This window comes from Mycobacterium sp. 852014-50255_SCH5639931 (assembly GCF_001665605.1).
Taxonomy (GTDB): Bacteria; Actinomycetota; Actinomycetes; order Mycobacteriales; family Mycobacteriaceae; genus Mycobacterium; species Mycobacterium paraffinicum.
The window spans coordinates 1-57,540 of sequence record NZ_LZSV01000028.1; the positions used below are offsets into that span (position 1 = coordinate 1).

The following is a 57,540-nucleotide window of genomic DNA, read 5'->3' on the forward strand; positions in this document are numbered from 1 at the left end:
GGACGGTCAACCAACAGCAGAAGGATCTGGACCAGGCGCTGTTGTCGGCGGCCGGGTTCGGCAACACCGGCGCCGACGTCTTCAACAGGGGCGGCCCGTACCTGGCGCGCGGCGCCCAAGACCTGGTGCCCACGGCCCAGCTGCTGGACACCTACAGCCCCGAGATCTATTGCTTGCTGCGCAACGAAAACGATGCGCTGGCCGCCACGGGCGCGTCCGAGGGCGGTTTCAACGGCTACTCGTTGAATATGAACACCGAGGCGCTGTCCGGGTTGGGGTTGCTGGCCAACCCGGTGTCGGCGGTGGTCACCCTCGCCAGCCTGGTCGGCGGGCTGGCCGGGGTCGTCGGCGGCGCGCCGAACCCGTACACCTACCCGGAAAACCTGCCGCGGGTGAACGCGCGCGGCGGCCCGGGGGGCGCCCCCGGTTGCTGGCAGCCCATCACCCGACACCTTTGGCCCGCACCCGAATTGGTGATGGACACCGGGAACAGCATCGCCCCCTACAACCACCTCGACACCGGATCGCCGTACGCGATCGAGTACGTCTGGGGCCGCCAGGTCGGGGATAACACGATCAATCCCTAGAACTGGGCCGCGCAGAATGCAGAATGTCTTGGTGCTGGCGCGCAGGGACCGTTGACGTGCCGGGGTTCGGCTTCCACACCCTGGCGCTGCTGACCGCGATCGGATTGGCCGGTCCGCTGCTGGCGGCGCTGCCGCGCCTTCGGATACCGGTGATCATCGGCGAGCTGGTCGCGGGCCTCGTCGTCGGCCGGACCGGTTTGGGCGTCGTCGACGTCACCAACCCGACGTTTCAGCTGCTCGCCAACATCGGCTTCGCGTTGGTCATGTTCGTCGTGGGCACCCATGTCCCGGTCGGCGCCACCGCACTGCGCGCATCGCTACCGCAGGCGCTGGCGCGGGCGGCGCTGGGTGGCGCCGTCGCGGTGGCGCTCGGGGCCGGGTTGGCGGCTGCCTTCGGCACCGGCCATGCGGCGATGTACGCCGTGCTCATGGCCTCGTCGTCGGCGGCGCTGGCGCTGCCGGTGATCGATTCACTGCGATTGCAGGGGCCGCAGGTGATTGCCGTTACGGCGCAGATCGCTATTGCGGATGCCGCCTGTATTGTCTTGCTGCCGCTAGTGATTGACCTCCGACATGCGCCCACCGCCGCGCTCGGCGCGCTGGCCGTGGCCGCGTGTGCGGGGGTGTTCTACGTGCTGCTGCGCGCCTCCGACGCCAAGGGCTGGCGCCGCCGGATGCACGTTTACTCCGAGAATCGCCGGTTCGCACTGGAATTGCGCACCAACCTCATCGTGCTGTTCGCCCTGGCGGCGCTCGCCATGAGCACGCACGTGTCCGTCATGCTGGCGGGCTTCGCGGTGGGCCTGGTGGTCACCATGGTCGGTGAACCGCGACGGTTGGCGCGCCAGCTGTTCGGAATCACCGAGGGGTTTTTCAGCCCGCTGTTCTTCGTCTGGCTGGGCGCTTCCCTACAGGTGCGCGAGCTCGGTGCGCACCCGAAACTCATCCTGCTCGGCGTGGGACTGGGGCTCGGGGCCGTGCTGGCACACTGCGCCGGCAGGCTGCTCGGCCAACCGCTCACCCTGGCGGTGCTCTCGGCCGGGCAGCTCGGCGTGCCGGTGGCCGCGGCCGCCATCGGCACCCAGGAACACCTGCTCTTCGCGGGCGAAGCGTCGGCGTTGATGTTCGGCGCCTTGTTGACGATTGCGGCCGCCTCGGTCGCAGGCGCGTTCGCGTCGCGGAGCCAGGTGACCAATGGCCCTCCCGCCGCGGGACCTCCGCATCCCCGAAAGCACGACTGAAGCACCTGCCGCCCGGTTGCGTTCGGCCCTGTGGGCCGGACCGGGGGAGTGGTCGGATGTATTCCAGGCTCGATCAAGGAGGCCGTGATGAGGTTCACAACACGACGGCACCACCTGCGAGCCGTGCCGAGCCCGATGATGTACCGCGTCACCGATCGTTTGCACGGCGGACGCACCGTCCGGGTGCCCGGCCATGAGATCGCACCCATCGTCACGGCATGGCTGGCGGAGCTTGGCGCCCACAGCCCCCTGGTCGACGAGCTGGCACGGGCGGCGTGCCTCGGCGACTGGTCGGTGGCCTACGCCATCGGCGATCGGCTATCCGTCGACGTGAGCGTCGCGGCGGCCGCGTAGCTATGCGATTGGCCCAAAGTCCCTCGGGCTAGAGCCGTCAGGCTCTCGTCGGGCCGGCAGCGATCCGCAATCGTAGGTAAGACGAAGAAATACCGAAGGGAAACGACCGCCATGAACACTCGATTTCCGGATGCCGGCACGGTCCGGACGGTCTTGAGTCTGGCATCTCGGGCGCCTTCGGTGCACAACACCCAACCCTGGCGGTGGCGGGTGGACGCGACGAGCCTGCACTTCTACTCCGACGCGAGCCGGCAACTGCCCAACACCGACCCGGATGGCCGGGACCTCATGCTGAGTTGCGGTGCGGCCCTGCATCACTGTGTCGTCGCGCTCGCGGCGGTCGGGTGGCTTTCCAAGGTGACTCGGCTGCCGAATCCCGCCGATCCCAGCCACCTTGCGGCCATCGAGCTTTCGCCACACCGCGCCGACTCCGTCGACATCGCGCTGGCCGCGGCGATACCGCGGCGGCGAACCGACCGGCGCTATTACAGCTCCTGGCCCGTGCCGGTGGGCGATGTCGCCCTGATGGCGGCGCGGGCGGCTCGAAGCGGGGTAACGCTGTGCCAAGTCGAAGACCTCGACAATCTGCGGAAGATCGTCGCTCAATCCATCCGGGACCACATGAACCAGGATTATCTCGCCGAGCTCACCGAGTGGAGTGGTCGCTACGCGTCGGTGGCCGGCGTCCCGGCGCGCAATACGCCGGTGCCGGATCTCGCGGCGAAGATTCCGGGCCGGGTCTTCGCCGGCCCGGTGCTCCCCATGCCGCCGGACTCGTCGTCGGCCGACGACAACGCCGTCGTCCTCGCGCTGGGCACCCGCAACGACGACCGCCTGGCCCAGCTGCGTGCCGGTGAGGCGACCAGCGTGGTGCTGCTCACCGCGACGTCACTGGGGCTGGCCAGCTGCCCGGTCACCGAACCGCTGGAGACGCCCGAAACTCGCGCGGCGGTCCAGTCCGACATCTTCGGCGACAGCAGCTACCCCCAGATGCTGCTCCGGGTGGGCTGGGCGCCCATCAACGCGGACCCGTTGCCGGCGACACCGCGGCGCGAGCTCTCCGACGTCGTCGAGTGGATGACCGATCAACACCACCAGGTCGCCTTCTGAACCGGCGAATCCACCGAAACGGTTGCGGCGCAGAGGACACTATGGAGACGTTCACCTGGGACCCCAGCCGTTGGCGGATCGCTCGCGTATTCGGCCATAACCCGTTGCTCCGCCGCGCGGACCGCATCGAATCGTTGGTCATGCTGGTCGCGGTTGTCGTATCCCTGATCGCCGTCCCGGTCGGCGGCGTAATCGGCGCGGTGACCTACGGCGCGCGGGATGAGGTGTACACCCGGGAGGCGCACGAGCGGCACCGCGTGATGGCGACGATCGTCGATGCCCTGGTCGAGGATTTGGGTGTCGTTGTCGTGCAGGCGAAGTGGCCCGGGCCGAGCGGGGAGCGCAACGGACCACTGGTGGTCACCGAGCAGGCCAAGGTGGGCGGAACCATCGAGATGTGGGTGGACGGGGACGGCAATCCGGTGGATCCGCCCACCCCGACCTGGCTCGCCGTTGGCGAGGCGGTCGGCGTGGCGGTGGTGACAGCGCTGGCGGTGACGATGACGATGGCGGCACTTGTGGCGGTCGTCCGGTCCCGGCTGGATCGCGCTCGCGACGGCCTGTGGGAACGCGACATCAAGTCCCTCGCGGAGGCCTCGTAGCCGATGACCGCGTTGCCAAAGCCCTATACAGCACAACCGAACCGGCGGATGATGGGTCGATGAGCGTCTACGGCGAGAACCCCGGTGCCGCATCGTTTGACACCGCCGGACTGCACCGTCTTGTCGAGGTCCTGATCGATCGCGGATACCGTGTTATCGGTCCGACGTTGCGGGACAACGCGATCGTGCTGGACCAACTGGAGTCCGCCGCCGACCTGCCGCGGGGATGGGGCGTCGACGTGGCGCCCGGGCAGTATCGGGTGCGCAGGCGTGACGATGACGCGGCATTCGGGCACTCATCGGGGCCCCAGTCCTGGAAGCAGTTCCTGCACCCGCCGCGGCGCCGGCTGTGGTCCGGCACCCGGGACGGGTTCAGCACCGCCGATTCCGACGAGGAGGTTCCGCGGTACGCGTTCCTGGGCGTGCGTGGGTGTGACTTGGCCGCGATCGCGACGCTCGACCGTGTCCTTGGCCGGGGCCAGTTCCCCGACAACTCCTTCGTCCGCCGGCATCGCCAGATCTTCGTGGTCGCGGTGAATTGCACGGAGCCGGGCGGCCTGTGCTTCTGCGCCTCGATGGGCACCGGGCCCGCGGCCGGACCGGGCTACGACTTGGCCCTGACGGAGCGGTCCGACGGCGACGGTGTGACCTACGTGGTCGAGGTGGGCACCGACGAGGGTGCCGAAGTCCTTGCGGCCGTTCCCCATCGGGTTGCCGACGATGCGGAGATCGGTTCGGCGCACGCCGCGGTGCAGGCCGCTTCGCACCGGATGGGCCGGGCGATGCCGGACGCCAACCTGCGCAACCTGCTGATCGAGTCGCGCGAGTCGCCGCAGTGGGAGGAGGTCGCCAGCCGCTGCCTGACGTGCGGCAATTGCACGATGGTGTGCCCTACCTGCTTTTGCACCAGCACCGAGGACGTCAGCGATCTGACCGGTGAGCATGCGGAGCGCTGGGAGAACTGGGCGTCGTGCTTCGAGCCCGATTTCACCTACATCCACGGCGGCGGCAGCGTCCGCCAGTCCGGCTCCTCGCGCTACCGCCACTGGCTGACCCACAAGCTCGGCACGTGGCACGACCAGTTCGACATGTCGGGGTGTGTCGGCTGCGGGCGGTGTATTGCCTGGTGCCCCACCGGGATCGACATCACCGAGGAAATGAACAAGATGGCCCGCGATGACTGACGCTGCGGGCGCCCTCGCATCGGTGATGGCGCCGAACCCGTACCGGGTGCGCAGCCGCGTCGTCGAAAGCCCCGACTCGGCAACGCTGTGCCTGGAACCGCTCGGCGAAGTGCTGCGCGCGCCGCAACCCGGCGAGTTCATGATGCTCTACGCATTCGGCGTAGGCGAAGCCGCGATCTCGATCAGCGGCGATCCCACCGTCACCGACGGCTCGATCACGCATACGGTGCGAGCGGTCGGCGCGGTGAGCCGCGCCCTGCACGACGCGCAGCCGGGGAGCATCATCGGTGTCCGCGGCCCCTTCGGCACGACGTGGGGGCTAGCGGAAGCCGTAGGGCGGGATCTGGTCATGGTTGCCGGGGGCGTGGGCCTGTGCCCGTTGCGCCCGGCGATCCTGGGCGCGCTGGCCGACCGGGCGCGCTACGGCAATGTGACGCTCATCGTGGGCGCCCGGTCGCAGGCCGACTTCGTCTTCGCCGCTCAGCTCAAGCAGTGGTCGCACGACCCGCAGATCGAATTGCATTTGATCGTCGACGCCCAGACATCGGGGTGGCACGGCGAAGTCGGCCTGGTCACCGATCCGCTGGGGCGGCTCGTCCTGGATCCCGATCGCACCAGCGCATTCCTGTGCGGGCCCGAGCCGATGCTGCGATTCGGTGCGGAGGCCTTGCTCGCGAAAGACGTTGCGGCTAAGAATATCCGAGTCTCGCTGGAGCGGAACATGCAGTGCGGGGTCGGGATGTGCGGGCACTGTCAGCTGGGACCGCTGCTGCTGTGCCGTGACGGCCCCGTCGTCGGCTACGACGTCGCCGGCCCGCTGCTACGGGTGAAGGAGCTGTGATGACCCGACCCACCTTGGCTGTGTGGAAGTTTGCCTCGTGCGACGGATGTCAACTGACCCTGCTGGATTGCGAGGACGAACTGCTGCTTCTCGCTGACCAAGTGCAGATCGCCAACTTCGCCGAGGCCTCCAGCGCGATCGTGGCCGGTCCGTACGACGTTTCGCTGGTCGAGGGTTCGATCACCACCCGGCACGACGAGCAGCGCATCCAAGAGATCCGGCGGCAATCCAAGGTTCTGGTCACCATCGGGGCGTGCGCGACGGCGGGGGGAGTGCAGGCGCTGCGCAACTTTGCCGACGTCGCCGAGTTCGCCTCCGTCGTCTATGCCAAGCCGGAATACATTGACACGCTGGCAACCTCGACGCCCGCATCGGCGCACGTCAAGGTGGATTACCAGGTGCCGGGCTGCCCAATCGACCGGGGCCAGCTGCTCGACACCCTGGCGGCCCTGCTGATCGGGCGCAAACCCCGGCTGCCGGCCAAGACGGTGTGCACCGAGTGCAAGCTGCGCGGGACCACGTGTGTTGTTGTCGCCGACGGTATTCCGTGTCTGGGGCCGGTCACGCACGCCGGGTGCGGGGCGCTTTGCCCCAGCCATCATCGCGGTTGCTACGGCTGTTTCGGTCCGTCCGCGGCGCCGCAAACCGCGACGCTCATCCCGTTGCTGCGCCGCGACGGAATGTCCGACGGTGACGTCGACCGGGTGTTCTCGACGTTCAACGTCGCCACGTTCGCCGCCGAACGGAGCAAGTCGTGACTCCATCGGAACGCACGCTCAGCGTCGGGGCCTTGACCCGGGTGGAAGGCGAAGGGGCGCTGCACGTCACGCTCAAGGACGGCGCGCTGCAAACCGTCCAATTGAACATCTATGAGCCGCCCCGATTTTTTGAAGCATTCCTGCGAGGACGCGCCTACACCGAGCCGCCCGACCTGACGGCACGCGTCTGCGGCATCTGCCCGGTCGCCTACCAGGTCAGCGCCTGCAACGCGATCGAAAGCGCCTGTGGCGTCGAGGTGGATCCAGAGCTCGTCGCGCTGCGCCGGCTGCTGTACTGCGGCGAATGGATTCACAGCCACATGCTGCACATCTATCTCCTCCACGCACCCGACTTCCTCGGCTACCCCGATGCGATCGCGCTGGCCCGCGACGAGCGCGAAATAGTCGAACGCGGCCTGCGATTGAAGAAGGCGGGCAATGCGCTGATGGACTTCGTCGGCGGCCGGTCGATACACCCGATCAACGTGCGCCTGGGTGGGTTCTACTCGGTGCCCAGCCGGTCGCAGTTCGCTCCCGTTGCCGAGCAGTTGCGCCGGGCGCTCGACGACGCGGTCGCGACGGTCGAGTGGGTGGCCGGTTTCGACTTCCCCGACCTCGAGCTCGACCATGAGATGCTGGCGCTGAGCCAGAACGGCCAGTATCCGATCGAGAACGGCGTCATCGCGCGCAGCGCCGGGGAGGCGTTCGCAGCGGTCGACTTCACCGAGCACGTGCGCGAGTCGCAGGTGCCCCACTCCACCGCCCTGCACGCGACGCTCGACGGCGGCCGCTACATCACCGGCCCCTTGGCGCGCTATAGCCTGAACTCGTCGGCTCTTTCACCGATCGCGGCCCAGGCGGCCGCGGCGGCCGGGCTGTCGGCCGGGTGCCGAAACCCGTTCCGCAGCATCATCGTTCGCGCCGTGGAGGTCGTCTACGCGATCGAAGAGGCGCTGCGGATCATCGACGGATACGAGCGGCCGCCACGGCCTTTCGTCGACGTCCCGGCCCGGGCGGGAACCGGGCACGGCGTCAGCGAGGCGCCCCGCGGCCTGCTGTATCACAGCTACGACATCGATCATGGCGGGCTGGTCTCCGCGGCGACGATCATCCCGCCCACGTCGCAGAATCAGGCCGCCATTGAATCCGATCTTGCCCGGGTGGTGTCCGACAACCTGACCTTGGACGATGCCGCCCTGACGGCCCTGTGCGAGCGGGTGATTCGCAATTACGACCCGTGCATTTCCTGCTCGGCGCACTTCTTGACGCTGACGGTGCAGCGACGATGACCGAGGGTGCCGGCAGGGTTGCCGTCATCGGGCTCGGCAATTGCTACCGGCGTGACGACGGCGTCGGCGTCGCCGCTGCGATTGCAATAGAACGCCTCGCCTGGCCGAACGTCGTTGTGCATACGGGCATTGCAGAACCGTTGGGCGTTCTCGACGCATGGACCGGGGCGGAGCTGGCCGTGGTCATCGACGCGGCGGTCGTCACCCCGGCGACCCCGGGCCGCGTCCATCACTACCAGCTGGACGAGGTGCCCACCCAAGCCGAGGGGTTGAGCTCGCACAGCATCGATATCGGTCGCACCCATGCGCTGGCTCGAGAGCTCGAGCGGGTACCCGACGCGGTGGTGGTCTTCGCCGTCGAGGCGGCGCACACCGGCCCGGGCGACGGGCTGACCCCGGTGGTCGCACGAGCTGTGCCGGTGGTGGTCGGTATGGTGGCCGCCGAGATTAATCGCTTTCGGTCAGCGAAGCGATCGCGGCACACAGGCTCGCGGTGATTTCGGCGGCGATCGCGATGAGGGCCGGCTCACCGGTCACCTCGACCAGAAGCCCGGGATCCATCGCCTCAACGATCACCGTGCCCGGGTCACCCGGGTCGGCGCGCACCAACACGTTGCACGGCAGCAGCAGCCCGATCTCTCGATCGACACCGATGGCGCGATATGCCACAGCAGGATCGCAGGCGCCGAGGATCAGGTAGTCCTCCATCTCGACACCAAGCTGAATCTGGACCTTCGCTCTGACATCTATTTCGGTCAGCACGCCGAATCCGTGCTGTGCAAGGGCTTCTCGAGTGCGCGCCGCCGCGTCGTCGAACCGGGCCGCCACTCTGGTTGATAATCCCGCGCTCACCGATAGGCCATCCGTCAGGAAATCAGTCCGGTTCCCCGTACCGCCGCTGGAAGGTCTATGTGCTTGCCGCAGTTCGGGCAGAACTGCTCGCTCGGGTGGTGCTCGGCCCCGCAATGTGCGCAGAAGTGCGGTTCACCGGCACCCAACTCATGCTTGGGCATCAGACGAAGCGGTTGTACGTCGGGTACCGCGGGGACGCGACGATGGAGCCTGAGCCCCAGGTAGGTCAGGCCGGCGCCGAGGCCGAGCACCGAAACGACACTGATGACGATGTACCGCAACAAATTTCGGCCGCTCAGCGCGGAGGAATCCCCGTACTGCTGGCGCAGGTTGACCGCGGTCGTCTTGAGGTCCTCCAGACCGGGGTAGCCGGGCGACATCGCCAGAGCCTGGTCGAACTCGTCGATCGCGTCGGTGTAGCGACCCGCATAGAAGTCGGTCAGCCCTTTGCGGTAGAACCGGTCCGCGGGTCCAAGCGCCGGCTTCACACCCTTGCCGGCCAGTATCGCGGCGACGCCGTCCACCGGCGTGATGAAGTTGAACGGCTGTGTTTCGTTGACCGGGGCGAAGCTGTTGACGCCGACCACCTTTCCGTCCAGCCCGACCGTCGGGCCACCGCTCATGCCGTCGGTCATCGCGGCGTCGATCTCGTACTCGGGATTGGATCCCGCGAGGGACTTCTTGCTGACCTTGCCGCTCTTGTAGGTGGGGTCGAGCGAAGGGCCGGTGATGTTTTGGGTGCTCTCGGGGAAGCCCACCGCGAGAACGGGCGTCCCGATGGTGACGTCGGCATCGGTGGCCAGTTCCGACGACGGCAGGTTGTGCTTGGGGATCTTGAGGAGGGCGGCGTCGCCCTTCCCCATGGGCCGGAAGTCGGCGACGTTGGCGGTCAACTTATCCGCGAGTTTCGTTCCCGTGCCCGATATCAGCGCGATGTTCACGTGGGGGCCTTGGCCTGGTGTGTCGCCTTCGACCTTCGCGTTCTTCTGCAGCCAGTCCAATGTGACCGCCGGATCGCTCGACTCGGGCGCATCCGGATGCTCGCTCTGGTATTCGAGGGCGGCCCGTTTGAGTATCAGGAGGGTGGCGCTCGCCGGGTCGACGCAGTGGCCCGCGGTCGCCACCCAACCGTCGGGGTTGACGACGAAGGCCGTGCAGTGCCAGGTGGCCAGGAAAGGCATGCTGGAACCTCGCCCGAATTGCGACAGGACCTCACCGCTGGGCAGCCGGACCAGCCCGTAACCTTCACCGGCGAGATACATGATGGACGGCCGGATCAGAGCCGCGGCCCGCTCCTCGGGCTTGGCTTGCGGACGCCCGTTGTCGGCAGCCGCCATGCCCGCCGGTCCCGCCAACAGCATGAGCGCGGCCGCCGGCAACGTCAGCGCCCTCGCCGCTATCCGAGTCACGGCCGGGGCCGCCGGAGCTGGGTTTGGGGCCGATGGGAGGGGCGGGCCATCGATGACGGATGACGGCGCATCGCCTCGACGCGTTCGGCTGCCCGTCGCTGCGCCGAAATCCAGGTCGGATGCGACTCGAGGACGATTATCTTCGCACCGGCATCCGTTGCGGGAACTGTCACAGTCACAACCCCTATTCGACCGGTTCGCCGGGCACGTGGATAGGGACCGAAGTCCCGACCGCGAGGGACCTCCGGTCGTCTGCCGATTTCGGCTCTCACCAGGGACGATTCACACAAGTGACCAAGGCCCTCACGGCGCTGTGCCATTGCGCCCTTACCGGGGCCGCCAATCCCGGCGGAGCATGGAGCCGTCTGAGCCACATTCGCAAAGGAGTTGGCCATGAGGTCGCTTATCGTGTGCGCTTCGAGGTCGCATGGCAACACCCGTCTGGTAGCCGATCGGATGGCCGAGGTGCTGGGTGCCGAGGTCGTCACACCGGAGTCGGTCGACCCGGGCACCGTTCACGACTACGACGTCGTCGGGTTCGGTTCCGGCATCTACTACATGATGGTGGACGCGAGACTGCGCAAACTGATCCGTCAGCTCCCGGCCGCCGACCACCCGACCGCGGCCTTCACGTTTTTCACCAGCGGCGCACGCGAGGTTCCGCTGTTGGGTTACCACAAACCCGTTCGGGAGAAGCTCGAGCAGAAGGGGTTCGACGTCATCGGATCGTTCTCTTGCCGGGGGTTCGACACGGTTGGGCCATTCGGATTCATCGGCGGAATAAACCGGGGGCGGCCGAACGAGCACGACCTCGGTCGCGCGGCGGCGTTCGCCGCCCGGATTCACAAGCGGGCCGCCGGCTCTCCGGCGGCTTCGTGACGGTGCGAAGCGGATCGAGGAGATCGTGATGAGCCAGATTGCCGCAATACTGGTGGCGTTGGGGATTGTCGTCGCAGTGTTGCTGACGGCGTCGATCAGGGTGGTACAGCAGTACCAACGGGGTGTGCATTTCCGCCTCGGCCGCGTGATCGGCGTTCGCGAACCCGGGTTGCGGATCATCATTCCGATAATCGACCGCCTGTGGCGGATTTCGATGCGGATCGTGACCATGCCCATCCAGTCCCAGGGCATCATCACCCGCGACAACGTGAGCGTCGACATCGCCGCGGTTGCCTACTTCCGGATCGTCGATGCCCGCAAGGCCGTCGTGGTCATCGAAAACGTGCACGCCGCCATCGACCAGATCGCACAGACCACCCTTCGCAATGTCGTGGGGCAACATTCCCTCGACGAAGTGCTTGCCCAAACCGAGAAGATCAACGGCAGCATTCGCCAGATCCTCGACGCCACCACGGTGGACTGGGGCGTGGAGGTCACGTTGGTAGAGCTCAAGGACATTCAGCTCCCCGACAGCATGAAGCGCGCGATGGCGCGTGAGGCCGAGGCGGAGCGGGAGAAGCGGGCCAAAATCATTGCGGCCGAAGGGGAAGCCCGCGCCGCCGCTGCCCTCGGCGACGCCTCCGACACCATGATGCGTCACCCGCTGGCCCTGCAGCTGCGCAACCTGCAGACCTTGCTCGAACTGGGGGTGGAGAAGAACACCACCATCGTCTTCCCGGCCCCGCTGATGACCGCGATCGGAGAACTCACCGCGTTCTTGGCGCGTGAGACCGACGCGTCCAAGAGCCCCGGCCAACCCGAGGAGAAGCTGGTGCGAGCGGCGGCACTGCAATGAAGACTTCGGTGACCTTTGGCCCTGTCCCGCAGCCGGTTTCGTGACATAGCACTTTAACTATGCGCCACAGGACACAACCGCCACAGGACATCGACGTGCAGGTCACCATCCGGGGCGAGCTTCCTGCTGCGGCCGAGTACGCCCGCACCAAGGTCGGTGAGCTCACGCGGTACGCGAGCCGGCCGGTGCGGCATGCCCGTGTGAGACTGACCAGACATCGCGACCCGGCGGTGCAGCGGCCCGTCGTCGCGCAAGCCAATCTCGACGTCGATGGCCGACCGGTCCGCGCCCAGGTCCAGGCCGACACGGCGCGGGAAGCGGTCGATCTTCTCGTGGGGCGATTGCGCCGCCGCCTCGAACGCGCCGCCGAGCACTGGGACGCGCGCCGCGGCGAGCTGCCGCCGGCGGGTCCCCACGAATGGCGGCATGAGTCCGAGCCGGCGCACCGGCCGAACTATTTCCCCCGCCCGGCCGATCAGCGCCGCGTCATCCGGCGCAAGTCGTTCACGATGGCGCCCTGCACCGTCGACGATGCCGCCCGCGAAATGGACTTGCTCGACTACGACTTTCATCTGTTCACGGAGAAGGGCACGGGCACCGCAAGTGTGCTGTATCACGCCGGGCCGACGGGCTACCGCCTCGCGCTGGCAGCGCCGGCTCTGGCCGACCGGGTGAGCCAGTACGCGTTACCGGTGACCATCAGCCAACAACCGCTGCCGTGCCTCACCGAAGAGGGAGCCGCCGACCGGCTGGCCATGCTCGGCCTGCCGTTCCTGTTCTTCATTCACGCCGCCTATGGCTGCGCCAGCGTGCTTTACCACCGCTACGACGGGCATTACGGCCTGATCACCCCGGCCGGCTAGGGCCCTTCAGCGGTGCGCAGGGCATATCGGCGCACCACCAAGGACCAAGGACCCTCGCAGCCATCGGGGCGCTCCGCGCAGACTGGCGCCATGTCCAACATGTCAAGGCGGATTGCCCAGACCACCGTGTTGCTCACCGTGCTCTACTGCGCGCGCAGATATTACCGCAACTGGGGTGCAACCAAGGCGGAGTCGCAGATGCGCGTTCCGGGTGACGCCTTGGTCAGCGATCCGGCGGTTCAGACGACCGAGGCGGTTGACATCGACGCGACCGCGTCCGTGGTCTGGTCCCGGCTCCTGCAGATAGGCCTGGACAGGAGAGAAAGCTACGGCTTCGAGGTGTCGGAAAGCGTTGTGGGGCAGGATGATAGCGAAGGGCTGCGGGTGGGGGATTCGGTGCGCCTGGCTCCCGAGGGCTGGATGGGGTTACCCGGCGGGTTGACGTTACGCATCGCGGAGATCGTGCCCGAGAAATACCTGGTCCTCAATGCCATGCGATCCGAGCCGCGGTGGAACGTGGTCTTGTCCCTTCATCTCCAGCCGCACTGGGAAGACCGCGTCCGGCTGCTGGCCCGCGCTCGAATCGCCCTGCGCTACCCGGGCGAAGTGTTCGTGATGGAACTCGCCAGGCCGTTGATAGCACTCGGGACCCGTGGGCTGATGCTTGCGATCAAGCGGCGGGCGGAGCGGCCCGCCGACCCAGTGCCGATCCGTTCGTCAGTCGAAACAATCTGACAGCTCCCGCCTTTGCCCGCGTTGCCCATTGGTCCGCGGCGGGAAGGCCGAACGACCCTAGTGCCGACCGTGCGGACTGCCTACGTTCGACAGCAGAAAGGTCGGATCATGAAACCAATCCTGGTAGGAATCGACGGTTCGGCGGCCGCGATCACGGCCGCGTTATGGGGTATCGACGAGGCGATCACCCGCGGCGCGCCACTGCATCTCGTCTCCGTCATCAAGCCAACGCACGATTCCGCGGAAGACTACGAACGCGACTTCGCACACGCCGAGAAGTCGCTCCATGCAGCACGGTTGGCCGTGGAGGCCACCGGTAAGGCGGTCGCGATCGAAACCGACGTGCCGCGGGGTCCGGCCGGCTCGGCGCTGTTGGAGGCATCCTGGGATGCGGCGATGATCTGCGTAGGTTGCGTCGGCATCGGACGCTACGCGCGCTCCATCGTGGGTTCGACGGCGACGGAGCTCGCCGAGAAGGCGCGTTGCCCGGTCGCGGTCTTGCGGACCGAATCCGACCGGCCGGCGCCCGACATCAACTGGATCGTGGTCCGGATGACGGACGCACCCGGCAACGACGCCGTCGTGAATTTCGCTGCGGCGGAGGCGAAGTTGCGCAGGGCTCCGATGCTGGTGCTCGGCGGCCGGCCCGAGGAACTCACCGAGCACGCCGACGGCGCATTCGAACGCCGGGTCGCGGAATGGCGGCAGCACTATCCCGAGGTGCGGGTCTACCCGATCACTACCAAGCACGCCATCGCCAGCTACCTGAGCGCCAACGACGAGAGGGTTCAGCTCGCAGTGATCGGCGCCGACGAGGCCGGTCAGCTCGCGCAATTGGTCGGGCCCCAAGGGCATCCCCTCTTCCGCCACCCCGAATGCTCCGTGCTCGTCGTGCGCTAGTGGCCCCGTGAAGATCACCCCCAGAAGCCGCGCGACCAACGTCGTGCGCGGCGGGGAGCGGGTGTTGGTCGGCGCCGACGTCCCGGCGGCGCGCCGCGTCAGCGTGCTGATGCTGCTGTGCGTCCTGGTTTGGCTGGTGGTCCTGCTCGCGCGAGCGTACCTCGGCTACGAACGCGTTGCCCCGGGCCGGTTCGGCTGGTCGGTGGCGCTACTGGGCGCGGCCGCCTTGATAGCTCGCGGCATCTTTCTCGGCCGTCCGGTGACGTTCGCTCACGCGATCTACGCGGCCGCGGCGGTGGGCGCCGGGCTGGGCGCCCATTTCCTGTCCTGGCCCGTGCTGGGCAACGTCCTGATCGCCGCCAGTGGGCTCGCGCTGATGTCACCCACCACTGCCCGACCGCAGCCGGAGCTGCTGGGCCAGGTGTGGGAGCTGGTCAACTCCACGCGGGGGGATCCGCTGGCGCCGTTCGCCATGCACTCCAGCAAGAGCTATCACTTCAACCCCGACGGCACCGCGGCGATCTCCTACCGCGCGCGGCTTGGGTTCGCCGTGGTCAGCGGCGACCCGATTGGTGATGCGACGCAATTCGACGCTCTGGTAGCCGATTTCGTCCGCATGTGCCGCGGCCGGGGATGGCAGATCATCGTCTTGGCCGCTGGCGAACGCCACCTTCGGTTGTGGCGCAGGGACACCGTGGGGCAGCCGATGCTGTCGGTGCCGATCGGCCGCGACGTCGTCGTCGACGTCCGCCACTTCACCCTGCGGGGCCGACACTTTCGCAACCTGCGCCAAGCGGTGCAGCGCACGCACAACTGCGGTGTCACCACCGAGATCGTCGACGAACAAAAACTCAGCGGCGCAACGCTGGCCGAGCTGACCGAGGTGTTATACGCCGCTCACCGCGCGGCGCGCACCGACCGCGGCTTCTGCATGAACCTCGACGGCGCGTTGCAAGGCCGCTTCCCCGGTGTGCTGCTGGCCATCGCGCGGGACGGGCGCGGGCGGGCCGTCGCGTTTCACCGATACCTGACCGCCGGTGGGGGATCGGAAGTCAGCCTCGACGTACCGTTCCGTCGCCCGGGCGCCCCCAACGGCGTCGACGAGCGGCTCAGCGTCGACATGATCGCCCACGCGGGAGCCACTGGCGGACAGCGCCTTTCGCTGGCATTCGCCGCGTTCCCGGAAATCTTCGAGGCCGCTCAACCGGGCCCGCTGCAGCGGATCGCGCTGTGGCTGATCCACTTGCTGGACCCGCTGATCCGCCTCGAGTCCCTGTACCGTTACCTCCGCAAGTTCCACGCGCTGTCCGATCGGCGCTACGTGGTGTTGTGCGCCCACCATATTCCGGCTGCGCTGCTGGTCTTGTTGTCACTGGAATTCGTCCCGCGCCCGCGCCGGATGAGGCCGGGCTAGCCGCCGGGGGTCACTCCACCGGCACACCGAAACGGAACCGGCGGCCCGTGACGATCTCGGGAATGATCCGCACGAAGTGCGACTTCTCCGTGGCCGTCCAGGGCAGTACCTGCGCGCGCTCGGCTTCCTCGATTTCCTCGTTGCTGCGACAGGAACGCGCGGTGCCCTTGATGATCACGCTCCAGCCCTCGGCGACGTTGTGATCGTCGACCTCGAACAGCACCCGGTTGTTGATCGCCGTGCTGACCAACTTGGTGCCCTCCGCGGTACGAAACAGCACCGTATTGCGCTGCACGACGTAATTGACCGGGAAGATCTCGGGCTGGTTACCAACGCTGGTGACCAGGCGCCCCAACGTCACACCAGCCAGCAGCTCCCAGCATTCGTTCACCGGCAGGATCGCAACCCCATTATCGATCAGCGACATCAGTTGTCCTCTTCGTCGACGGCACTACACACTCGATGGTATTGCCGAGGCCGGCCGGCAGCGCCGGCCGAAAGTCCCGCAGGTCCGGGACCAAAGTTCTTTACCCACTTGCTCATACCGTCACCCACGCAACGGCTAGCGGACCTGAAGGACATCGCTCAGCGGACGTCGTGGTGTCGCCGCCGGGAGGTGCTCCAGCGGCGGCGCGATCCCCACGCGAATCAACACTTGCGGCTCGCCGCGCATGCCGATGAGTTCGCGCACGATGTCGCGGCTCTCGTCGAGTTCGATCAGATGGGTGAGCGGGCAGGTCGCCATCCCGGCGACCGTGCACTCGAGCAACACCGTCGACAGCACCTCGCCGCACCGCAGCACGTCCGACCTGGTGTCCTCGGGGGTCGACAGCACAAGGATCTTGGCCCAATCGACTTTGACCTCGGCACGCCGGTCCGCATGGCTCCTGATCGGAAAGCTGCGGGCCACGTCGACCCGCCAGCTCTCCTTGTCGGAGGCCAGTGCGGTTGGCGGCATGCCCTCGGCCAATGCGAACGACGAAGTCCACCAGTCGAGTTCGGCGTGATAGTACGAGTCGTCGAGGCGAAGCTCCTCGGTGAGTTGCGAGGCCTCCACCAGGAGCGGTCGCACATCGTCGGGGAGAACGTCGAGGGCGACCTCGGTGTCGTCGAAGGTGTCACGCAGTGCGGGTTCGAACATGTCCCAATACGTGGGTCGCCCCAACGGAAGCCGGTCCGTGCGGCGCTGCAGGATCGCTTCGGCGCGGCGGTGCTCGGCTTCGGTGACGTGCCCTAGCGGGCTGAAGGTGACCGAGGCCAGCTGGTCGGGGTCATCCGGGTCGGGAAACCGATCGACTTTCGGTTCCCAGCCCGCGGCGGTCATGGCGACGCAGAGGTGGTCCAGGACGGCACCACAGGACAGGATCACTTCGCGGCCGGAATGGTCGGTGGCCGCCATCGCCCGGTGCCGGTCGACGAAGATGCGCAGGGTGCCGTCGTCGGCCACCCAGCGCCAGGGCTGACTGTTGTGCACGGAGGGGGCGCGGCAGGCGAGCAGCACCGCCCGTTCGAGCACGCCGATGTCCGGCCTCGTAGCCTCCATGTCAACCCCCTGTTGAGTGCGCTCCGAAAAGCGCTGTGCGGCTCAGACTTTGGACGCGTTGGATTCCACGTAGCCGACGACGTCGGCCAGTGTCCGCAACGACGCGTAGTCCGACTCCGGGATGTCGACGTGGAATCGCTTGTGGATCCCACGCAGAAAGCTCAGCCAGTCCATGGAATCCAGGTCGACCTGATCGCGCAGCAGGGCGTCGTCGCGAATGTCTTCGGGGTCGACTTCGGGAGCGATGGTGGTCAGCACCGAAAGCACGCCGGCGCGGATGTCTTCATTGGTCATTGCGCATCACTTTTCTAGTAGGTCGGGCTGCTGGAGCAGCTCGTTGATCGCGGCCAGGAATAGCGCGCCCCGGTGTCCGTCGCTTGCGCGGTGGTCGGCGGCGAGCGTGGCCTGGACCGTTGTGACGACCCGGATCCCGCCGTCGATGACACAGACGCGCTCGGCTGGCTGGCCGAAGCCTACGATCGCGACCTGCGGCGGGTAGATGACGCCGAAGACCGCATCGACGCCCTGGTCGCCGAGGTTGGTGAGCGTGATGGTCGGGTCCGACATCTCCGAACTCCGCAGCGAGAAGGACCGCGCCCGCGCCACCAGATCGGTCAGATCGCCCATCAATTCGTCGAGCTTCTTCTCCGGAACGTCGTGGATGGCCGGCGCGACGAGGCCGCCGCCGCGCAGCGATATCCCGACACCGACGTGAACCCCGGCCGCGGGCTCGAACCCGTCTTCCCGCCAGAATCCGTTGAACTCACCGAACCGCTGTGCGGCGACGCCGACGGCCTTCAAGAGCAAGACGGCCGGCAGCACCCGTTCGTCGATGGATCGCTGCGCATTTCTGGTCGTCAGCCAGGACAGCGCCTTTTCCAACATGATCTCTTCGGCGAGGTAGTAGTGCGGAATCTCCCGCTTCGACCGGCTCATCGCTGCCGCGATCGACTTGCGCATCTGTGTCGCGCGGTCGGCCGCCGTCGCCTTGGCTGCCGGTTTCCCCACCGGCTTAACCTCGACCGGCCTGGCCGCGGCCGCATGCTCGACGTCGTTGATGGTGACGGCGCCCTGGGGTCCGGTGCCGCTCACCGCGTCGATATCGACGCCCAGCGACTGGGCCAACCGCCGCGCGGCCGGGGACACCCACCGCCGGTGTCCAGGGGCGGTCGGGGGACCGCTGGGGACGGGCGGCGGCGGCGTCGGCGGCGCGGTCGCCGGCGTGACCGCCGGTGTGGGCGCCAGTGGGGGCGCGGCTGTGGTCACCGCCTCCGGCGACGGACGCGCTGGCGTCTCCGGCTGCTCGCCGGGTGCCGCCAGCATGGCCAATGTCGTTCCCACCTGGACGGTTTCACCGACGGGGACGACGAGCTCGCTGACGATACCCTCCTGCCAGCATTCGACTTCGACGGCGGCCTTGGTGGTCTCGACGATCGCCACGACCTGGCCACGCGTCACCTCGTCCCCGGGCTTGACCAGCCACTCGTTCAGGGTGCCTTCATCCATGTCGGAGCCGAGCGAGGGCATCTTGAACTCGATCACGACGGGTCCCCGAACAGGCCCTGCACGGCGGCGACGATCTTGGCGGTCTGGGGGAGGGCGGCCTCTTCCATGTGCTTGGCGTAGGGCATGGGAACTTCGGTGCTGCACACCCGGCCCACCGGTGCGTCGAGGTCGTAGAAGGCGCCCTCCATCACGCGCGCGATCACTTCCGCGGCCAGGCTTCCGGTGCGCCACGCCTCGTCGACCACCACCGCCCGATGCGTCTTGCGGACGGACTCGAGGATGGTGTCGTCGTCGAGTGGGCGCAGGACGCGCAGATCGATTACTTCGCAGTCGATTCCGGCTAGTGAAAGCTCATTGGCGGCGTCGAGAGTCTTCGGCAGGCTGCCGCCGTAGGTGATCAGGGTAACGTCGCTGCCGCTGCGGCGGACCGCCGCCCGCGAGATGTCCGTCGGAGTGAGAACGTCGACATCCGTTGAGGTGTTGTAGAGCTGAACGTGTTCGAAGATCACCACCGGGTCGGGGTCCGCCAGGGCGGGGCCGAGCATGCCGTACGCGTCCTCGACGGTGGCCGGAGCCACCACCTTGATGCCCGGGATGTGGGCGTACCACGGCTCCAGGCTGTGCGAATGCTGCGCGGCGAGCTGGCGCCCGGCGCCCGTCGCCATCCTGACGACGAGCGGTACCGAGAACTGCCCGCCGGACATATGGCGAAGGGCCGCAGCGGTATTGACGATCTGGTCGAGAGCCAGCAGGCTGAAGTTGACCGTCATGACCTCCACGATCGGGCGTAACCCACCCAGCGCCGCGCCAATTCCGATCCCGACGAAGCCCAGTTCCGACAGCGGCGTGTCCCGCACGCGGTCGGGCCCGAATTCGTCCAGCAGGCCCTTGGAGGCGGCGTACGTTCCCCCGTAACGCGCGACGTCCTCGCCCATCAGCAACACCCGCGCGTCATCGCGCAGGGCGTCGCGCAGGGCGTCGTGCACGGCGGTTCGGTAGCTGGTCTTCATCGCGCCAGCTCCGGAGTCAGCACGTCGCGTTCGAGATCCGCCACGTCCTCCCAGGTTCCGGCCTCGGCGTACGCCACCGCGTCTGCGATCTCGGTGGCCGCCGCGTCTTCGAGCTCACGCACGTCCGCCTCGGACAGTGTGCCGTCGCCCAGACACTTCTCGGTGAACGCCTGGATCGGGTCGCGTTCGCGCCACCGTTCGACCTCGCTCTTGTCCCGGTACAGTTCGGGATCGAACATCGAATGCGCCCGGAACCGGTAGGTGCGGAATTCGATGAAGAATGGGCCGCCGGTGTCGCGGACGTGATCGACCCCCTCCTGCGCGGCCGTGTGGCACGCTTCGGCGTCCATGCCGTCGACGGCCAGCGTCGGCACGCGGTAGGCGGCTGCCTTGGCGGTGAGATCGGTCTGCGACTGCGCCCGATCCAGCGCGGTGCCCATCGCGTAAAGGTTGTTCTCGCAACAGAACAGCACCGGAAGGTTCCACAGGGCCGCCATGTTCAACGACTCGTGGAAGGCGCCTTCGGCCACCGCGCCGTCACCGAAGTAGCAGGCGGTCACGCGCTTCTGCTGCAGCATGGCGTCGGCCATAGCGATGCCCACCGCCAGCGGCAGGCCACCGGCCACGATCGCGTTGCCTCCGTAGAACCGCTTGGACCCGTCGAACAAGTGCATCGAACCGCCGCGGCCACGCGAGCAGCCCTCCTGCTTGCCGAACATCTCGGCCATGATCGAGGTCATCGGGATGCCCCGCAACAGGGCGTGCGCGTGCTCACGGTAGGTCGCGACCACCGCGTCGTCGTCGGCCAGCGCGCGCAGCGACCCGGCGGCCACGGCTTCCTCACCGACGTAGAGGTGGAGGAATCCGCGAATCTTGGCCGCGCTGTAGAGCTCGGCACATTTTTCCTCCATGCGCCGCACGCGGATCATGTCCGACAACAGCTCATGGGCCAGCTTCGTATCGGTCACGACGGTACTCCCTCGGATTGGTGGGTCGGGTGCTGCTCGATGGTGGAGGTGTCGCCCTCCGGCAACCCCAGTTCGCGGGCCTTGAGCAGGCGCCGCATGATCTTGCCGCTGCTGGTGTGCGGCAAGGAGTCGACGAACTCGATCTCCTTGGGCGCCACCGTGGCCCCGAGCCGCTTGCGCGCGTGGCCCAGCAGTTCCAGCCGCAGGTCTTCGCCGGCCACGACACCGTCCTTCAGGGTGACGAAGGCTTTGACCATCTCACCGACCGTCGGATCGGGTATGCCGATGACGGCCGCCTCGGCCACCGCCGGATGATCGGTCAGTGCGCTCTCGACTTCGAACGGCCCGATCAGATGCCCCGCGGACTTGATCACGTCGTCCTTGCGCCCGACGAACCAGAAGTAGCCGTCGGAGTCTTTCGTCGCGAGATCCCCGGTCAGGTATAGGCCGTCTGCGAAGCAGCTGCGGTAGCGCTCCTCGGCGTTCAGGTATCCGCGGAACATCGACGGCCAGCCGGGTTTGAGCGCGAGCTCACCCTCGACGCCGGGTTCGTCGATCACCTCGGCGGTGCCGTCGTCGTTGCTGCGGACGATGAAAGCGTCCACCCCGGGCAGCGGGCGGCCCATCGAGCCGGGCTTGATGTCGAACGCGGGCGTGTTGGCGATCATGATGCCGCCCGTCTCGGTCTGCCACCAATTGTCGTGAATCGGCAAGCCCAGCACCCGTTTTCCCCACCAGACGGCTTCGGGATTGAGCGGTTCGCCCACGCTGGCGATGAATCGCAGCCGCGGAAAGTGGTACTGCGCGGGCAGTTCCGGTCCCGCCTTGATGAGCATCCGGATGGCGGTCGGTGCGGTGTACCACACCGACACGCCCTGCAGGATGCGGTACCACCGTTCGGCGTCGAAATCCGCTTCGTCGACGATGGAGGTCACGCCGTGCAGCAGCGGGCTGATGATGCCGTAGGACGTCCCCGTCACCCAGCCGGGATCGGCCGTGCACCAATAGGTGTCGTCGGGGTGCAGATCGAGCGCATACAGGCCGGTGACGTAGTGCATCGCGACGGCGCCGTGCACGTGGATGGCGCCCTTCGGCGTACCCGTGGTCCCGCTGGTGAAGTGCAGCAAGGCCGGGTCGTCGGCGGTGGTGGGCTCGACCGGCGGGTTCTCATCGGCCGCGTTCACCCATTGCCAGAAGTCGAGGGTCCCCGCCGGCGCACCGTCGCCCTGCCCGTCATCGACGACGAAGATGTGCCGCACCGACGGCAGCCGATCACGAATCTTGGCGATCTTGCGCTGGTAGATCGCCCTCGTGGTGACCAGGACGTCGGCGCGCCCGAGGTTGACTCGGGTCGCGATCGGCTCCGGCCCGAAGGCCGAGAACAACGGCGAGACGATGCTGCCGTTGCGCAGCGCGCCGAGCATCGAGATATAGAGCTCGGGGCCACGGGCCATCACGATGAAAACCCGGTCGCCCCGGTTGACGCCCAACGCGCGCAACGCGCTGGAGAATTTCCTGGAGAGTTGGCCGAGCTCGGCGTAGCTGAGGTCGCGGGTGGTGATCACGCCGTCCGATGGGCGATCGACGACAAACCGCAACGCCGTCCGCGTCGCGGCCGGCCCAGCGGTGTGACGGTCAAGGGCGGCGTAGGCGATGTTGCACAGGCCGGGTCCCATGCCTTCGCACAGATCCGGTATGTCGGACCAGTGGAACTGGGCGCGCTCGTGCTCGTAGTCCGTCAGGTTGGGCCGAACACGATGGTCATGGGCTGTTTTGCGGATGACGTCCATCACGGGTCCTCGGTCGGGGTGGTCGACTACATCGTTTGCCGCGCGGCGTCGCCGCAATAGAGACAAAGGTCATCAGTCGACCCCGGGTCCAATGACCTGACGCTGGGGACCAAGGACCCTGGCGTGCGATGCCCGCATGCCCGAGGGTCCAAGTAACACAGGAGAGGCGAAGAACAATGACCCAGACGATGGTCGACAGCAAAGTGCTGACCCGGGCGGTGGATCTCGCCTGCCGCGCCCCCTCGCTGCACAACAGCCAGCCATGGCGATGGGTTGCCGGCGGCCCGACCGTCGACCTCTTCGCCGACCCGCACCGCATGGTGTCCTCGGCCGACAGCTCGGGACGCGAGTCGATCATCAGCTGCGGCGCGGTGCTCGATCACTTCCGGGTCGCGATGGCCGCCGAGGGATGGGTCGCCGACGCCGACGAGTTTCCCAATCCCAACAACCCCGACCACCTGGCCTCCATCGACTTCGTTTCGGCCGACTACGTCGCCGTGGCGCGACGAGACCGCGCGGCGGCGATCCTGCGTCGCAGGACCGACCGGCGTCCGTTCGGGGCCCCGAAGGGGTGGGCGTCCTTCGAGCCGGTGCTTCGGAGTGCCTTCAATCCCGACCTGGCCGCCCTCGACGTACTGGCCGACGACGCACTGCCGCGGCTGGTCGAGGCGGCGCACCTCAATGAGGCGCTGCGGCGCTACGACGACCTCTACCATCACGAATTGCGTTGGTGGACAGCGCCCGGCAGGCACGACGACGGCATACCTCAGGCCGCCCTGGTCAACGAGGCGCAGCCCCGTACCGACGGCGTGAACCGCCGATTCCCCGCCGACGGGCACGCCCGGGGGAGCTCGGCGAGCCTCCACGATCAAGCAAAGATCGTTGTCCTGTCCACGCCGGGGGACACCCGCGCGGACGCGTTCCGGTGCGGCCAGGCCCTCTCGGCAGTTCTGCTCGAGTGCACCATGGCCGGACTGGCGACCTGCACCGTGACACACGTGACGGAGCTGCAGGCCAGTCGCGACATGATCGGGGAGCTCATACCCGAGACCGAAGCGGTACCCCAAGTTCTGATCCGGGTCGGCACCGCATTTTCGGGCAAGGGCGCTCCCGAACCGACGCCGCGCCGGCCGGTACGCGAGGTCTTGGAGATGCGTTGATAACGCGAGTTAATTTGCTTTGCAATATTTTTCGAAGGGAGCTGATAGTGATTGCCGATGCGGGTGACTGGCTCGTCATCAAGAGCGGCACGGTCGGGCGACCGGATCTGCGCGGGTTGATCACCTCGGTGCGTTCACCGAATGGGGAACCGCCGTACCGGGTCCGGTGGCTGGCCACCGGGGAGGAGGCGACCGTGTTCCCCGGTCCGGACGCGATAGTCGTGACGGCCACCGAACAGAAGGCCGCCGACGAACGGGCACGCTCACGCTTTGCCGCGGTGCAGGCCGCCATCAGGGATCACGCTCGGAGCGGGTAGGAAGCCAAATGACCCCTACCACAGAGGGATCCCCGTCGATGACCGATGCCGACGTCGATGAGATCGCGTCCGAGTTCCTGCACTCGCCCTATGCCAGCGACACCTATCTCGACTGGAGCCTGGACAAGCGCCTGGACGGCTTTCTCCGCCACTGCGGATTGCCCCGGCTGGTGGACGACGGCGACGCCTACGGCCTCATCCTCAACCGGGTCATGGCCTATATCGGCGAGCTGCGCCGCAGAAGCTGAGCCGACGAACGACCCGCAAGCCTGGGACTTCATGCCCTACCGCCGATTACGGCGGGCTGGTCGGATTAATTCGTCGATGGTCAAGATCGAGGAGACTGCCATGACTACAGGCGCGGTGTGTGATGACCAGAGCAGCTGACGCGACCCGACGCTCGCCGCGGCGGGTGTTCCGTGACCGCGCCGAGGCCGGCCGCGTGCTGGCGAACCTCCTCGGTGCCTACCGCGATCGGCACGATGTGCTCGTGCTGGGCCTGGCGCGCGGCGGCATACCCGTCGCATGGGAGGTGGCGGCGGCGCTGCATGCCCCGCTGGATGCCTTCATCGTGCGCAAGCTCGGTGCCCCCGGCCATGAGGAGTTCGCCGTGGGGGCGTTGGCGAGCGGGGGCCGCGTCGTGGTCAACGACGACGTCGTGCGCGGCCTGCGTATCACCCCGCAGGAATTGCGTGCCGTCGCCGAGCGTGAAGGCCGGGAACTGATTCGGCGCGAGGCCGCCTATCGCGACGGGCGTCCGCCCGTGGACGTGGCAGGCAAGACGGTGATCCTGGTCGACGACGGATTAGCCACCGGTGCAAGCATGTTCGCGGCGGTCCAGGCGCTCCGCGAGGCCGAGCCCGCACACATCGTCATCGCCGTGCCGGCGGCCCCGGAGTCCACGTGCCGGGAATTCGCGGGCCAGGTCGACGACGTCGTATGCGCGAGCATGCCCACTCCGTTTCTCGCGGTCGGGGAGTCGTTCTGGGATTTCCGGCAAGTGACCGACGAAGAGGTCCGCCGGTTCCTCGCGACGCCGACGACCGGCATCCCGGCGAGGGTCGCGGCGCGGACTCCGGCCGAGGTGATCGCCCGGGTGGCCATCGATGCGCCGGCGGGCGTCCCGCCGCGTGACACGCTGGAAGAGTTGATCGGCGATGCGCGCATCGTGTTGATCGGCGAGAGTTCGCATGGCACACACGAGTTCTACGAGGCCCGCGCGGAAATCACGAAGTGGTTGATCGAGGAGAAGGGTTTCTGTGCCGTCGCGGCGGAGGCGGACTGGCCCGACGCCTACCGGGTGAATCGCTACGTTCGCGGCATCGGTGACGACACCAGTGCCGACGAGGCGTTGAGCGGATTCGAGCGATTCCCCGCGTGGATGTGGCGCAACACCGTCGTGCGTGACTTCGTCGAGTGGCTGCGCACCCGAAACCGGCTGCACGAGAACAACGGGCAGCGGCAGGCCGGCTTCTACGGGCTGGATCTCTACAGCCTGCACCGGTCGATGCAGGAAGTGATCGGCTACCTCGACAAGGTCGACCCCAAGGCGGCGGCGCGGGCGCGCGAGCGTTATGCCTGCTTCGACCACGCCTCGGCGGACGACGGCCAGGCGTACGGCTTCTCGGCCGCCTTCGGCGCCGGCCCATCGTGCGAACAGGAAGCCGTCGATCAACTGGTCGACATGCAGCGCAACGAACTGGCCTACGCGCGCAGGGACGGTCTGCTCGCCGAGGACGAATTGTTCTACGCCCACCAGAACGCCCAGACGGTGCACAACGCGGAGGTGTACTACCGGGCGATGTTCAGCGGGCGAGTCACCTCGTGGAACCTGCGCGACAAACACATGGCGCAGACGCTCGAGGCGCTGCTGAAGCATCTGGACCGCCACCAAGATATCCCCTCGGCACGAATCGTCGTGTGGGCCCACAACTCTCACGTCGGGGACGCCCGCGCCACCGAAGTCTGGGCCGATGGACAACTCACACTGGGCCAACTGGTCCGGCAGCGGCACGGCGACGAGGCACGTCTGATCGGCTTCAGCACCTACACGGGCACGGTCACCGCCGCCAGCGACTGGGGTGGCATCGCCGAACGCAAGGTCGTGCGCCCGGCGCTCAATGGAAGCATCGAAGAACTCCTGCACGAGACACGCAGGAGCGAATTCCTGGTGTCCGCACACATCAGCCCGGGGGCCGCGGAACCGCTGAGCGCGGTCCGGTTGGGGCGCGCCATCGGCGTGATCTACCGCCCAGAGACCGAACGGCAGAGCCATTACTTCCACGTCCGCCCCGCCGACCAGTTCGACGCGATGATCCACATCGATAGGACCCGGGCGCTGGAACCCCTTGAGGTCACCAGCCTCTGGATCGCCGGCGAAACGCCCGAAACGTATCCCAGCGGCCTCTAACCCCTGCGGAGCCAATCAAGATGGAGATGCCTTCCGACCCGGTTCGCCGAACTCGAATCGTGACGTTGACCATGAATCCCGCGCTCGACATCACGACGAGTGTCGGCGTCGTGCGGCCGACCGATAAGTTGCGCTGCTCTGCGACGCGTTACGACCCGGGCGGAGGCGGCATCAACGTCGCCCGGATCGCGAAGGTCCTTGGTAGCTCGGTGCTGGCGGTGTTTCCCGCGGGCGGCTCGCACGGGGGTCTCGTCATGAGCCTGCTCAGCGAGGCGGAAGTCCCGTTCCGGCAGGTTCCGGTCGCTGCCCAAACGCGCGAGAGTTTCACCGTCAACGAGACCAGCACCGGCCAGCAATACCGGTTCGTCCTGCCGGGGCCGGAGCTCACCGTCCTCGAGCAGGAGCAATGCCTCGATCAATTGCGGGTGGCAGCCCAATCGGCCGAAGTCGTTGTGGCAAGCGGAAGTCTGCCACCGGGTGTACCTGCCGACTACTATCAGCGGGTTGCCGACATCTGCCGGCAGTTGGGCGTCAAGCTGGTCCTGGACACCTCCGGCGGCGGCTTGCAGCACATCTCTTCAGGGGTGTTCCTGCTCAAGGCGAGCGTGCGAGAACTAAGGGAATGCGTCGGTCGCCGACTCGCCACCGAGTCCGAGCAGCTAGAGGCCGCCCACCAACTCATCGACAGTGGCCGCGCACAAGTCGTCGTGGTTTCCCTGGGTTCCTATGGCGCGCTGCTGGCGACACGCCATGCCAGCCAGCGGTTTCCGGCGGTCCCGATGCCAGGCGGGAGTGGTGTCGGGGCGGGCGATGCGATGGTTGCCGCGATCACGGTGGGCCTCACGCACGGATGGCCCCTCGCCAAAGCGGTTCGTTACGGGATCGCGGCGGGAGCGGCGATGCTGATGACACCCGGTACGGCGGTCTTCGAACGTGCCGACATAGAGCGATTGTTCGAGCTGGTCGCCGAACCACCAGAGGTGGGGACGAACGACTTCGCGGCTGAGGCCTAACGGCCCCTGCCGAGCGGGCGCCGCCGCAATAGCCTGAAAACTGAGCCATCGGAACAATCAGGAGCCGACATGAGCCAGCTGGACGCCAAGGCTGTGGTCGTCGGCGTCAACGGCTCCCAAGCCGCGGTCAACGCCGCGAAGTGGGCAATCGACGAGGCGATCGGCCGGCAGTTGCCACTTCGCCTGGTGTATGTCATGCCGCGAGGGCCGCGGCGCGTCGGATCGGGGCCTCGTTCCGAATGGGAGGTCGAACGCGGCGAAATGGCGTTGGCCGAAGCGGAGTGCGCCATACAGACCGAGCGGAAGCCGGTCGAGATCGAGACGGCCATCGTTTCCGGGAATCCCGCGGAGGCGTTGATCAACCAATCCCAGGACGCGGCCCTGGTGTGTGTAGGCACCGCCAGGCGCGGATGGGCGTCCGACGGGCTCTTGGGCCCGACGGCCACGGGCCTGGTGGCGCGCGCGCGCTGCCCCGTCGCGATCATTCGTACCAATCCCGACGGATCGCCGACGGAGCTTGGTGTGATCGCCGTCGTGCTCAACGACGAGCCGGACAACGACGAGGTGGTGCACCAAGCGATGGAGGAAGGGCGACGCCGCCGCGCCATCGTGCGTCAAATCGACCGGCGACTGAACAGCTGGGTTCGCCGTTATCCGGACGTCCGCGTCCAGACGGTGGCCGCGGGAACCGGCGCGAAATACGGCGGAAAGCCCGGTAGCGCAATCGAACTGGCGGTGGTGGGCAGTGCCGATGCCGAGGAGATGGCCGCGCTGGCCACCCCGAACTGCCATCCGATCGTCGGCTACCCCGACTGCTCGGTGCTTGTGATCCGCCACTGAGGCCCGATGACGCAGCCAGCCAGAACCAAGTCGATCGTCGCCGGTATCGACGGTTCCAAAGCGGCGATACGCGCGGCACTGTGGGCGGTCGACGAGGCGGCGAGTCGCGACGTTCCGCTACGCCTGCTCTACGCGACCTACCCCGGCGACGGCGAACAAACCGCGCAGCTGGCGGTCCGCCAGGCGGTGACGGCGATTCGAGCCGTGGGCAAGCCGGTGCAGGTCGAGACGGAGATCGTCCACGGACCCGCGGTCGGATCGCTGATTCGCTCGTCGGCGTCGGCCGCCATGGTCTGCGTGGGCGCCGTCGGACTGCGCCACTTTCAACCGGGCCGGGTCGGCTCCACCGCGGCGGCATTGGCCGTATCGGCGCGTTGCCCGGTGGCGATCGTCCGGGGCCGCGACGGTTATCGCGGGCAGCCCGCAGAAAGTGCGGTCGTCGAGATAGCCGGGTCCCCGGACTCGGTTCTGCTCGGCGCCGCCATCGAAGAGGCGGTGCTGCGCGGTGCGGCGCTCGAGGCGGTCGTCTCGCGGCGAACGGGGCGGGCCGAACACGGTGATACCGAGGCCGATCGCCGGGCACTCGCCGACCTGGATCGCCGCCTGTCCGGGTGGAAGCGACGCCATCCGCAGCTTCGGGTCGAATCGATGGCGATACACGTCGGCCTGCTGGACTACCTGGCCGGACACCGTGGGCCGGTCGGCTTGGTGATCGTCGGCGCCGACAATCGTCAGCACGTTGCCGAGCTTGTCGGACCCGTCGGCAGTTCGGTGATGGCGGACGCGGACTGTTCGCTGTTGATCGTCAATCGGCAACATTTGTGAAATTTGTACGATAGTTAATGTGTGATGGGGAGGTCCCACGACCGGCGGAAGGGTTCTTAATGGTCAAGGTTTTCCTGGTCGATGACCATGAAGTCGTCCGGCGCGGCCTCGCCGATCTCCTGGCGGCGGACCCCGAGCTCGAGATCGTTGGCGAGGCGGGCTCCGTCTCCGAGGCGAAGGCGCGGATACCGGCGCTGCGACCCGACGTCGCCGTGCTTGACGTGCGGCTTCCCGACGGCAACGGCATCGAACTGTGCCGCGACCTGGTGTCCGATCATCCCGACCTGCGCTGCCTGATGCTGACGTCGTTCACCTCCGACGAAGCGATGCTGGAGGCGATTCTGGCCGGCGCCAGCGGTTACGTGGTCAAGGACATCAAGGGCATGGAGCTGGCCCACGCCATCAAGGAGGTGGGCGCCGGCAAATCCCTGTTGGATAACCGGGCGGCGGCGGCTCTGATGGCCAAGCTCCGCGGCGCGGCGGAGCGCGAAGACCCACTGTCCGGGCTCACCGAACAGGAGCGAACGCTGTTGGGGCTGCTCAGCGAGGGCCTGACCAACCGGCAGATCGCCGCCCGGATGTTCCTGGCCGAGAAGACGGTGAAGAATTACGTGTCGCGGTTGCTGGCCAAACTCGGCATGGAGCGCCGGACCCAGGCGGCGGTGTTCGCGTCCAAGTTGGACCAACGGCCCGGCCACCCCGCCGCGCCGACGGACACGTCGACCGACTAGCGCCAATCGGAACCTGTCACACCTTCGACGACAACCATTCGCTTGGGTGCTTGACAATTTGCGATTAGGCTGATCTTGCCATTAGGCATTGTCGCAATTGGAGTGTCGGGGAGGTTTGTCGGTTTGACGAGCGACGACAGCGGCTCGGCATTCGCCGGACTAGGCCAGCGGGGCCTGGTCAGCAGGATGCACGAGCAACTCGACGAGTTGCTGGCGGCTCGCGACCAAATGGAGCAGCTGCTGCGGGTCATCGTCGAGATCGGCGCGGGCCTCGACCTCGACGCGACGCTGCACCGGATCATTGGCGCGGCCAGAAAAATGACCTCCGCCCCCTTCGGCGCGCTGGCCATCCGTGATCCCGAGGGCAACCTGCTCTCGTTTGTCCACGAGGGGATGGATGCCGACACGGTGGCCCGGATCGGGCACCTGCCGGTGGGCAAGGGCCTGCTGAGCTTGTCGATGCTGGACACGCCGGCGTTGCGGATGGACGATCTGACCGCCCATCCGGCCGCCGTCGGGTTTCCCGAGCACCACCCCCCGATGCGCGGCTTCCTCGCCGTGCCGATCACCATCCGCGACAGTGTGTTCGGCAACCTCTACCTCACCCACGTCGAACCGCAGCGGGTGTTCTCCGAGTCCGACGAGGTGGCGGCTCGCGCCCTGGCGTTCGCCGCCGCGATCGCGATCGACAACGCCCAGGTGTTCGAACGCGAGCGGACGGCCGCGAAGTGGATGGAGGCCAGCCGCGAGATCACCACCGCGCTGCTGTCCAGCACCGAGCCGCACCGGCGCCCGCTCCAGCTGATCGCCGAACGTGCCCGGGCCCTGACCGATGCCGAGCAGGCGATCGTCCTGGTGCCGGCCGATCCCGACCTGCCCGACGACGAGGTCGAGACGCTGGTGGTCTCGGCGGCGGTGGGTGTGCATGCCGCCGAGGTGGTCGGCCAACGCGTTCCGGTGGACGGCTCCACCAGCGGGGCCGTTTTCCGGTCCGGTGAACCGCTGATCACCGAGACGTTGCGGTACCCGATTCAGGCATTCACCGATGTCGGGCAGCGCCCGGCCATCCTGATGCCGCTACGCGCCCAAGACGAGGTCGTCGGAGTGATCGCCATCGCCCGCGGCAGCCACCAGTCGCCCTTCGACGACAGCTACCTCGATCTGGTCAGCGACTTCGCCACCCATGCGGCGATAGCGCTCGTGCTCGCGTCGGCCCGTGACGACGCGCGCCAGCTGACCATCCTGGCCGAGCGCGAACGCATCGCCCACGACCTGCACGACCACGTCATCCAGCGGCTTTTCGCCGCCGGCATGGATCTGCAGGGAACGCTGGCCCGGGCGAGGTCCCCGGAGGTGTCCGACCGGCTCAACCGCACGCTCGACGATCTCCAAACCATCATCGAGGAGATCCGCACGACGATCTTCCAGCTGAAATCCCCGCCGGGTAAGAACGACTTCCGGCATCGCATCCAACAGGTGGTCGCCGACCTGACCGAGAACCGTGACATCGTGACCACCCTGCGCATGCACGGGCCGATGACCGCCGTCGGCGGCGAGCTTGCCGACCATGCCGAGGCCGTGAGCACGGAGGCCGTCAGCAATGCCCTGCGTCATTCGGGGGCATCGCGGCTGACCGTCGAGATCAGCGTCGCCGACATGTTCGTCCTCGACATCGTCGACAACGGCTCCGGCATACCCGGCGGCAACACGCGGCGCAGCGGCCTGGCCAACATGAAGCGGCGCGCCGAACAACTGGGCGGGGCCTGCGAGATCACCGGCCCCCCGGAGGGTGGTACCCGGGTGCACTGGGTGGCCCCGCTGATCGACGAATAGCGGTCGCCCCGAACGGGACCAATGGGAGGGGCCATGGGGTCTAACGGCCCTGCCCGGCCGCGCCGCCGCCGAATATCGTCGGGGGTTGTGAGTAATCGATCGGTGGACGCCGTGGCTACTGCTCGGTTGCTCGATGGACGCCTGGTTTCGTTGCGTCCCTTGACCGTCGCCGACGCCGAGGCCGTTTCGGCGCTGCATCAACACCTGTCCGATCACGACCGGTACTTTCGTTTCTTCACGCTGCAGCTGTCGCCGCTGCACGAAATCGTAGCCAAGCTGACCGAGCCGGCGGACGGGTTGTACGCCCTCGGTGCCTTCGACGCCGATCGGCTGATCGGCGTGGCCCACTACGTCGTCGTCGACGACCCGAACGCGGCCGAGGTCGCGGTCGTGGTCGCCCACCAAGACCATTCGGTGGGCGTGGGCACGGCCCTGCTCAAGCACCTGGCCCCGATCGCCCGCGCCCACGGAATCGGGCGGTTCGTCGCGGACGTCCTCGGCGAGAACCACCTCATGCTCACGGTCTTCTTCGATCTCGGCTGGCCTTGCAGGCCAATCGATTACGGGTCTATTCGGCACCTCGAGATCGAGTTGCCCCAATTCGACGAAACGCCGGCGTAGAGGAGCGGAAAATGACGGCAGACGCGAAAGAATACGGAGTACTGGTGTGTGTTGACGGGTCGGCCGCGTCCGACGCCGCCGTCGCATGGGGGACACGCGAGGCGATCATGCGTGACCTGCCCATCACGCTGATGTACGTCGTTCCGCCCATCGTGGTCGGCTGGCCGGTGGGGCAACTGTATGCCGAGATGCCCGACTGGCAACAGGACAGCGCTCAGCACGTGATCGACCAGGCCCGCAAGACACTCAGCGCCAGCCTGGGCGCGTCCGAATCGCCCGAAATACACACCGAGACCGTCTATTCCGCCATCGTCCCGGCGCTGATCGAGGCCTCCAAGAAGGCCTGGGTGCTCGTCGCCGGAAACCAGGGACTGGGAGCGGTGGGCCGCTTGCTGCTGGGCTCGGTAACCACCGGACTCGTGCACTACGCCCATTGCCCGGTCGCGGTCATCCACACCGGCGACAGGGCGGCCCCGGACCCCGGCGCGCCCGTGGTGCTGGGCATCGACGGATCCCCGGCCTCCGAAGAGGCGACCGCCCTGGCCTTCGACGAGGCCTCGCGCCGCGGGGTGGGGCTGGTGGCCCTGCACGTGTGGAGCGACGTGGGCGTATTCCCCATCCTCGGCATGGACTGGCATGACCGGGAGCAAGAGGCGCACGAGATCCTCGCCGAACGCCTGGCCGGCTGGCAAGAACGCTATCCCGAGGTGCACGTCGAGCGGAAACTGTTCTGCGACAAGCCGTCCGAATGGCTGCTGAAGGAATCCGAACACGCCCAACTGGTGGTGGTCGGCAGCCGCGGCCGTGGCGGATTTCCCGGGATGCTGCTCGGCTCGGTGAGTTCGGCGGTGGCCCAGTCGGCGCGGGTGCCCGTGCTGGTTGTCCGCTGACGATGAGGATCGATGCCCGCGAAGGAGGCTTCCTATGATCGAGCTGCTCCCGGACGTGCCGGAGAATGTGATCGGCATCCGCGTGTCGGGCCGCCTGCGCGGTGACGAGCTGCGCGACTTCAAGCCCGAAATGGACAAGGTGCTCCAGACGGGCGAGGTCAGGATCGTCGAGGTCATCGCGTCCGACTACGAGGGATTCGGGCCGGGTGGGTTCCTCGAGGATCTCAAGCTGGGCTTCGGCACCGTCCTGCCGCACCATTCGGCGTTCAAGCGGATCGCGGTGGTCTCCGACAAGGACTGGGTCGCTCCCGTGCTGCACGCAGTGGCGTGGATGGTTCCCGGCGAGATCGCCGTGTTCGGGCTTGACGAGCTTGACCGCGCCAAGGATTGGGCGGCCGGATAGCCGCCGTCAGTCGCGGATGACGAGCACCGAACATCCGGTGTTGCCGCCCGGATGCGGGGTGATCGGCCCGACCATGCGGGCGACCTTGTCGGCATCCTCGCTGCCCACGACCGCGAGCTGGACAGGTTCTTTTGTGCGCGTGAGGAATTCGGCAGCCCCGCGCCTCGCCGCGGCGGGTTGGACGTGCACCTGGCGATGCTCCGATACCCAGGGTCCGAGCCGCTGATCCAGCTGCTGGTAGGGAATCTCGCCGAGGCCCCACCGCCAGACGCCCATCGCCAAGATCGGTGCGTCACGAAGGCGCGCCTCGCGGAACCCGTGCTCGAGCACCGCGTCGTTGGCGTCCGACTCCTCGACGGCAACTGCGACGTATCCGCCATCCTGATCGGCGCCGTCGCGGCTGCTCCGGATGACGGCCACCGGGCAGTGTGCCTTCTTCACCAGGGTATGCGCGGTCGAGCCGAGGACCTTGCGGGCCACCCAGCCCGTCCCCACCGAACCCACGCACACCATTGCGGCGTCGCGTGATTCGTCGATCAACGCGTCCTCCGAGGAACCGCGGACGATGTCGCATTCGACCTTGACCGGCGTGCCCATCTCCTGCAGCGCTGCATCGGCGGCGCGCAACGACGATTGGGCGTATTCGATGTCCAAGCCGTCATCGCCCGCACCCCGTCTCGGTATGGCATGGATCAGCCGGAGCGGGATGTTGCGGCTGGCGGCCTCCGCGGCTGCCCATTTGGCCGCGTTGATCGCGGCGTCCGAGCCGTCGATACCTACCACGATCCGCTGCGACGACTGCGGATTGTTCATCGAGTCCTCCTCTATGACTGACCACCGGGACATCGATGGCCCGTCACTGGCCACGTTATGGGCAGACGGCCTGGTTCAGCAGGGTCGTTCGACCCACGTTCGGAGGAATTGGTCACCCGGCTTTAGGCGACCTCGACCGTATGCCCTGGGGCCAGGTGCTGCAATCGGCCACGGCATTCCACCGCGACCGGTGCACTGTTGCCCGCCTCGGAGGTCAGCTCGGCCGCCCGTCCGCTGACCCGAAGGTGTAGCCGTTGGCCGCGATAGATGAAGGGAAACTCGATGGAGCCCAGGGCATCTGGCCATTGCGGGCTGAGGATCAGCCGGTCGTCGCGGGTTTCGAGTCCGGTGAAACACCGTTGCAGCAGGTCGATGCTGCCGGTCATCGCGGCCAGGTGTATCCCCTCCGACGTGGTGCCGCCTTGGATGTCGACGACGTCGGAAGCCAAAACTTGTACGAAGTACTTCATGGCGTGATGCCGGTTGCCACGGGTGAGGACCCAGGCATGTACGACGGCGCTCAGGCTGGAACCGTGGGAAGTGCGTTTGATGTAGTAGTCCACGGTCTCCGGGATCTGCTCGGGCGCGAAGCGGTAACCGAGCCGGCCCAACAGACCCAGCAGCTCGTCCGACGACAGCAAGTAGAACAACATCAGCGCATCGGCCTGCTTGGACGCCTTGTAGTTGTTCACGCTGTCGTTCTCGGCCTCGAGAATACGGTCGAGCCGCTGGATGTTGCCGTACCGCTGCCGGTACTCCTCCCAATCCAGTTCCGCCAGTTCCGCATAACCTTCGAACTGACTGATCACACCGTCGTGGAAGGGCACGAACATCCGGCGCGTCACGCGGTCCCACCTATCGAGCTCGTCGGCCGTGAGATCCACTTTCGCCACCAGATCGAGCCGGTCCCGCAGCGGTAGCAGATCGAGCGCGTCCATCGCCCGCATGATCACCCAGACGGCCATCACATTCGTGTATGCGTTGTTGTCGATGCCGTCGTATTCCTTGCCCGGATAACCCGAATGGAATTCGTCGGGGCCGATGACGCCGCGGATCGTGTAACGTCCGCGAGTCTTGTCCAGTTTCGCCAGACCCGCCCAGAACCGTGCGATCTCCACCAGCATCTCGGCCCCGTAGTCAACAAGCAACTGGCGGTCGCCCGACACCTGATAGTGCTGCCAGAGGTTGTAGGCGATGGAGAGACCGACATGATGCGCACGGCCGCTCGGATCCGGATTCCACCGGCCGGACTGCGGATTGAGGTGCATTTCCTGGCTGACCTCTCGGCCGTCGCTACCCGACTGCCAGGGATACATCGCGCCGAGGTAACCCGCCACCCGCGCTGCGCGGCGGGCCTCGGGCAGCCGCCGATAGCGGTAAAGCAGCAGCGACCGGGTGACGTTCGGCATCCGTATGCCGAGGACCGGGGCCACGAATAACGCGTCCCAGAAGACGTGACCGCGGTAGGCCTCACCGTGTAGGCCCCTCGCGGGGACGCCGGCGTCGAGGTCGGCGGTGTGCGGCGAGATCGTCTGCAGCAGGTGCACCAAGTGCAGCCGGAGGATGCGTAGCGCATCGGCGCTATCGATGCCGTCGGCCAGGCCGATGGCGCATTGTTCCCACAGCAGCGCCCACGCCCGGGCATGCTGACGATGCAGCTCGGCGTATCGTCCGGCGGCGTCGAGGTGCAGCTGGGCGGTGCTCGCGGGCTCCGAGATGGCGCTGTCCCGGCTCGTGAAGATGGTCGCGACCTTTTCCAGCGTGACCGATTGCCCCACGGCCAGCGCGACCTGGATGTCGTGCCCGCCGCGACCGGCTTCCCGCACGATTTTGTACTGCGCAACGGCCCGAGCATCGTCGCACCACACGGTGCTGCGCGCGGCCACCGCGATGCTGATGCGCGATTGCGATGTTTCGGTGCGCAATATCGCCGAGTCGGCTGCGGATTCGTCGATCACGGTTGTCGCGAGGTGCGTGCTCGACAACGAACGGTAGCGCTCGACCATGGTATTGCAGACGTTGCCGTCCAGCAGCGACCGGAATTCGATGGTGCCCGACCAGTTCTCAGCAACGATCGTGCTTTGCATGGCGAGCAAGTGCGGCTGGTCCATGGACGCGAACCGTTCTTGGATCACGGTCGTGATTTGGTCAGCGCCGTCCCGGAACCGCAGGGTGCGCGTCAACGTCGCGTGTCGCAGGTTGAATGTCTGCCGGTAGTACAACAATTCGGTGTCGTCAATGTGAAACCACTGCCCGCCGTTGATCCGAAACGTCAGCGAGAGCCAGTTGGGGAGGTTGACCAGGCTTTCGTTCTCGATGGTCCGGCCGGCGACGCGATCGACCAGCGTGTTGTAGACGCCGGCCACATACGTCCCAGGGTAATGCGCCTCGGCTGCTGTCGCCTCCGGGGCGCAGCCACGGGTGACGACGTAGCCGTTACCGACGGCGCACAGCGTTTCGCGCAGTCGCTCGTAATCGGGGTCATATCCCTCGTAAACGAGCTCCCACGGATCGCTGGGCTCGGCCGCCACGCGTAGATCGTTGGCCAGGCGCCGGACGAAATCACACACCGCGGACGGATCCGCCAGGCTGAACAGCGCGGCGCATGGGCGATCCCAGTCCTCGTTGTGCCGCAACGCAATTCCGACGCCGTCGAATTGGACCGCGTCGAAGGCGTCCTCGTCGGCAAGGTCTTCGCCGACATAGATCGGTAGCACGGTGCCGCTCCCCGTTCCCTCGATGTGTTCGAGGATCCAGGTGAGCGTCCTGCCCTTGTCCCAATCGAGGCTGGGCCGAAGTTCGATGACTTTGCGCCCCGCCGTGACCCGCAGGCCCTGGGATCGGCCGAGCTTGCGTGTCGTCGCGATCACGCGGTCGACCTGTTCGGGGTCGACGTTGCGGTAGTGAATCGCGACCCCAAAGCGCTTGTGTTCCACACGGATTCCGGGTAATTCGCCGAGCAGCTCCGCTAGTCGGTGGGCCGCACGCGTCAGGGCTGCGGTGGCACCGACGGCTGCGGCGTTCTCGTGGTGGGTGCCGTCCGGTGCCACGAGCTCGAAGCCGTGACTGCCCGCGTACCAGATTCCGTCGACGTTCACGCGTTCACGAAGATCGCCCAGATCGCGTCCGCTTATCACCGCGACCGGGCACTGGGTCGCCAGCGCGCGCAGTGCTTCGGCTGCGCCCTCGACCAGGGTGGCGGCCTCCGGCTCGGCGACGGTCTCGGACAGCGTGCCGTCGAAGTCGAGGAACACCGCCGGGCGCCGGCTGGCCACCAGTTCCTTCAACTGGCTGTAGACCTGCATCGCGTCGGCGATGGTCGACAAGGGTTTGCCGCCGGGCTGCACCGAGACCTCGGCAAGATCGCCGACGACGATGTCCGCCCCGCGGGACAGCAATTCGCCGGCTCCTCCGTTGCGCTCCAGACCGATGACGAGGCCGAAGCCGGCATCCCGGCCGGCCGCGATTCCCGCGTCGCTGCAGTCGATGAGGACGCAACGGCCCGGCCGCACGCCCAGGCGCGTCACGGTCATGGTCAGCGCCGCATCGGCGCGCTCGCCGGCGCCGTCGGCGCAGACGACTTCCTCGACCCCCGCGGCGCGCAGCACGGCTTCGCAGTCCCGGGTGGACGAATAGGCGGCGGTGGCGACGCCGACGTTGCGCACTCGCTGCAAAAATCTGGCGGTCGAACCGCGGGCTTCTTCCACCCCCGGTGCCGGCTCCACGACAACACAGTCGAGCCCGAGAATCACCGCGTCGTGGTAGCGCCTATCGACCGTGACAGGCGATTCGGTCACCTCTGTGACGATGCCACAGCACCGGCGCTGGTCAAGGCCCACGGGTGCAAGGGGGCCTCATGGCCATGCGGTTGGTGACTAAAGCCTCATGATCGACGGCCGTTCCCGCCATAGCGTTTTGGGCGAGGAGAGGGAGAACATCATGTCCGTACTCGCAAACCGCCATGGCATCGTCGTTGGAATCGACGGATCGCCGGCCTCGAACGCCGCCGTCTGTTGGGCGGCCCGTGACGCGGCGATGCGACACGTCCCGCTGACCGTGGTCCACATGGTGAACGCGATGGTGCCGATGTATCCGGCCCTGCCACTGTCGACCGGCGTGGCGGTGTGGCAGGAGGAGCAAGGCCGGGAGGTCCTCGAGCAGGCGGTCAAGATCGCCGAAGAGGCCGTCACCACGGACCGCAAGGTTGACTTCCGAAGCGAGCTGAGGTGCGCGCCCCCGGTGCCCACGTTGGTCGAGATGTCCAAAGAGGCCGAGATGGTCGTCGTCGGCAGCAACGGACGCGGGGCGATGAGCAGGCTGCTGTTGGGTTCGGTGAGCAGCAGCGTGGTCCGCAGCGCGCGCTGCCCGGTCGCAGTCATCCGCGACGAAGACCCGCTCATGCCACACCCCCAGCAAGCCCCGGTGCTCGTGGGCATCGACGGCTCACCCGCATCGGACGTTGCGGTGGCCGTCGCTTTCGACGAGGCGTCGCGACGTGGTGTCGAGCTGACGGCGCTGCACGCCTGGAGTGACGTCGACGTCTTCGAACTGCCAGGAGTGGATTGGTCGGCGGTGAAGGCGGAAGCCGAGCGGAGCCTGGCCGAACAACTGGCCGGCTGGCAGGAACGCTATCCCGACGTGACCGTGAACCGGGTCGTCGTTTCCGACCGGCCGGCCCGCCAGCTCATCGAACAGTCGGAATCCGCCCAACTCGTCGTCGTGGGCAGCCACGGCCGCGGCGGCCTGTCCGGCATGTTGCTGGGCTCGGTCAGCAACGCCGTGGTCCATTCGGTCCGGATGCCGGTGATCGTCGCGCGGCCGTCCTAAGGCCGCGCCGCCGCCGTGCCCTATCTCGATCTGCACGAAACCCACACGGGTGTCGTCATTCTCGCCGGCGCCCGCGCATACAAGGCCAAGAAGCCGGTGCTGACCGACTTTCTCGACTTCCGCACGCCGCAGCAGCGCGAGCACGCCTGCCGCCGGGAGGTCGAGCTCAACAGCCGGCTCTCGCCCGAGAGCTATCTCGGCGTCGCCCACCTCACCGACCCGCTCGGCGGCCCGGCCGAACCGGTCGTGGTCATGCGGCGCTACCGCGACGAGGACCGCCTCGCGCACCTGGTGGCCCACGACACCGCAGAGTCCGTCCACCGCGTGCTGGACGCGGTTGCGGCCGTGTTGGTCCGCTTCCACGAACGCGCCGAGCGCGGCGAGCGGATCGACGCCCAGGGCGAGTCCGCCGCGATCGAGTGGCGCTGGCGCGAGAACCTGTCCGAATTGGAACGGTATGCGAACCAATCGATTCCGGGCATAGCCGAAAGGGAAGTAGCTCATGTACAGCGCCTGGCGGCCCAGTTCGTCGCCGGGCGCGCGGGGCTGTTCGCGCGGCGTATTCGCGACGGGCGCATCGTCGACGGGCACGGCGACCTGCTCGCCGACGACATCTTCTGGGTCGGCGGCACCCCAGCGCTGCTGGACTGCCTGGAGTTTGACGACCGGCTGCGCCACGTCGACTGCATCGACGACGCCGCCTTCCTCGCGATGGACCTGGAGTTCCTGGGCCGCAAGGACTTCGGCGACTACTTCCTGCAGCGTTACGCCGAGCACGCGGGTTGGGCGGCGCCGCCGGCGCTGTCCGACTTCTACATCGCCTACCGGGCCGCGGTGCGGGCGAAGGTGGACTGCGTCCGGGTTTCACAGGGCAGCCCGGGCGCGTCCGTCGACGCCGCCCGCCACCTGGCCATCGCCACCCGGCACCTGCAGAGCGGCACCGTTCGGCTTGCGCTCGTCGGCGGCAACCCGGGCACCGGGAAGTCCACCGTGGCCCGCGGGTTGGCTGAATCGTTTGGGGCGCAGCTCATTTCCACCGACGACGTGCGCCGAGAGCTTCGGGACTCGGGCGACATCGCCGGGGAGCCCGGGGTGCTGAACGCCGGGCTCTACAGCCCCGACCAGGTCGCGGTGGTCTACGAGACCACCCTCCGCCGCGCGCGGCAGTTGCTGGGCGAGGGGCACTCGGTGATCCTCGACGGCACCTGGCGCGATCCGCGGACGCGCGACCAGGCTCACCGACTGGCCACCGAGACGCACTCGGCGCTCGTCGAATTCGTGTGCTCGGCGACGGCCGACGTGGCGGCCGACCGGATCAAGACCAGGCCCGCGGGCAATTCGGAGGTGACCCCGGAGATCGCCGCCGCCCTGGCCGCCGGGCACGCCGACTGGGACGGCGCGCACCGGATCGACACCTCCCGCAGCCCGGACCTCGTCGCTCGCGAGGCGCACGACCTCTGGGGGCGCGCGACGTAACAGCCCTCAGGAGGTTCCAACGTCCCGGCCGTCGGGGACCAACGGCCCTGCCCGCACCCGCCGCACGGGGCATACAGTTTGCCTCACGAAATCGACGAAATGGTGGAGATGGACGCGAAAGTGCCGACCGCGAAGGTCATCCGGGACGCGGTGACGCTCGCGTGCCGCGCGCCTTCGCTGCACAACAGCCAGCCCTGGCGGTGGGTGGCCGACGGCACGAAGCTGCACCTGTGGGCCGACCCGCGCCACTCGATGCACGCCACCGACCACACCGGCCGGGAGCTGATCCTGAGCTGCGGCGCCGTCCTCGACCACCTGCGGGTCGCCATGGCCGCCGCGGGCTGGGAAAGCGTCACCGAACGTTTTCCCACCGAGGGCAGACCGGATCACCTCGCGAGTGTGGGCTTTTTGCCGGTGGAGAACGTGACGGCGCAGTGCCGGCTGCGAGCCGACGCGATCCTTCGCCGCCGCACCGACCGGCTGCCCCTGGGCGCACCGACCGCGTGGCCCACGCTGCATTCGGCCCTGAGCCGCGCAGTGACCCCCTACGACGTGTCGCTGGACGTGGTCGACGACGACGAGCGGCCGCGGCTGGCCGAGGCGTCGCGGCTCACCGAGCAGTTGCGCCGAAGCGATACGTCCTACCTGACCGAACTGCGTTGGTGGACATCGCCCTTCGAAGCGAACGCCGACCACGTGCCCGAAAGCGCCCTGGTGTCCAGTTCCGAGGCCGCGCGCGTCGACATCGCCCGCGCGTTCCCCCCGGCGGGCGGTGGCCGCCGCCGCGCCGCGATCGACCAGGACCACTCCAAGATCGTGGTCCTGTCCACCCATCACGACGATGCGCCGGCCGAAGTGCTGCGCTGCGGTGAGGCGCTGTCGGCGGTGCTGCTCGAATGCACTTTGGCCGGCATGGCCACCTGCACGCTGACCCACATGACGGAGATGTCGCTGAGCCGCGACATCATCAGGCAGGTCACCGGCGGCTCCGGCCAGCCGCAGCTGCTGATCCGGGTCGGCCGGTCACCGGCCAAGGACCCACACACGAAACCCACCACCCGGCGTCCGGTGACCGAAGTCCTCGAGATGCGTGGGTGACCGACATGCCAAGGAGGTGCCATCGATGACTCGGCACTGGCTGGTGATGGAAACAACCGGCAAGGGCGGTGAGGCCCCCTTCGTCGCGCGGGTCGCGGCCGCGGGCCGGCATCTGCCCGGAACCCACCTGACGACCGACGAGCTCATGGCGTCCACCCGCCACCGCACCCACATCGACCTGGAACGGCTCACCGGGATCCGCGAACGCCGGGTGTCGGTGGGCGATGAGGATTCCTACACCCTGGCGAGCTCGGCGGCGCTGAACTGCCTGGCCACCGCGCAGCAGGATCCGGCGGCGCTGGACGTGGTGATCAGCTGCAGCATCACCAAGTTCCGCGACGGGCTGACCCAGTGGCTCGAGCCGACCATGAGCAGCGCCGTGGCGCGCGGGATCGGGGCGGTGAACGCGATGACGTTCGACGTGTCCAACGCGTGCGCCGGAATGCTTACGGGCGTGACGATTTTGAACAACTGGATCCGCGAGGGCGTCGTCGAGCGCGGGCTCGTCGTCAGCGGCGAGTACATCTCGCAGCTCAGCAACAACGCCGCCCGGCACATCCGCAACATCATGAGCAAGGAGCTGGCCTGCCTGACCCTGGGCGATGCCGGCGCGGCGCTGCTGCTAGAGCGGGCACCGGCCGGTTCGGCGGGCATCGCCCTGGCGGGCTTCACCACCGTCGCCGACTACAGCCGGCTCTGCCTGGCGTATCCGCAGGGGGACGACCCGGGCGCGCGGATGTTCACCAACTCCCGCGCCATCCAGAAGGCCGCGATCGCCGACACCCCGCTGTTGTTGAGCGAAGTGCTTGACACCGTTGGTCTTTCGATCCACGACATCGACCACGTCATCACCCACCAGACGTCCGCGCGCGCCATCCGCAAGGGCATGGCGCGGATGTCGGAGGTGTTCGGCGACAGCCCGCGCCACGACGCGGTGATCACCGTCGACCGCTACGGCAACACTGCCTCCACGACCCACACGGTGGCGCTCGTCGAGGAACTCGAGGCCGGGCGGATCAGGCCCGGGGAGCGAATCGCGTTGCTGGCGCTGGCCTCCGGGCTGGAGATCGGTGTGGTCTTGTTGACCCTGGACGAGGATGTGGTGAGCCGCTATGGGCACGGTGATTGATCGGATCGACGTCTCGCATCCGCGGTTGCGGGGGCGCCACAGCGCGTTGCACCTGGCCGTCGTCGCCGCCAAGGACTGCCTGAAGCGGGCCGGATGCGATGCCTCGGACCTCGACCTCGTCGTCAACGCCGGCATTTATCGCGACCGCAACCTCGGTGAGCCGGCGCTCGCCGCGCTGATCCAGGACGACATCGGCGCCAACCCGGGGGACCCGCACGCCGGCGCCCACGGCACCTTCTCCTTCGACATCGCCAACGGCACGTGCGGGCTGCTGACGGCGCTGCAGATCGTCGACGGATTCATGCGCAGCCACGCGATCCGGCGTGCGCTGGTGGTCGCCAGCGATGCCGACCCCGGCCACGGGATGAGCGAGCACTTCCCGTTCTCGGCCGCAGGGGCGGCGATGCTGTGCGGGTGGTCCGACGACGACTACGGCCTCAGCCGGGTCTCCTGGGTGAATGACCCGAGTGAAGCCGGTGACGAAAGCTTCAGCGCCACGGTGGGTTTCGCCGATTCCCGCAACGTCCTGCGCTTCTCCGAGTCGGCGGCGATGGACGAGAGGTTCGCCGCGGCGGCCGGGCGGGCGGTGTCGGCGTGCCTGGAGGAGCAGTCGGTGCGGCTGTCCGACGTCGACGCGATCGTCGCCGCCCCCGCCCGGCCCGGATACCGCACCGCGCTGGGCGCCCGGCTGGGCGTGCCGGTCGAGGCGATCAGCGTCGCCGACGACGAACGCATGCACACCGCCGCCCTGGCCGCCGCGTTCGGGCAGCGGGCCGAGCGGTTGCCGGCGGGCGCGCGGGTCCTGTTCGTCGCGGCCGGGGCCGACGTCGTCGCTGGCGCCGCCCTCTACCGCCAGCCGCCCCGGGCCACGGCGCCATAACGACGAAACCCGTTACTGGACGCTCACTTCAGCAAGATTGCCTGGCGCACAACCACGTCAAGCGAAATTGCGCTCAAGGTCGTGTATGCGCTCATTGAACGGCGCTGTCGGCAATGTCGGCGGGAGACGCCAGGACCGATCTCGGCCAGCCGGTCGCCCCGACCCCGCGCTCGGTCCCCTCGATCACTGCAGTTGCACCGCACGCTCGAGGTCCAGGATCTGCCGGGTGGTCTTGACGACCACGTCGGGGTTCAGGCTGATCGAGTCGATGCCGCAGCGAACCAGGAACTCGGCCATGTCGGGGTAGTCCGACGGCGCCTGACCGCACAGCCCGGAGTGAATCCCGTTGCGCCGGCAGCCCTCCACGGCCAGGCGGATCATCTCCTTGACGCCCTCGTCGCGTTCGTCGTAGTCGAAGGCCACGATCTCGCTGTCCCGGTCGACGCCGAGGGTCAGCTGGGTGAGGTCGTTGGACCCGATGGAGAACCCGTCGAAGCGCTTGGCGAACTCGTCGATGAGGATGACGTTGTTGGGGATCTCGCACATCGCGTACACCTTGAGCCCGTTCTCCCCGCGGCGCAGACCGTGTTTGGCCATCTCCGCCAGGACCAGGTCCGCCTCGGCCACCCGGCGCACGAACGGCAACATCAGCACGACGTTGGTCAGCCCCATCTGTTCGCGCACCCGCTTCATCGCCCGGCACTCCAGCGCGAATCCCTCGGCGTAGGCCGGGTGCGCGTAGCGCGAGGCGCCGCGGAAGCCGATCATCGGGTTGCTCTCGGCCGCCTCGAAGCCGCTGCCGCCGACCAGGCTGGCGTACTCGTTGGTCTTGAAGTCCGACATCCGCACGACGACGGGCTTGGGCCAGAAGGCGGCGGCGATGGTGCCGATCCCTTCCGATAGGCGCTCCACGAAGAATTCGGCGCCGTCGGAATAGGCGTAGGTCAGGGTTTCGATGGTCCGCCGTGCCTCGGGATCGTCCACCCGGTCGGGGTGGAGCAGGGCCAGCGGGTGCACCCGGATGTACTCGTTGATGATGAACTCCATCCGGGCCAGCCCCACGCCGTCGTTCGGCAAGAACGACGTCTTGAACGCCAGATCCGGGTTGCCGAGGTTGAGCATGATCTCGGTGTGCGGGCGCTCCTGGTCGGAGACCTCGGTGCGATCGACGCGAAAGCCCAACTCGCCGCGGTAAACCCGTCCCGTGTCGCCCTCTACGCACGACACCGTGACGACCTCGCCGTCGGGCACGCTCGTGGTGGCGTTGCCCGCGCCGACGACGGCGGGGATGCCGAGCTCGCGGGCGATGATCGCCGCGTGGCAGGTTCGCCCGCCGCGGTTGGTGACGATGGCCGCGGCGATCTTCATGATGGGTTCCCAGTCGGGCGTGGTGATGTCGGCGACCAGCACGTCGCCGGGCCGGAACTCCGACAGCTTCCCGAGGTTGTCCATGCGCCTGGCGATGCCCGTGGCGACCTTCTCGCCGACCGAGCGGCCCTCGGCGAGCACCTCCTTGCCCTCGGTGCCCTTGCTCTCGAGCACGTAGCTTTCCACGACCGTCAGGCTGCGCTGGGAGGCCGCGGTTTCTGGGCGCGCCTGGACGATGTAGAGCCGCCCGTCGAGACCATCCTTGGCCCATTCGATGTCCATCGGCCGCCCGTAGTGGCCCTCGATCGCGCAGGCATAGCCGGCCAGCTCGAGGACGTCCTCGTCGGTGACGCAGAACCGGGCGCGGTCGGCCTTCGGGGTGGGGATGTTGCGGGTGGTGTTCTTCGTCTCGCCCTCGACGAAGATCATCTTGACCGCCTTGTCCCCGATCAGCCGGCGCAGCACCGCGCGGTGGCCGGCCTGATACGTCGGCTTGTGGACGTAGAACTCGTCGGGGTCGACGGCGCCCTGGACCACGTTCTCGCCGAGCCCGTAGGCGCCGGTGATGAATACGACGTCGTGGAAGCCGGATTCGGTGTCCAGGGTGAACATCACCCCCGACGAGGCGAGGTCGGAGCGCACCATCTTCATGACGCCGATCGACAGCGCCACCTTGAAGTGGTCGAAGTCCTGGTCGATCCGGTAGTGGATGGCCCGGTCGGTGAACAGGCTGGCGAAACACCGGCGGCAGGCGTCCAGCAGGCTCTCGGTGCCCTTGATGTTGAGGAAGGTTTCCTGCTGGCCGGCGAAGCTGGCGGTCGGCAGGTCTTCGGCGGTCGCCGAGCTGCGCACGGCCAGGCTGACGTCTTCGCCGTATTCCTCCTGAAGCTGCCGATAGGCGGCCGTGATCTCGGCGGCGAGCTCCGGGGGAAGCCCTGCGCCGTAGACGATTTCGCGGGCCCGCTTGCCCTTGCGTGCCAGCGCGGTGACGTCGTCGGGGTCGAGATCGTCGAGCGCGGCGTGCAGCGCGTCCCAGGCGCCGGCGGTGTCCAGCAAGTGCCGGTAGGCCTCGGCGGTGATCGCGAACCCGTGCGGGACGCGCACGCCCTGCCCGGTCAGCTTCTGGAACATCTCGCCCAGCGAGGCGTTCTTCCCGCCGACTAGCGGGACGTCCTCGATGCCGATTTCTTCGAAGAAGCGGATGTAGGTGAAATCGTTCATGGTGTTCTTCCTTCGGCAGGTTGCATCAATAAGTTTCGTAGATACCGCTGTTCGCTTTTCGCATGATCCAGACGTAGTCCGCCCGTTCCCGGGCGGTTAACGACCCCGGCTCCTCTCCGCCGGGTGCCGCCAGCAGCCCCCGCACCTCGTCGAGGCGCCGAAAACCCTTGCGGTCCAGCCAGTCGGCGAGGTCCCGCAGCAGCACGGCGGCGTACTCGGGACCGTGGCGCAGCAGCGCCGACGCCGACTGGACGACGTCGGCCCCGGCGAGCAGGTACTTGGCCACGTCGCGTGCCGTCTCGACTCCCGTGCTAGCGGCCAGGGATGCCTGTATGCGCTTGTGCAGCAACGTGATCCACGTCAGCGGCAACCCGGTGTCCGCCGGGGTGGACAGCGCGACGGTGCGCACGGTGCCGAGCGTCTCGGGGTCGATGTCGGGCTGCAGGAACCGGTTGAACAGGACCAGGCCGTCGGCGCCCGCCGCCTCCAGCCGGTGCGCCATGTCGGCGGTCGCGCTGAAGTACGGGCTGAGTTTGACTGCGACCGGGATGTCGGTCGCGCTTTTGACCTCGGCCAGCACGTCGAGGTGGCGCTGCTCCACCGCGCGGCCGTCCACGCCGGCGTCGCCTGGCAGGTAGTAGATGTTCAGCTCGATCGCCGCCGAGCCGGCGTCCTGCATGCGGCGGGCGTAGTGCGCCCAGTTGCCGGGTGTGGACGCGTTGAGGCTGCCGATCACGGGGACGTCGACCGCGGCGACCGCGCGCTCGAGCTGGCGCAGGTAGCGGTGGGCGCCGCTGCCGTTGCCTGACGGTTCGACGGTGGCGGGGAAGTAGCTGAGCGACTCGGCGTAGCTTTCGCTGCCCTGCAACGCCATTCGCTCGTTGTGCGCCGCCTCGCGGCGCAGTTGCTCCTCGAACAGCGAGTACAGCACCACCGCCCCGATGCCCGCGTCGGCGAGCCGGCGCACCCCGTCGACCGTCCTGCTCAGCGGGGATGCCGATGCCAGCAGGGGGTTGCGCAGCCTCAGGCCCAGGTAGTGAGTGGTCAGGTCCATCAGCCCTCCCTCCGCGCGTCGGACGGGAAGTGGCGCGGGTCGCGGGAGGCCATGTCCTCGTAGTCGTTCCAGCGCTGGTCGATCGACTCCTGCGCTAGCGCCGCGAGGCGTTCGGCCTCGTCGGGGTCGGTGTTGGTCAGGCTCCGGTAGCGCAGCTCGCGGCTGCGGTAGTCGGCCAGGGGCAGGCGGGGCCGGTGCGAGTCCAGCAAGAACGGCGGGTTTCCGGTGGCGCGTAGCACCGGGTCGTAGCGGATCAGCGGCCAGTGCCCGCAGGCGACGGCGCGGTGCTGCTGATCCAGGCCGTTGCGCATCTCGAAGCCGTGCGCGATGCAGTGGCTGTAGGCGATGATCAGCGACGGCCCGTCGTAGGCCTCGGCCTCGCGGAAGGCCAGCAACGTCTGTTGCGGGTCGGCGCCGAAGGCGACCCGCGCGACATAGACGTTACCGTACGAGATCGCCTGCAAAGCAAGGTCTTTGCGCGGTACCGTCTTGCCGCCGGCGGCGAACTTGGCCACCGCGCCCAGCGGTGTGCTCTTCGACATCTGCCCGCCCGTGTTGGAGTACACCTCGGTGTCGAGCACCAGCACGTTGACGTTGTGCCCGCTGGCCAGCACATGGTCCAGGCCGCCTGCGTCGATGTCGTAGGCCCAGCCGTCCCCGCCGACGATCCACACGCTGCGGCGCACCAGATGCTCCATTACGCTCTGCAATTCGTTACCGACCGCCGGGTTCAGCCGGTCGAGCCGGCCGCGCAGCTCGGCGACGCGGCGGCGCTGCTCGTCCAGTTCGGATTCGCGGCGCTGCGGGGCGGCCAGGGCCGCGTCGACGAGGTCGGGGCCCAGCGCGTCGCGCAGTTCGGTCAGCCGCTGGCGGGCCTGGCGGAGATGGGTGTCGGCGGCCAGCCGCAGCCCGAGCCCGAATTCGGCGTTGTCTTCGAACAACGAGTTCGACCAGGCGGGCCCGCGTCCCTCGGCGTTGGCCGTCCAGGGCGTGGTGGGCAGGTTGCCGCCGTAGATCGACGAGCAGCCGGTGGCGTTGGCGATCACCAACCGGTCACCGAAAAGCTGCGAGAGCAATTTGAGGTAGGGCGTTTCCCCGCAACCGGCGCACGCGCCGGGGAATTCGAACAAGGGCTGCAGGAACTGCGTGCCGCGGACGGTACCGAAGTCGACCCTCGAGCGGTCGGCCACCGGCAGAGTCTCGAAGAACGCGATGTTCTCGCGTTCGGGGGCGACCAGCGGTTCGCGCGGCGCCAGGTTGATCGCCTTGGTCACCGGCGTGCCGGGCACCACGGCCGGGCAGGCCTGGACGCACAGGTCGCATCCGGTGCAGTCCTCGACGTAGACCTGCAGGGTGTAGCGGGTGTCGGGCAGGCCGACCGCGTCCAGCGGCGCCGAGGGGAACGTCGCGGGGGCGTCACCGAGGTGCTCCTGGTCGTAGAACTTGGTGCGAATGACGCTGTGCGGGCAGACGAACGAGCAGTTGCCGCACTGGATGCACGTGTCGGGGTCCCAGACCGCGACGAGGTCGGAGATGTTGCGCTTCTCGTAGGCCGCGGTGCCGCTGGGGTAGGTGCCGTCGATCGGGAGGGCGCTGACCGGCAGCGCGTCCCCGCGCCCGGCGATCATCTCGCCGGTCACCGCCCGCACGAAGTCGGGGGCGTCGGGTCCGATCGGCGGCTCGAGCGCGATGGCGGAGTTTGCGGTGTCCGGGACATCGACCTGGTGCAGCCGTTGCAGGGCGCGGTCGACGGCCTCGGCCTCGCGGGCCACCACGTCGGCGCCCTGCCCGGCGTACGTCTTGGCCGCGCTGTCCTTGATCCGGGCGAGCGCCTGTTCCAGCGGCAGCACACCGGAGATGGCGAAGAAGCAGGTTTGCAGCACGACGTTGATCCGCCCGGCGAGCCCGACCTCACGGGCGATGCCGCTGGCGTCGACGACGTACAGCCGGATGCGCTTGTCGAGGATCTGGCGCTGCACGCTGCCCGGCAGGGTGTCCCACACCTTCTCGGGCGGGTGCCTGGTGTTGAGCAACAGCGCGGCGCCCGGGGCGGCCCGGCCCAGCACGTCGAGCTTGTGCAGGAATCGCTCGTGGTGGCAGCCGACGAAGGAGGCCTGCTGCACCAGGTAGGGCGCGTGAATCGGTTCGGGCCCGAATCGCAGGTGCGAAACGGTTTGCGAGCCAGATTTTTTCGAGTCGTAGACGAAGTAGCCCTGGGCGTAGAGGTCCTCCTCGCCGCCGAGGATCTTGATGGTGTTCTTGTTGGCGCCGACGGTGCCGTCCGAGCCGATGCCGAAGAACACCGCGCGCACCGTGTCTGTGTCTCCAGGGGTCTCGATGTCGAAGCTCGGGTCGTAGTCGATGCTCGTCTGACTGACGTCGTCGTCGATGCCCACGGTGAAGCGGGCCCGCGGCCGGTCGCGAGCAAGTTCGGCGAATACGCCGGCGACCATGGCCGGGGTGAATTCCTTCGACGACAGCCCGTAGCGCCCGCCGCACACCATCGGTAGCGCCGACCGCTCACCGCTCGCGTACGCCTCGGCGAGGGCCGCGACGACGTCCAGGTACAGCGGCTCGCCGTGCGACCCCGGTTCCTTGGTGCGGTCGAGCACGCCGACCGCGCGCACGGTCGGGGGCAGCGCGGCCAGCAGCGCCCGCACCGGGAACGGCCGGTACAGCCGCAGCCGCAGCACCCCGACCCGCTCGCCGCGGGCGACCGCCGCCGCCACCGTGGCGGCGGCGGTCTCGGCGCCGGATCCCATCAGCACCACCACCCGCTCGGCCTGCGGGTGTCCGGAGTACTCGACGATGTGCATTGGCCGCCCGGTGCGGCGGCCGAGCTCGCTCATCAGGTCCTCGACCATCTCGGGCACCCGGGCGTAGAACGGGTTGACGGTCTCGCGGGCCTGGAAATAGGTGTCGGGATTCTGCGCGGTGCCGCGGACGAACGGCCGCTCCGGCGACAGGGCGCGCTCGCGGTGGGCCAGGACCAGCTCCTCGGGAACCAGGGCCCGCAGGTCGTCGTCGTCGAGCAACCCGATGGTGTTCAGCTCGTGCGAGGTGCGGAAGCCATCGAAGAAGTGCACGAACGGGATTCGGGTGCGCAGCGTGGCCGCGTGCGCGACCAGGGCCAGGTCGTGGGCCTCCTGCACCGAGGCCGACGACAGCAGCGCGAAGCCGGTCTGGCGCACCGCCATCACATCCTGGTGGTCGCCGAAAATCGAAAGACCCTGCGCGGCAATCGATCTGGCCGCGACGTGGATCACCGCCGAGGTCAGCTCGCCGGCGATCTTGTACATGTTCGGGATCATCAGCAACAGGCCCTGCGACGAGGTGAACGTCGTGGCCAGCGCGCCGCCCTGCAGGGCGCCGTGCAGGGCGCCGGCGGCCCCGCCCTCGCTCTGCATCTCCACCACCGTGGGCACCGTGCCGAAGACGTTGGGCCGGTGCCGGCTCGACCAGTCGTCGGCCAGCTCCGCCATCGGCGAGGACGGGGTGATCGGGTAGATGCAGCACACCTCGTTGAGGCGGTAGGCCACCGATGCCGCCGCCTCGTTGCCGTCGATCGTGGCGCGCGTCATCGCGGCTCCGGGATCATCTCGGGGACCATTTCGATGGCGTGCACCGGGCACTGCTCGTAGCAGGTGGCGCACCCGGTGCAGCGGTCGTAGTCGAAGCGATAGCGGTGACCCGGCCCCAGCTTGATCACCGCGTCCTCCGGGCAGGCGCCCAGGCAGCCGTCGCACTCGAAGCAGTTGCCGCACGATAGGCACCGGCCGGCCTCGAACGTCGCGGCCTGCGCCGACAGGCCGCCGACCACTTCGTCGAATCCGGTGATGCGTCGCGCGGCGGGAAGTTCGGGCTCGGCCCGCCGGGAGGCATCGCCGAAGTACCACGGGTGCAGCCGGTCGAACTCCGCGGTCGGGTGCTTGGGCAGTCGTTGCAGGTCGCCGCCGCGCAGCCACGCGGCGATGTGGTGGGCCGCCTTCTTGCCATGCCCGACGGCGACCGTCACGGTGCGTTCGCAGGGCACCATGTCACCGCCGGCGAACACCCCCGGGCAGCCGGTCATCAGCGACGACGACACCCGCACCGAACCGTCGTCGTCGAACTCCACGCCGGGCAAGCTGCGCATGAACGCCGACTCGGTCTCCTGCCCCAGCGCCATGATCACGGTGTCGGCCGCCAGCGTCTCGTATTGCCCGCTCGGCACCGGGCGTCCGGAGTCGTCGAGCCGCATGAGCTCCACCTGGAGCTCGGGGCCGTCGAAGGCGGTGATCGTGCGCAGCCAGTGGATCCGCACGCCCTCGCGCTCGGCCTCTTGCACCTCGTGCTCGTGCGCGGGCATCTGGGCCGCGGTGCGGCGGTAGATGATGACGGCGTCCTCGGCGCCCAGCCGGCGCGCGACGCGCGCGGCGTCCACCGCGGTGTCGCCGCCGCCGTAGATGGCGACGCGGCGGCCGAGCTCGGGTGTTTCGCCGGCGGCGACGGCGCGCAGGAACGAGACCGCGTCCAGCATCGACCCGGCGTCGGCGGCCGGGATGTCCACGCGCTTGGCGAGGTGGGCGCCGACGGCGACGAACACCGCGTCGAAGCCCCCCGCGTCGCGTTCGGCGGCCAGGTCCTGCACCCGGTGCCCGCACGTGAACTCCACGCCGAGGGCGGCGATGCGGTCGATCTCGGCGTCCAGCACATCGCGGGGCAGCCGGTATTTCGGGATGCCGTAGCGCATCATTCCGCCCGGCTGCGCGCCGGTGTCACGGACCTCCACCAGGTGGCCGAGCCGCGCGAGGTGATAGGCGGCCGACAGCCCGCTGGGACCGGCGCCGACCACCAGCACCCGCTTGCCCGTCGGCTGCGGCGGGGGGTCGAACAGCCATCGCTGCGCGCGGGCGGTGTCGCCGAGGAATCGCTCCACCGCGTGGATCGACACCGAGGAGTCCAGATGCGCCCGGTTGCAGACGGATTCGCAGGGGTGGTAGCAGACGCGGCCGTGGATCGCGGCGAAGGGATTGTCGGCGGTCAGCTGCCGCCAGGCTTGCTCGAAGCGTCCTGCTCGGGCGTGGGCCAGCCACGCCTGGATGTTCTCGCCGGCGGGGCAACCGGCGTTGCACGGCGGCAGCAGATCGACGTAGATCGGGCGGCGTTCGCGGACCGGGCCCGTGCGCGGCCGCCCGTGCAGGAGGTCGGGCAGTGCGGTCAGGTCGGTGCGGGACGCGGCGGCGAAAGCATCTGCCTCGCTGCTCAATTGCTCTCCCGTCACCCCCCTCACGATATGGGCCCGGGGCGCGCCGCCACAGCCGCCGTTTGGCCTCAGTAGTTGAGGACTTACGGCCCTGCCAGCAGGGCATTGCGGTGCGGAAAGTAGCACCATGGAGCAATTGACCGCGCTCGATGCCGGCTTCCTGGAGGTGGAGGACTCGGATCCGCATGTCAGCCTGGCGGTGGGCGGTGTGTCGATCGTGGAGGGACCGATCCCGACCTACGACGAGTTCGTCGGCGAATTCGCCGGGCGGGTGGCGGCGGTACCGCGCTGCAGGCAGATCCTGCGCACCCATCCGCTCGACCTGCGGCCGCCGGAATGGACGGACGACCCCCACTTCGACCTCTCGCGTCACCTGCACCGCGTCGCGCTGCCGCAACCGGGCCGCGACCCGGAGCTGTTCGAGATGATCGCGTCGCTGATGGAACGCCGACTCGATCGTGAACGCCCCCTATGGGAGTCCTGGATCATCGAGGGTCTCAGCGGAAACCGGTGGGCGGTGCTCACCAAGATTCACCACTGCATTGCCGACGGCATCGCGATGACGCAACTGTTCGCCAAGTTCGGCGACGACGGTGACGGCGGCACCTTTGCCGTCGACGTCGGCGCCGCCAGGAAGCCGGTCCGGCGCGGGGTGGACCTGTCCAAGATCAGCCTCAACCCCCTGAGCTGGGCCAGCGGAATCGGGCGAAGCGCGCTCGGTGCGGTGACCGCGGCCGAACACGCGGCGATCGGGGCGGCCGAGCTGGCCACCGCGCTGATGCGCCCCGCCCCCGAGTCATCGCTGAACGGGCCGGTGACCGCGATGCGGCGGTACAGCGTGGCCCGCGCCCGGCTGACGGACATGAACAAGGTCGCCCGAGCATTCGGGGTCACGCTGAACGACGTTGCGCTGGCAGCGATTACCAACAGTTACCGGGCCGTCTTGCTGGCGCGCGGCGAGCAACCGGGCCGAGACTCGCTGCGCACCCTGGTCCCCGTCTCGGTCCGCGCGGTGGACCACTTCAATGTCGCGGGTAACCGGGTCTCGGCGATGCTGCCGTTGCTGCCCGTCGACGAGGCGGACCCGGTGCAACAGCTGAAACTGGTGCACGACCGGCTCACCCACGCCAAAGCGAGCGGTCAGAGCGAGGGTGGCAGCGCGGTGGTGGTGGCGGCCAGGAGCACCCCGTTTGCGCTGTCCGCGTGGGCGATTCGCTTGCTATCGCGGTTCCCCCAACGCGCGGTCGTCGCCTTGGCGAGCAACGTTCCCGGTCCACGGAGCCGCCAGCGGCTGATGGGCCGCCGGGTGCTGGAACTCCTGCCGGTTCCCCCGATCGCTCTGCAGGTGCGCACCGGCGTCGGGATGCTCAGCTACGCCGACAGTTTCGTCTTCGGCATCACCGCCGACTACGACACGGCGCCCGACATCGACGCGCTCGCCGCCGGCATCGAGAAGGGGATGGCGCAATTGATTGCGGCCGCCCGTACCCGGCGCCGCAAGTCCTCATGATGCGTCGGACTGGATGATGCGTTCATGCGCCGTCAGCATTAGGTGGTCGAACTCCGATTGGGCACCGAGGCGCAACCCGGCGCCGCGGAAGTCTTCGGCGATCTGCTCGGCAAGCGGGCGCAACTTGATGTTCGCTTCCTGTGAAAGCCATTTGAGCAACTCGAAGGCCGCGCTGTCACTGATGCCGTAGATCAGCATCAGCATGCCCTTGGCCTGTTCGATCCCGGCCCGGTTCCCGTTGATCTCGGCCAGCCTGGCGCTGACGATCTCCTCCGCCACCTGTCCCGTGGTCGGGGTGACGTCGATGTAAAACCCTTGCGTTCCAACGACGTCGCCGTCGTCGTCGAAGAACCGGTCGCCCACAACGACGACGTGGCGCACATTCCCGTCGGTGTCGATGATTCGATGGCGAGTGCTGAACGCCTGCCGGGTGTTGACGATCTGATCGATGGTGGCCGCGACCTGTCCGCGGTCGTCCGGATGCTTGTGCGAGAGCACCAGATCGGTGGTGGGCGTCACGCTGCCGGGCTCATACCCGTGCATCCGCTGCACCTGTTCCGACCACTCCCAGCGCTGGTCGGTGAAGTAGAAGCGAAACCAGCCGGCCGGTTGCGCGGCGCCGCCGGCCAACGCCTGTTCGACGTTAGCCCGTTGGCCGTCCAGTTCCCACTTCATCTCGCACCTGCTCTCCCGGCGTTCTGGATCCGGCGGAAGGCGGCGGCCCGTGTGATTCTGCAGGGACCCGGGCCGCCACCTGCCCGCCGGACATCAGGCGTTGATGACCTCGCGTTGCGAGGCGTTCTCATTGATGGCCGTTTGCCCGTCCCCGCGCCCGACGGAGATCTTGCGCGGCTTGGCCCGTTCGGCCACCGGAATGCGCAGCCGCAGAACACCTTCGCGGTAGGACGCCTCGATCTTGTCGGTGTCGAGGTTGTCGCCGAGCACCAGCTGCCGGCTGAACACCCCGCGCGGGCGCTCGGTGGCCAGCATCTCGCGGTTCGGGTCGAGGGCGGGCCGCTCGGCGCGCACGGTCACGACGTTGCGCTCGATGTCGATGTCGAGCGACTCGGCGTCGATGCCGGGCAGGTCGAACTCGACGACGAACTCCTCGCCCTGGCGCCAGGCGTCCATCGGCATCACTGCCGGCCGGGCGGCCGTACCGAACACCTGGTGGGCAAAGCGGTCGAGGTCACGGAAGGGGTCGGTACGCATCAGCATGGTGGTCACCTCTCACTCCAATCTAGGCTGTGGTCTGGCTATTACCTATGTCCAATGACATAGATTTGGTATAGCACTGTCGACATAGTGGCGCAAGTGTGATAAATAGATTTTCTAGGCCAGCTAGCTTTCGAGGAGAGACGCGTGATGACCGACCAACGCGGCGATTCCGGCGTCCCGGCGCCCGATCACGGCGTGTATGGCATCTCGGTGGCCGCCGAGCTCTCCGGCATCCCGGTGCAGTCGCTGCGCCTGTACGAGCGCTATGGGCTGCTCGCGCCGGCGCGAAGCAACGGCGGAACCCGCCGCTACAGCGCCGACGACCTGGCCCGGCTCAAGCGCATCAGCGAGCTGGTCGACGCCGGCATCAACCTGGCCGGCGTCGCCCGGATCCTCGACCTCGAGGATCACAACGCGACGCTCTCAGCGGCCAACACCGACCTACGGTCCACGAACCGGACTCTGCGGAAGGGCGCGAGAACCGCGAAGGTCACGCAGGGCGCCGGCGAACCCGGCGAAGGGGCCGGCTGAGGTACCGCGGGTCCCCCGATTGCGCTCACCGACTTCGGGTACACAGCCTGCTGTGCCCTTGAGTTGAAGGAGATGCAATGGGAGAGGTGGCTGAGGCCAAGGCCCAGGTGGTCGACGGCGCACGGCGCGAAGCGGACGAATACCGCGGCGACGAGCCCCGGCCGCTGGGCGGCTACGTGACGGTGTTGCTCATCTACACCGCCCTGGTGGCCGTCGCGACCACGGCCGCGCTGCTCACCGGGCGGACGTTGCCCACCCGGTGGCGGATCCAGGACCTGATCACGGTCACCCTGGGCACCCACAAGCTCTCGCGGACGCTGACCAAAGACGCGGTGACCAGCCCGTTGCGCGCGCCGTTCACCCGCTTCGCGGGCAGCGGCGGACCGGCCGAGGTCATGGAGGAGGTCCGGCACGATAGCCCGTTGCGGCACAGCCTGGGAGAACTGCTGACGTGCCCGTTCTGCCTGGATATGTGGGTGGCGACCGGCTTCGCCATCGGCTTGGTCTTCGCGCCCAGGTTCACCCGCCTGGTCGCCGGCGTCTTCACCGTGTTGACCGGCGCCGACTTCCTTCAGCTCGCCTACGCGATGGCGCAGCAGTCGGCCGAGGGTTGAGCCGCGCTCAGCCGGTCTTCGGCATCGAGATGCCCTCGCTTGCCGCGAACTGCGCGCCCTCCCCGGAGGACAGCGCCCTGGCTTCACGGGACATGATCGGGCAGCCCAAGGGAATCGTCATGGACCGCTTCAATCTCGACGCCGTCGAAGCGTTCGAACTCCTCGCCCGGCTTTTCGCAGCAATCCAACACCAGGCTCATCGACATCGCGAAGTCGTTGATCGACAGCGAGCGTCCACTCAAACGCCGGCGCCGCTAAGGCGGCGTTTCGAGGGCCGCGAGGCGGGTATGTGCTGTCCACATGAAGGCTGTCACGTGGCACGGTAAGCGCGATGTGCGAGTGGAGTCGGTGCCCGACCCGAAGATCGAGCAACCTACCGACGCCATCATCGAAGTCACGTCGACCAATATCTGCGGGTCCGATCTGCACCTCTATGAGATCCTCGGGGCCTTCATGAAGCCCGGAGACATCCTTGGACACGAACCCATGGGAATCGTGCGCGAGGTCGGGGGTGAAACGGGCGACCTGCGGGTCGGGGACCGGGTCGTCATCCCCTTCCAAATCTCTTGCGGCAGTTGCTACATGTGCGACAAGCGGCTTTACACCCAATGCGAGACCACCCAGGTGCGCGACCAGGGCATGGGGGCCGCGCTGTTCGGCTACTCGGAGCTCTACGGCGAGGTCCCCGGCGGCCAGGCCGAACTGTTGCGCGTCCCGCAGGCGCAGTTCACCCACATCAAAGTCCCTGTGGGGCCGCCGGATTCGCGGTTCGTCTACCTGTCCGACGTGCTGCCGACGGCCTGGCAGGCGGTGGCCTACGCC

54 protein-coding genes and 1 pseudogene (1 of these 55 only partly in view) are annotated in these 57,540 nt (G+C 67.9%); 38 read left to right on the forward strand and 17 right to left on the reverse strand.

What is annotated here, in order from left to right; all coding sequences use genetic code 11:
* The 10 genes from A5758_RS16255 to A5758_RS16300 form a co-directional block, all read left to right on the forward strand.
* The coding region (locus A5758_RS16255) for an MCE family protein (protein WP_197503961.1) at nt 1-587 on the forward strand (587 nt) is incomplete at its 5' end.
* Between the two features lie 56 nt (nt 588-643).
* The gene (locus A5758_RS16260; protein WP_231987337.1) at nt 644-1,828 is read left to right on the forward strand and encodes a cation:proton antiporter; all 1,185 of its coding nucleotides are present in this window, start codon (nt 644-646) and stop codon (nt 1,826-1,828) included.
* 87 nt (nt 1,829-1,915) lie between these two features.
* A complete protein-coding gene (locus A5758_RS16265; protein ID WP_067741995.1) occupies nt 1,916-2,182 on the forward strand; it encodes a hypothetical protein in 267 nt (88 codons plus the stop codon).
* Between the two features lie 111 nt (nt 2,183-2,293).
* A complete protein-coding gene (locus A5758_RS16270; RefSeq protein WP_067741900.1) occupies nt 2,294-3,292 on the forward strand; it encodes an NAD(P)H nitroreductase in 999 nt (332 codons plus the stop codon).
* 41 nt (nt 3,293-3,333) lie between these two features.
* The gene (locus A5758_RS16275; RefSeq protein ID WP_067741903.1) at nt 3,334-3,894 is read left to right on the forward strand and encodes a hypothetical protein; all 561 of its coding nucleotides are present in this window, start codon (nt 3,334-3,336) and stop codon (nt 3,892-3,894) included.
* Nucleotides 3,895-3,953: 59 nt separating this feature from the next.
* A complete protein-coding gene (locus tag A5758_RS16280; protein ID WP_067741906.1) occupies nt 3,954-5,078 on the forward strand; it encodes a 4Fe-4S dicluster domain-containing protein in 1,125 nt (374 codons plus the stop codon).
* Complete coding sequence (locus A5758_RS16285; protein ID WP_067201713.1) at nt 5,071-5,919, forward strand: FAD/NAD(P)-binding protein; 849 nt, start codon at nt 5,071-5,073, stop codon at nt 5,917-5,919. Before A5758_RS16280 ends, A5758_RS16285 begins: the two co-directional genes overlap by 8 nt.
* On the forward strand, nt 5,919-6,677 hold the full coding sequence (locus tag A5758_RS16290; RefSeq protein ID WP_067201716.1) for an oxidoreductase: 759 nt from the start codon (nt 5,919-5,921) through the stop codon (nt 6,675-6,677). The genes A5758_RS16285 and A5758_RS16290 overlap by 1 nt, the downstream gene beginning before the upstream one ends.
* On the forward strand, nt 6,674-7,966 hold the full coding sequence (locus A5758_RS16295) for a Ni/Fe hydrogenase subunit alpha (protein WP_067201719.1): 1,293 nt from the start codon (nt 6,674-6,676) through the stop codon (nt 7,964-7,966). Before A5758_RS16290 ends, A5758_RS16295 begins: the two co-directional genes overlap by 4 nt.
* Entirely contained in the window at nt 7,963-8,463 is a 501-nt protein-coding gene (locus tag A5758_RS16300; RefSeq protein ID WP_067741917.1) for a hydrogenase maturation protease, read from the forward strand. The genes A5758_RS16295 and A5758_RS16300 overlap by 4 nt, the downstream gene beginning before the upstream one ends.
* On the opposite strand, the gene A5758_RS16305 is transcribed toward A5758_RS16300, so the two are convergent.
* Entirely contained in the window at nt 8,414-8,818 is a 405-nt protein-coding gene (locus tag A5758_RS16305) for a DUF302 domain-containing protein (RefSeq protein WP_067201727.1), read from the reverse strand. The genes A5758_RS16300 and A5758_RS16305 overlap by 50 nt on opposite strands.
* Nucleotides 8,819-8,832: 14 nt before the next feature.
* Nucleotides 8,833-10,227 carry a trypsin-like peptidase domain-containing protein gene (locus A5758_RS16310; protein WP_231987338.1) on the reverse strand — a complete coding sequence of 465 codons (1,395 nt, stop codon included), beginning with the start codon at nt 10,225-10,227 and terminating at the stop codon, nt 8,833-8,835.
* 393 nt (nt 10,228-10,620) lie between these two features.
* Between A5758_RS16310 and A5758_RS16315 the strand changes: the two genes are divergently transcribed.
* The 6 genes from A5758_RS16315 to A5758_RS16340 all read left to right on the forward strand — a co-directional run bounded on the left by A5758_RS16315 (nt 10,621) and on the right by A5758_RS16340 (nt 15,874).
* Nucleotides 10,621-11,106, forward strand: a complete 486-nt coding sequence (locus A5758_RS16315; protein WP_067201733.1) for a flavodoxin family protein — start codon at nt 10,621-10,623, stop codon at nt 11,104-11,106.
* Between the two features lie 28 nt (nt 11,107-11,134).
* Complete coding sequence (locus A5758_RS16320; RefSeq protein ID WP_067201737.1) at nt 11,135-11,962, forward strand: slipin family protein; 828 nt, start codon at nt 11,135-11,137, stop codon at nt 11,960-11,962.
* A gap of 59 nt (nt 11,963-12,021) precedes the next feature.
* Nucleotides 12,022-12,825, forward strand: a complete 804-nt coding sequence (locus A5758_RS16325) for an HPF/RaiA family ribosome-associated protein (RefSeq protein ID WP_067741920.1) — start codon at nt 12,022-12,024, stop codon at nt 12,823-12,825.
* A gap of 90 nt (nt 12,826-12,915) precedes the next feature.
* Nucleotides 12,916-13,560: a hypothetical protein gene (locus tag A5758_RS16330; protein ID WP_067201744.1), complete on the forward strand. Its 645-nt coding sequence runs from the start codon at nt 12,916-12,918 to the stop codon at nt 13,558-13,560.
* A 108-nt stretch (nt 13,561-13,668) separates the two neighbouring features.
* A complete protein-coding gene (locus tag A5758_RS16335; protein WP_067741922.1) occupies nt 13,669-14,460 on the forward strand; it encodes a universal stress protein in 792 nt (263 codons plus the stop codon).
* Nucleotides 14,461-14,467: 7 nt separating this feature from the next.
* A complete protein-coding gene (locus A5758_RS16340; RefSeq protein ID WP_067201752.1) occupies nt 14,468-15,874 on the forward strand; it encodes a bifunctional lysylphosphatidylglycerol flippase/synthetase MprF in 1,407 nt (468 codons plus the stop codon).
* 10 nt (nt 15,875-15,884) lie between these two features.
* On the opposite strand, the gene A5758_RS16345 is transcribed toward A5758_RS16340, so the two are convergent.
* The 7 genes from A5758_RS16345 to acsA all read right to left on the reverse strand — a co-directional run bounded on the left by A5758_RS16345 (nt 15,885) and on the right by acsA (nt 22,691).
* Complete coding sequence (locus tag A5758_RS16345) at nt 15,885-16,301, reverse strand: pyridoxamine 5'-phosphate oxidase family protein (RefSeq protein WP_067741924.1); 417 nt, start codon at nt 16,299-16,301, stop codon at nt 15,885-15,887.
* A gap of 135 nt (nt 16,302-16,436) precedes the next feature.
* On the reverse strand, nt 16,437-17,417 hold the full coding sequence (locus A5758_RS16350) for an NAD(P)H nitroreductase (protein ID WP_156622664.1): 981 nt from the start codon (nt 17,415-17,417) through the stop codon (nt 16,437-16,439).
* 42 nt (nt 17,418-17,459) lie between these two features.
* A complete protein-coding gene (locus A5758_RS16355) occupies nt 17,460-17,711 on the reverse strand; it encodes an acyl carrier protein (protein ID WP_067201758.1) in 252 nt (83 codons plus the stop codon).
* Between the two features lie 6 nt (nt 17,712-17,717).
* Entirely contained in the window at nt 17,718-18,959 is a 1,242-nt protein-coding gene (locus A5758_RS16360) for a dihydrolipoamide acetyltransferase family protein (protein ID WP_067741927.1), read from the reverse strand.
* The gene (locus A5758_RS16365) at nt 18,956-19,933 is read right to left on the reverse strand and encodes an alpha-ketoacid dehydrogenase subunit beta (RefSeq protein WP_067741931.1); all 978 of its coding nucleotides are present in this window, start codon (nt 19,931-19,933) and stop codon (nt 18,956-18,958) included. Before A5758_RS16365 ends, A5758_RS16360 begins: the two co-directional genes overlap by 4 nt.
* Nucleotides 19,930-20,901 carry a pyruvate dehydrogenase (acetyl-transferring) E1 component subunit alpha gene (pdhA, locus tag A5758_RS16370; RefSeq protein ID WP_067201770.1) on the reverse strand — a complete coding sequence of 324 codons (972 nt, stop codon included), beginning with the start codon at nt 20,899-20,901 and terminating at the stop codon, nt 19,930-19,932. Before pdhA ends, A5758_RS16365 begins: the two co-directional genes overlap by 4 nt.
* Nucleotides 20,898-22,691, reverse strand: coding sequence for an acetate--CoA ligase (acsA, locus tag A5758_RS16375; protein WP_067741934.1), 1,794 nt, complete (start codon nt 22,689-22,691; stop codon nt 20,898-20,900). Before acsA ends, pdhA begins: the two co-directional genes overlap by 4 nt.
* A gap of 176 nt (nt 22,692-22,867) precedes the next feature.
* Here acsA and A5758_RS16380 point away from each other — a divergent pair, with 176 nt between their 5' ends.
* The 12 genes from A5758_RS16380 to A5758_RS16435 all read left to right on the forward strand — a co-directional run bounded on the left by A5758_RS16380 (nt 22,868) and on the right by A5758_RS16435 (nt 33,734).
* Nucleotides 22,868-23,851, forward strand: a complete 984-nt coding sequence (locus A5758_RS16380; RefSeq protein WP_067741937.1) for an NAD(P)H nitroreductase — start codon at nt 22,868-22,870, stop codon at nt 23,849-23,851.
* Between the two features lie 47 nt (nt 23,852-23,898).
* Nucleotides 23,899-24,168 (forward strand): DUF1918 domain-containing protein, encoded by a 270-nt coding sequence (locus A5758_RS16385; protein ID WP_067741940.1) that lies wholly within the window; start codon nt 23,899-23,901, stop codon nt 24,166-24,168.
* 8 nt (nt 24,169-24,176) lie between these two features.
* On the forward strand, nt 24,177-24,416 hold the full coding sequence (locus tag A5758_RS16390) for a hypothetical protein (protein WP_082939725.1): 240 nt from the start codon (nt 24,177-24,179) through the stop codon (nt 24,414-24,416).
* Nucleotides 24,417-24,538: 122 nt separating this feature from the next.
* Entirely contained in the window at nt 24,539-26,578 is a 2,040-nt protein-coding gene (locus tag A5758_RS16395) for an erythromycin esterase family protein (protein ID WP_067741954.1), read from the forward strand.
* Nucleotides 26,579-26,598: 20 nt separating this feature from the next.
* The gene (locus A5758_RS16400) at nt 26,599-27,591 is read left to right on the forward strand and encodes a 1-phosphofructokinase family hexose kinase (RefSeq protein ID WP_067201785.1); all 993 of its coding nucleotides are present in this window, start codon (nt 26,599-26,601) and stop codon (nt 27,589-27,591) included.
* Between the two features lie 69 nt (nt 27,592-27,660).
* Nucleotides 27,661-28,431, forward strand: coding sequence for a universal stress protein (locus A5758_RS16405; protein WP_067201787.1), 771 nt, complete (start codon nt 27,661-27,663; stop codon nt 28,429-28,431).
* Nucleotides 28,432-28,437: 6 nt separating this feature from the next.
* Nucleotides 28,438-29,256 (forward strand): universal stress protein, encoded by an 819-nt coding sequence (locus A5758_RS16410; RefSeq protein ID WP_067201790.1) that lies wholly within the window; start codon nt 28,438-28,440, stop codon nt 29,254-29,256.
* Between the two features lie 59 nt (nt 29,257-29,315).
* On the forward strand, nt 29,316-29,987 hold the full coding sequence (locus A5758_RS16415) for a response regulator transcription factor (RefSeq protein WP_067201793.1): 672 nt from the start codon (nt 29,316-29,318) through the stop codon (nt 29,985-29,987).
* A gap of 186 nt (nt 29,988-30,173) precedes the next feature.
* Nucleotides 30,174-31,820 carry a GAF domain-containing protein gene (locus A5758_RS16420; RefSeq protein ID WP_197503706.1) on the forward strand — a complete coding sequence of 549 codons (1,647 nt, stop codon included), beginning with the start codon at nt 30,174-30,176 and terminating at the stop codon, nt 31,818-31,820.
* Between the two features lie 87 nt (nt 31,821-31,907).
* Nucleotides 31,908-32,441: a GNAT family N-acetyltransferase gene (locus tag A5758_RS16425; protein ID WP_197503704.1), complete on the forward strand. Its 534-nt coding sequence runs from the start codon at nt 31,908-31,910 to the stop codon at nt 32,439-32,441.
* Nucleotides 32,442-32,452: 11 nt separating this feature from the next.
* Nucleotides 32,453-33,331: a universal stress protein gene (locus A5758_RS16430; protein WP_067201801.1), complete on the forward strand. Its 879-nt coding sequence runs from the start codon at nt 32,453-32,455 to the stop codon at nt 33,329-33,331.
* Between the two features lie 34 nt (nt 33,332-33,365).
* Nucleotides 33,366-33,734, forward strand: a complete 369-nt coding sequence (locus A5758_RS16435) for an STAS/SEC14 domain-containing protein (RefSeq protein WP_067201804.1) — start codon at nt 33,366-33,368, stop codon at nt 33,732-33,734.
* A 6-nt stretch (nt 33,735-33,740) separates the two neighbouring features.
* On the opposite strand, the gene A5758_RS16440 is transcribed toward A5758_RS16435, so the two are convergent.
* Nucleotides 33,741-34,547 (reverse strand): universal stress protein, encoded by an 807-nt coding sequence (locus A5758_RS16440; RefSeq protein ID WP_067741957.1) that lies wholly within the window; start codon nt 34,545-34,547, stop codon nt 33,741-33,743.
* A gap of 122 nt (nt 34,548-34,669) precedes the next feature.
* On the reverse strand, nt 34,670-38,344 hold the full coding sequence (gene otsB / locus A5758_RS16445) for a trehalose-phosphatase (RefSeq protein ID WP_231987339.1): 3,675 nt from the start codon (nt 38,342-38,344) through the stop codon (nt 34,670-34,672).
* Nucleotides 38,345-38,486: 142 nt separating this feature from the next.
* Here otsB and A5758_RS16450 point away from each other — a divergent pair, with 142 nt between their 5' ends.
* The 5 genes from A5758_RS16450 (at nt 38,487) to A5758_RS16470 (ending at nt 43,957) form a co-directional block, all read left to right on the forward strand.
* The gene (locus tag A5758_RS16450) at nt 38,487-39,374 is read left to right on the forward strand and encodes a universal stress protein (RefSeq protein WP_067201872.1); all 888 of its coding nucleotides are present in this window, start codon (nt 38,487-38,489) and stop codon (nt 39,372-39,374) included.
* A 15-nt stretch (nt 39,375-39,389) separates the two neighbouring features.
* Nucleotides 39,390-40,850, forward strand: coding sequence for a bifunctional aminoglycoside phosphotransferase/ATP-binding protein (locus A5758_RS16455; protein ID WP_156622666.1), 1,461 nt, complete (start codon nt 39,390-39,392; stop codon nt 40,848-40,850).
* A 99-nt stretch (nt 40,851-40,949) separates the two neighbouring features.
* Nucleotides 40,950-41,948: an NAD(P)H nitroreductase gene (locus tag A5758_RS16460; protein WP_082939209.1), complete on the forward strand. Its 999-nt coding sequence runs from the start codon at nt 40,950-40,952 to the stop codon at nt 41,946-41,948.
* Between the two features lie 25 nt (nt 41,949-41,973).
* Complete coding sequence (locus tag A5758_RS16465; protein ID WP_067201879.1) at nt 41,974-43,077, forward strand: 3-oxoacyl-ACP synthase III family protein; 1,104 nt, start codon at nt 41,974-41,976, stop codon at nt 43,075-43,077.
* Complete coding sequence (locus tag A5758_RS16470; RefSeq protein WP_067741960.1) at nt 43,061-43,957, forward strand: 3-oxoacyl-ACP synthase; 897 nt, start codon at nt 43,061-43,063, stop codon at nt 43,955-43,957. Before A5758_RS16465 ends, A5758_RS16470 begins: the two co-directional genes overlap by 17 nt.
* 183 nt (nt 43,958-44,140) lie before the next feature.
* Here the strand turns inward: A5758_RS16470 and ppsA are convergent, their stop codons facing one another.
* From ppsA to A5758_RS16490, 4 genes are read right to left on the reverse strand one after another with little or no spacing between them, the layout of a single operon-like run.
* A complete protein-coding gene (gene ppsA, locus A5758_RS16475) occupies nt 44,141-46,546 on the reverse strand; it encodes a phosphoenolpyruvate synthase (protein ID WP_067741963.1) in 2,406 nt (801 codons plus the stop codon).
* A 25-nt stretch (nt 46,547-46,571) separates the two neighbouring features.
* Nucleotides 46,572-47,600, reverse strand: coding sequence for a dihydroorotate dehydrogenase-like protein (locus A5758_RS16480; RefSeq protein ID WP_067741966.1), 1,029 nt, complete (start codon nt 47,598-47,600; stop codon nt 46,572-46,574).
* Nucleotides 47,600-51,181, reverse strand: a complete 3,582-nt coding sequence (nifJ, locus tag A5758_RS16485) for a pyruvate:ferredoxin (flavodoxin) oxidoreductase (protein WP_067741970.1) — start codon at nt 51,179-51,181, stop codon at nt 47,600-47,602. Before nifJ ends, A5758_RS16480 begins: the two co-directional genes overlap by 1 nt.
* Nucleotides 51,178-52,863: an NAD(P)-binding protein gene (locus tag A5758_RS16490; protein WP_067741973.1), complete on the reverse strand. Its 1,686-nt coding sequence runs from the start codon at nt 52,861-52,863 to the stop codon at nt 51,178-51,180. The genes nifJ and A5758_RS16490 overlap by 4 nt, the downstream gene beginning before the upstream one ends.
* A gap of 109 nt (nt 52,864-52,972) precedes the next feature.
* Between A5758_RS16490 and A5758_RS16495 the strand changes: the two genes are divergently transcribed.
* Nucleotides 52,973-54,355, forward strand: a complete 1,383-nt coding sequence (locus tag A5758_RS16495; RefSeq protein ID WP_067741975.1) for a wax ester/triacylglycerol synthase family O-acyltransferase — start codon at nt 52,973-52,975, stop codon at nt 54,353-54,355.
* Here the strand turns inward: A5758_RS16495 and A5758_RS16500 are convergent.
* Nucleotides 54,350-55,030 carry a PAS and ANTAR domain-containing protein gene (locus tag A5758_RS16500; RefSeq protein WP_067741978.1) on the reverse strand — a complete coding sequence of 227 codons (681 nt, stop codon included), beginning with the start codon at nt 55,028-55,030 and terminating at the stop codon, nt 54,350-54,352. The two genes, A5758_RS16495 and A5758_RS16500, sit on opposite strands and share 6 nt — an antisense overlap.
* 93 nt (nt 55,031-55,123) lie before the next feature.
* Nucleotides 55,124-55,573 carry an Hsp20/alpha crystallin family protein gene (locus tag A5758_RS16505; protein ID WP_067201886.1) on the reverse strand — a complete coding sequence of 150 codons (450 nt, stop codon included), beginning with the start codon at nt 55,571-55,573 and terminating at the stop codon, nt 55,124-55,126.
* A 147-nt stretch (nt 55,574-55,720) separates the two neighbouring features.
* Between A5758_RS16505 and A5758_RS16510 the strand changes: the two genes are divergently transcribed.
* The 4 genes and pseudogenes from A5758_RS16510 to A5758_RS16520 form a co-directional block, all read left to right on the forward strand.
* Nucleotides 55,721-56,104, forward strand: coding sequence for a helix-turn-helix transcriptional regulator (locus tag A5758_RS16510; RefSeq protein ID WP_067201837.1), 384 nt, complete (start codon nt 55,721-55,723; stop codon nt 56,102-56,104).
* A gap of 77 nt (nt 56,105-56,181) precedes the next feature.
* Entirely contained in the window at nt 56,182-56,718 is a 537-nt protein-coding gene (locus A5758_RS16515; protein ID WP_067741980.1) for a DUF1360 domain-containing protein, read from the forward strand.
* Between the two features lie 71 nt (nt 56,719-56,789).
* Nucleotides 56,790-56,976: pseudogene (locus A5758_RS25305) on the forward strand (ANTAR domain-containing protein); the annotation flags it as partial.
* 42 nt (nt 56,977-57,018) lie between these two features.
* On the forward strand, nt 57,019-57,540 hold the 5' portion of the coding sequence (locus tag A5758_RS16520) for a zinc-dependent alcohol dehydrogenase (protein ID WP_067741983.1). It continues 660 nt past the right edge of the window; the window shows 522 of its 1,182 coding nt (coding positions 1-522); it begins with the start codon at nt 57,019-57,021; its stop codon lies off the right edge, out of view.

Coding starts and splice junctions, on each gene's coding strand:
- A5758_RS16265 (WP_067741995.1), top strand. CDS start 1,916: ATGAGGTTCACAACACGACGGCACCACCTGCGAGCCGTGCCGAGCCCG.
- A5758_RS16270 (WP_067741900.1), top strand. CDS start 2,294: ATGAACACTCGATTTCCGGATGCCGGCACGGTCCGGACGGTCTTGAGT.
- A5758_RS16275 (WP_067741903.1), top strand. CDS start 3,334: ATGGAGACGTTCACCTGGGACCCCAGCCGTTGGCGGATCGCTCGCGTA.
- A5758_RS16280 (WP_067741906.1), top strand. CDS start 3,954: ATGAGCGTCTACGGCGAGAACCCCGGTGCCGCATCGTTTGACACCGCC.
- A5758_RS16285 (WP_067201713.1), top strand. CDS start 5,071: ATGACTGACGCTGCGGGCGCCCTCGCATCGGTGATGGCGCCGAACCCG.
- A5758_RS16290 (WP_067201716.1), top strand. CDS start 5,919: ATGACCCGACCCACCTTGGCTGTGTGGAAGTTTGCCTCGTGCGACGGA.
- A5758_RS16300 (WP_067741917.1), top strand. CDS start 7,963: ATGACCGAGGGTGCCGGCAGGGTTGCCGTCATCGGGCTCGGCAATTGC.
- A5758_RS16315 (WP_067201733.1), top strand. CDS start 10,621: ATGAGGTCGCTTATCGTGTGCGCTTCGAGGTCGCATGGCAACACCCGT.
- A5758_RS16320 (WP_067201737.1), top strand. CDS start 11,135: ATGAGCCAGATTGCCGCAATACTGGTGGCGTTGGGGATTGTCGTCGCA.
- A5758_RS16325 (WP_067741920.1), top strand. CDS start 12,022: ATGCGCCACAGGACACAACCGCCACAGGACATCGACGTGCAGGTCACC.
- A5758_RS16330 (WP_067201744.1), top strand. CDS start 12,916: ATGTCCAACATGTCAAGGCGGATTGCCCAGACCACCGTGTTGCTCACC.
- A5758_RS16335 (WP_067741922.1), top strand. CDS start 13,669: ATGAAACCAATCCTGGTAGGAATCGACGGTTCGGCGGCCGCGATCACG.
- A5758_RS16345 (WP_067741924.1), bottom strand. CDS start 16,301: ATGTCGCTGATCGATAATGGGGTTGCGATCCTGCCGGTGAACGAATGC.
- A5758_RS16350 (WP_156622664.1), bottom strand. CDS start 17,417: ATGGAGGCTACGAGGCCGGACATCGGCGTGCTCGAACGGGCGGTGCTG.
- A5758_RS16355 (WP_067201758.1), bottom strand. CDS start 17,711: ATGACCAATGAAGACATCCGCGCCGGCGTGCTTTCGGTGCTGACCACC.
- A5758_RS16365 (WP_067741931.1), bottom strand. CDS start 19,933: ATGAAGACCAGCTACCGAACCGCCGTGCACGACGCCCTGCGCGACGCC.
- acsA (WP_067741934.1), bottom strand. CDS start 22,691: ATGGACGTCATCCGCAAAACAGCCCATGACCATCGTGTTCGGCCCAAC.
- A5758_RS16380 (WP_067741937.1), top strand. CDS start 22,868: ATGACCCAGACGATGGTCGACAGCAAAGTGCTGACCCGGGCGGTGGAT.
- A5758_RS16390 (WP_082939725.1), top strand. CDS start 24,177: ATGACCCCTACCACAGAGGGATCCCCGTCGATGACCGATGCCGACGTC.
- A5758_RS16395 (WP_067741954.1), top strand. CDS start 24,539: ATGACCAGAGCAGCTGACGCGACCCGACGCTCGCCGCGGCGGGTGTTC.
- A5758_RS16400 (WP_067201785.1), top strand. CDS start 26,599: ATGGAGATGCCTTCCGACCCGGTTCGCCGAACTCGAATCGTGACGTTG.
- A5758_RS16405 (WP_067201787.1), top strand. CDS start 27,661: ATGAGCCAGCTGGACGCCAAGGCTGTGGTCGTCGGCGTCAACGGCTCC.
- A5758_RS16410 (WP_067201790.1), top strand. CDS start 28,438: ATGACGCAGCCAGCCAGAACCAAGTCGATCGTCGCCGGTATCGACGGT.
- A5758_RS16415 (WP_067201793.1), top strand. CDS start 29,316: ATGGTCAAGGTTTTCCTGGTCGATGACCATGAAGTCGTCCGGCGCGGC.
- A5758_RS16420 (WP_197503706.1), top strand. CDS start 30,174: ATGCACGAGCAACTCGACGAGTTGCTGGCGGCTCGCGACCAAATGGAG.
- A5758_RS16430 (WP_067201801.1), top strand. CDS start 32,453: ATGACGGCAGACGCGAAAGAATACGGAGTACTGGTGTGTGTTGACGGG.
- A5758_RS16435 (WP_067201804.1), top strand. CDS start 33,366: ATGATCGAGCTGCTCCCGGACGTGCCGGAGAATGTGATCGGCATCCGC.
- A5758_RS16440 (WP_067741957.1), bottom strand. CDS start 34,547: ATGAACAATCCGCAGTCGTCGCAGCGGATCGTGGTAGGTATCGACGGC.
- A5758_RS16450 (WP_067201872.1), top strand. CDS start 38,487: ATGTCCGTACTCGCAAACCGCCATGGCATCGTCGTTGGAATCGACGGA.
- A5758_RS16460 (WP_082939209.1), top strand. CDS start 40,950: ATGGTGGAGATGGACGCGAAAGTGCCGACCGCGAAGGTCATCCGGGAC.
- A5758_RS16465 (WP_067201879.1), top strand. CDS start 41,974: ATGACTCGGCACTGGCTGGTGATGGAAACAACCGGCAAGGGCGGTGAG.
- A5758_RS16470 (WP_067741960.1), top strand. CDS start 43,061: ATGGGCACGGTGATTGATCGGATCGACGTCTCGCATCCGCGGTTGCGG.
- ppsA (WP_067741963.1), bottom strand. CDS start 46,546: ATGAACGATTTCACCTACATCCGCTTCTTCGAAGAAATCGGCATCGAG.
- A5758_RS16480 (WP_067741966.1), bottom strand. CDS start 47,600: ATGGACCTGACCACTCACTACCTGGGCCTGAGGCTGCGCAACCCCCTG.
- nifJ (WP_067741970.1), bottom strand. CDS start 51,181: ATGACGCGCGCCACGATCGACGGCAACGAGGCGGCGGCATCGGTGGCC.
- A5758_RS16495 (WP_067741975.1), top strand. CDS start 52,973: ATGGAGCAATTGACCGCGCTCGATGCCGGCTTCCTGGAGGTGGAGGAC.
- A5758_RS16500 (WP_067741978.1), bottom strand. CDS start 55,030: ATGAAGTGGGAACTGGACGGCCAACGGGCTAACGTCGAACAGGCGTTG.
- A5758_RS16505 (WP_067201886.1), bottom strand. CDS start 55,573: ATGCTGATGCGTACCGACCCCTTCCGTGACCTCGACCGCTTTGCCCAC.
- A5758_RS16510 (WP_067201837.1), top strand. CDS start 55,721: ATGACCGACCAACGCGGCGATTCCGGCGTCCCGGCGCCCGATCACGGC.
- A5758_RS16515 (WP_067741980.1), top strand. CDS start 56,182: ATGGGAGAGGTGGCTGAGGCCAAGGCCCAGGTGGTCGACGGCGCACGG.